This is a genomic window from Brevundimonas sp. A19_0, assembly GCF_017744255.1.
Classification (GTDB): domain Bacteria; phylum Pseudomonadota; class Alphaproteobacteria; order Caulobacterales; family Caulobacteraceae; genus Brevundimonas.
This window is the reverse complement of sequence record NZ_JAGHQP010000001.1, coordinates 55,788-110,656: the sequence shown is the minus strand read 5'-3', so window position 1 is coordinate 110,656 and position 54,869 is coordinate 55,788. Positions and strand designations below refer to the sequence as shown.

Here is a 54,869-nt window from a genome sequence, read left to right as displayed (position 1 = left end):
AGCACGACACCCGCTGGTTCCTGCGGCTGGCCGTGCTGGCCATCCCCCTGCCGTGGATCGCGGCCGAGCTGGGCTGGATCGTGGCCGAGGTGGGCCGTCAGCCCTGGGCAGTGGAAGGCGTCCTGCCGACCTTCCTTGGCGCCTCCAGCCTGACCGTCCCGCAGCTGTGGGGCACCATCATCGGCTTCACCGTCCTGTACGGCGCCCTGGCCGTGGTCGAGGTGGGCCTGATCCTGCGCACCATCAGCAAGGGGCCCTTCTCCAGCCCGGACCTCGCGTCCGAGCCCGGCGCCCCTGCCGGTGAAACCGAACCCGCCACTGCCTGACATCCTGTCTGACCCGGAGATCCATCATGGAACTGCCTCTCGACTTCGCTACCCTCCGCGTCATCTGGTGGGGCCTGCTGGGGGTGCTGCTGATCGCCTTCACCCTCACGGACGGCTTCGACCTCGGCGTGGGTGCCCTCCTGCCGTTCGTCGCAAAGACGGACAAGGAACGCCGCATGGTGATCAACACCGTCGGCGCCACCTGGGAAGGTAACCAGGTCTGGTTCATCCTCGGCGGCGGCGCCATCTTCGCCGCCTGGCCCTTCGTCTATGCCGTCAGCTTCTCGGGCTTCTACCTGGCCATGTTCCTGGTCCTGTCGGCCCTGATACTCAGGCCCGTGGCCTTTAAATACCGCTCCAAGCGGCCCTCGGCCGGCTGGCGGTCGATGTGGGACTGGGCGCTGTTCGTCGGTGGCTTCGTTCCGGCCCTGGTGTTCGGCGTGGCCGTCGGCAACGTCCTGATCGGTGCCCCCTTCCGTCTCAACAGCGAGCTGCGGGCCTTCTATGACGGCACCCTGCTGGGCCTGTTCACCCCCTTCAGCCTGCTGTGCGGCCTGTTGTCGGTGACCATGCTGGTCCTGCACGGCGCCACCTGGCTGGGCCTCAAGGCCGAGCGCGGCCCGGTGCAGAAGCGCGCCTTCGCCATCGGCACGGTCGCGGGCCTGTTGGGTCTGGTGCTCTTCGCGGTGGGTGGCCTGTGGGTGGCCTTCGGCGACCTCGGCTTCCGCATCGTCGGCACGGTCGATCCCAACGGCTTCTCCAACCCGCTGCGCACCACGGTCGAGGCGGCCGGCGGCGCCTGGATGGACAACTATGCCCGCTATCCCTGGATGATGATCGCCCCGGCGCTCGGATTCCTCGGCACGGCGGCGGCCCTGCTGGGCCTGTGGCGCCGGTCCGAGCCGCTGGGCTTCCTCGGCTCCTCGCTGGGCGCGGTCGGGATCATCTCCACGGTCGGCCTGTCGATGTTCCCCTTCATCCTGCCCAGCTCGATCGATCCGTCCTCCAGCCTGACCGTCTGGAACGCCTCCTCCAGCCATCTGACGCTGTTCATCATGCTGCTGGTGACGATCGTCTTCCTGCCGCTGGTGCTGCTCTATACCGCCTGGGTCTACCGGGTGCTGTGGGGCCGCTCGACGACCGCCGCCCTGTCCACCAACCCCGACCTCTACTGACCCGAAAGGCCTGAACCATGTGGTATTTTACCTGGATCCTCGGCCTCGGCCTCGCCGTCGGCTTCGGCGTGCTGAACGGCCTCTGGCACGAGTTCCGCCTGTTCGACGAGGGCGACGCCGGCGAGTCGGTGCCCGGTCCCGAAGACCAGGGCGACCCGACCTGATCTGACGCCCTGAAACGACAAGGCCGGCCCGCTCACCCGGGCCGGCCTTTTGCTGCCTGCAAACCGACCTCGGCCCGCAAGGGGGGGGCGCGAAAGCGGTGATTTGTTCGGGAGGGAGAATGGTGGACGCGACAGGGATTGAACCTGTGACCCCTACGATGTCAACGTAGTGCTCTCCCGCTGAGCTACGCGTCCGCCGTGACGGCCCTGGGGCATCCCCGGGGCGGGAAGGCGCGCGGTATAACCCGGCTCGCCTTGAAACTGCAAGCGTTAAGCGGCGATCATTTTCTCGACCTCGCCGACCAGGTCGCGCAGGTGCACGGGCTTCGACAGCACCTTGGCCTGGGGGGTGCTCTGGGCGGCGGTCAGGGCCACGGCGGCAAAGCCGGTGATGAACATGATGCGCAGGCCCGGCTGGCGGGCGGCGGCCACGCGGGCCACCTCGATCCCGTCGGCGCCCGGCATGACGATGTCGGTCAGCAGCAGGTCCCACGGGCCCTGGTCCAGGGCGTCGATGGCGTCATCGCCGTTCTCGCAGTCGACAACCTCATGGCCCGCGCGTTGCAGCGCCCGCGTCAGGAAGCCCCGGAGCGAGCTGTCGTCTTCCGCCAGAAGAATGCGTGCCATCGAATGTCCCCGACGCCGTCCACCCGGACGACCGTTTCACTAAACCCGGGAAAAGGTTAAGGCGACAAGCGTAAACCGGCCATGAAAATCAATGATCCGTGTCCACAGGGAATCACGGCCGGGCCGGGGGAGGGCGTATGACGGCAGGCGAGGGTGAGCAGGGCACCGAGCCCCCGTTCCGGGTGATCCCGGCGGCGGGCCGGGCGATCAGCCCGCTGGTGTTCGCCTCGCCCCACTCGGGCCGCCACTATCCTGCCTCGGCCGGTTTCGATCCGGCCCTGTCCGGGGCCTCGATCCGCAGTGCCGAGGACGCCCTGGTCGACCGGCTGATCGAGAGCGCCCCCGCCCGCGGCGTGCCCCTGCTGCTGGCCACCCATGGCCGGGCCTGGCTGGACCTCAACCGGGATCCCGCCGACCTCGACCCGGCGCTGATCGCCGACCTTCCGCCGGAGGCCGCCGGCGGGCCCCGTGCCGTCGCGGGCTATGGCGTTGTACCGCGCCTGACCGGGGACGGCCGCCCCCTCTATGACCGCCCCCTCGGCCGCGCCGAGGTCGAGGCGCGCCTCGCGGCCGGCCACGCGCCCTATCATGCCGAGCTCGCGCGCCTGATGCAGGCGGCGCATGCCGCCCATGGGATGGCGATCCTGATCGACTGGCACTCCATGCCCGGGCCCGGCCTCAACCGTCCTGCCCGGCGGCCCTCGCCCGTGGGCCCCCAGATGGTGCTGGGCGACCGGCATGGTTCGGCCTGTGCGACGGCGCTTACGCGGCGGGTGGCGGCGCTGCTGGGCGGCGAGGGCCTGCGCGTGGCCCTCAACCACCCCTATGCAGGCGGCTGGACGACCCAGACCTGGGGCCGCCCGGCCGAGGGCTTCCATGCCCTGCAGATCGAGATTTCGCGCGCCCTCTATCTGGACGAGGCCCGCATCGAGCCCGGCCCGGGCTGGTCGCGCTGTCAGGGATTGGTGGAGCGGCTGATCGACAGCCTGGTGCGCGAGGCACCCGGTCTCGTCTCCTGATCCTTCGGACAGAAAAAATGCCGCGCCCGGGGGCGCGGCATGAAAGTCTATAGGGAGGAAACGCCCAGGAAGGGCAAGACGCCCGAAGGCGTCACAGTCAAGTTAGGTTGCGGTGCACAATCCGTCAAGCGGCGATTTTTCACCACCCGTCACGAAATGTAACGTCTGAACGGTCATTTTCCCCGATGTAACCGGTTAAGCGCAAAAATCTGTCCCATTAACGGCCGCATCTGCTCACTCACTGCGGGGGCGGGGCGGGGTTTCCGGAATCGGATTCCAGTGCGGCGCGGACCCGGCGAATGGCGCGGGCGGCGGGCGAACCCTCCTGACGCCAGATCAGCAGGCTGAAGGACGCCACCACACCAAGGGCCAGCCACATCGGCCCCATCAACCAGGCCGCGGCCGCCAGGGCGAAATAATAGGCCCGCACCCCCTGGCTGAACGAGGCCAGCGCCGGGTTCAGCAGGTCGCCGGCGGCCCGGCCCAGCATGTCGCGTTCGGGAGAGTCGGTTTCCGGCGCCGCCCCGATCACCGCGAGCGTGTAGTTCAGCTGCCGGATCGACCAGATGAAATCCAGCAGGCCGCGCACCAGACAGATCAGGATCAGCGCCAGCTTGCCTTCCAGCAGCGGCAGGGGCACGGCCTCGGCCCCCACGGCGGCAAAGCCCCGCAGGGCTGCCTCTCCCCCGAACAATATGCCGGCCACCGCCGCGATCAGCAGCAGATTGGTCGAGGCAAAGAACGAGGCCGTATTGATCGAATGGCCCATCAGCTGGCTGTCGACCAGCCGGATCTCGCGGCGGACCATGGCCGACATCCAGATATGCCGCACCAGCTGCATGTCCTGGTTCAGGGTGCCGAACCGCCGCGACAGCAGCCTCAGGGCGGGCTCATAGCCCAGCCAGCACACGGCAAACAGGACCAGCGCCGCCCAGTCGAAGGGGGTCATGCCGTCAGCTCCCTGCACCGTCGCCTCCGTGGCTTCGCGCCCGATACCGCGCGGAACGCTTGCTACCGGGCCCGGGTTTGCCTATCACGCCCGCCTCCCCGTTTCGCAAGTGCACAATAGACATCATGAACATCGATGCCATCCCCGTCGGCCCCAACCCTCCGTGGGACCTGAACGTCATCATCGAAATCCCGCAAGGGGGCCTGCCGGTCAAATATGAAATGGACAAGGCCTCGGGCGCCCTGTTCGTCGACCGCTTCCTGCACACGGCGATGTACTATCCGGCCAACTACGGCTTTGTGCCCCACACCCTGTCGGCCGACGGCGACCCCTGTGATGTGCTGGTGCTGAACCCGACCCCGGTGGTGCCGGGCTGCGTCATCCGCTCGCGCCCGATCGGCGTGCTGATCATGGAAGACGAAAAGGGCATGGACGAAAAGATCCTCGCCGTGCCGGTCGATGCGCTCCACCCCTATTACACCGACGTCGCCAGCTACCGTCAGCTGCCGGCCATCATGATCGACCAGATCCAGCACTTCTTCACCCGCTACAAGGACCTGGAGAAGAACAAGGAAACCGCCGTCAAGCGCTGGGGCGACGCCGGCGAGGCCGCCGAACTGATCGCCCAGGGCATCCGCGCCCATCAGGAAGCCCTCAAGGCCAGGAAGGGCTAGCAGTCTCCTCCCCATCTGATGGGGAGGGGGACCCCGCGAAGCCTTGGCGAAGCAGGGTGGAGGGGCTCTTCACCGAACCCCAACCCTCAAGAACCCCTCCGTCCCGTCGGCTTCGCCGCCGCGCCACCTCCCCGACTTCGTCAGGGAGGAGACAGAAAACCCGTCATCCTCGGGCTTGACCCGAGGATCGGTGCCGCCCGCGACGGGAGACGGTCTGGATGGACCGATCCTCCGATCAAGTCGGAGGATGACGATGGTTTGAAGCGCGCAGATATGAAACCAGCGCCAAAAATTCCCGGCCCTTTCAACATCCCCACCCTTTCCCGACCCGACTTCCCCGCCTCACCCCGGGCCTGTGCAAACCTCTCCGGGTCCCGTCGCACGGAGGGCTCGTAAGGCCTGCGACCTTGTGAGCGGCGGGAGCGATGGAGCGGGGTTGGAGGAAACCGTCGCACAGTTTTCGGGCCTCAAGCAGCGAGGCTCCGCGAGCCGAGCGATAGGCCCACCTTCATGCACCCTCGATCTCCGCCTCCGGGTGCGGGATCGGGGCAAGGGTCGAGGGGGATACTCGGCCGTTCCGGGACTGAACGCAGGTTCAGCCCGCCCGTCGGAGGCGCTGCGGTAAGGCGATAACACCGCCACCCGACGCAAGCTTCCGGAAAACCACCGCGCGGAGCGTCGGTCTTCGTCGAAACGGTAAACTCTAATCACTCCGGGCGAAGGCCCGGCGCTCCGCCTGCCCTCCAACCTCTGCCCACCGGGCGAGAGGCGCTTTCCCATGCCCGCACCCCTTTCCCCCGCGCGCGGTCGGGGCTAGGTCAGGATCATGCCGCCGGATACCCCGACAGAGACCTTCAAGCGCGCCCTGGCCCATGCGGCGCGGGCGCTGGCCGAGCAGGACGAGCTCGAGGTCGTCTTCGCCTCGGACGGGCCGCGTCTGTCGAACGGCGTCCTGACCCTGCCGCATCCGCCGCGCGACCCCTCCGGCCCGGAGAGCGCCGCCCTGCGCGGACAGGCCGACCGGCTCGCCCTGCGGCTGGCCAATCACGACGCCGACGTCCACCGCACCGTGGCGCCCGTCGATACCCGCGCCGCCGAGGTGTTCGAGGCCGCCGAACAGGCCCGCGTTGAGGCCCTGGGCGCCCGCGCCATGGCGGGTGTGCGGGCCAATCTGGACGCCGCCCTTGTCACGCGGCTGGAGCGTACCGGCCTCACTCGCGCCACCAGCGCCGATCAGGTGCCGCTGGATCAGGGCGTCGGCCTGCTGCTCGCCGAGCGTCTCGGGGAGCGCCCCCTGCCGCCGGCGGCCGCTTCGGCCCTCGATCTGGTGCGCGAGGATCTGATGACCCGCGCCGGTCCGGCGCTCGACCGTCTGGCGGCCGCCGTCGACGACCAGGCCGCCTTTGGCCGCGAGATGCAGGCGGTGCTCAAGGCGCTGGATCTCGATCCCGGCGATGGCCAGTCCGACGAGGCCGACGACAGCGAGGGCGAGGACGAGGCCGCCGACGAGTCCCCCTCCGAGTCCGAGGACGACAGCGACGATCCCGATACCGGCGACAGCGAGGACAACTCCCCCGAGGGCCGCAGCGAGGATTCCGGCTCGGACGGCGAACGCGAGAGCCGCCCGGACGGCGCCCCCGCCGAGGCCGACGGACAGGAGTCGGATCAGGCTTCCGATACCGAAGAGGGTATGCGCCCCGGCCGCACCGAGGCCGACGGTGGCAATGACCCCTCGGCCTATCGCGTCTTCACCACCGCCTATGACGAGGTGATCGGCGCCGAGGAACTGTGCGACCCGACCGAACTGGATCGCCTGCGCGCCCTGCTGGACCAGCAGCTGACCCAGTTGTCCAGCGTCGTCGCCCGGCTGGCCAACAAGCTGCAACGCCGCCTGCTGGCCCAGCAGAACCGCAGCTGGATGTTCGATCTGGAGGAGGGGGTGCTCGACACCGCCCGCCTGACCCGCGTCATCACCGATCCAACCGCGCCCCTTTCGTTCAAGGCCGAGAGCGAAAGCCCCTTCCGCGACACGGTGGTGACCCTGTTGATCGACAACTCCGGCTCGATGCGCGGCCGGCCGATCATGGTGGCTGCGGTCTGCGCCGACATCCTGGCCCGCACGCTGGAACGTTGTGGCGTCAAGGTCGAGATCCTCGGCTTCACCACCCGCGCCTGGAAGGGCGGCCAGCCGCGCGAGGCCTGGATCAGCGCCGGCCGCCCGGCCAACCCCGGTCGCCTGAACGAGCTGCGCCACATCATCTACAAGACCGCCGACGCGCCCTGGCGCCGGTCCAAGCGCAACCTCGGTCTGATGATGCGCGAGGGCCTGCTCAAGGAAAACATCGACGGCGAGGCCCTGATGTGGGCCCACGACCGCATGCTGGCCCGCACCGAGGCGCGGCGCATCCTGATGGTCATCTCGGACGGCGCCCCCGTCGACGACACCACCCAGACCGCCAATCCTGTCCACTATCTGGAACGGCACCTCCGCCAGGTGATCGGCATGATCGAGGACAAGTCCGATGTCGAGCTGCTGGCCATCGGCATCGGCCACGACGTGACCCGCTTCTACCGCCGCGCCCTGATGATCACCGACGTCGACCAGCTGGCCGGCGCCATGATCGAGAAACTGGCCGAACTGTTTGACGTCAAGCCAAAGACCGAACGCGCCGCCCGCCGTCGCATGAAGCGGGCAGCCTAGATCCGCTCGCTGACCTTGATGGCGGCGCGGCAGCCGGCCTTGATCACCGAGGACAGCAGCCGATAGCCGGGCGCGTCGCGGCTGCCGTGTTCGACGGCGTGGTCGTGGTGGGCCATTTCCTCGGCCCGGAACTGCGCCAGCTCTCGGGCCAGTTCGGGGTCGCGATCGGCCAGTTCGGCGATCTGGTCGGCATAGTGCTGCTCGATCACCGACTCGACGGCTTCGGTGCAGGCATGGGCGGCCTTTTCGCCCAGCAGGGCCGTGCCGGCGCCCAGCGCCCGGGCGGCCAGGTGCCACAGGGGCAGGGCAGCGGTCGGGGCGACCCGGTTCTCGGTCAGCAGGGCCTCGAACCGCGACAGGTGGACGGCCTCATGGCCCTCCATCTCTGTCAGGTCCTCGCTGATCGTCGCCTTGCCCTTGCGGCCTTCAAAGACCGCGCGCTGGGCCTGATAGATCTGCACGGCGGCATATTCGCCGGCGTGATCGACGCGCAGCATTTCGGCCTTCCGCGCCCGGGTCATGCCGGCGCCAGGGCGGGGCAGGGGGACGGTCCGGGTGCCCTTGCGTCCGGTGATGGCCGGATCGTTGAGGGGATCGGTCTCGGGGTCAGCCTCGGGGCGCACGGGCATCCTTCGGACGTTTGGCGGCCAGCAGGCTCATGACGGCCAGCCCTGCCGCGATCAGGGTGTTCCAGGCTGCCATGGACAGGCCCAGGAAGCGCCATGTCACGGCGTCGCAGGCGACAACGGGCGGGGCCTCGGCCGTGCCCAGCGCAAGGGCGGCCATGCGCTCGATGTTGATCTCGCCGCCTCCCCCTCCGGAGCACAGGGCCGGCAGCTCCCACCAGCCGGCCTCGCCGCCCGCATGGAAGCCGGCGGTGACCGCGCCGGTCAGGAAGACGATGAACAGCAGGAAGGCCGCGACGCGCGGAGTGCCCCGGCTGGCCCGGCTGATCAGGGTCCACAGGCTGGCGGTCAGGGCGATAGCCACGGCCAGCCAATACACCTCACGCTGCTTGAGGCAGAGATTGCACGGCGACAGCCCGGCGAACCGCTCAAAGGCATGGGCCGCCGCCAGCAGGCTGAGCGATGCGGCCAGCGCAAACAGGGTCCACCAGCGTGTCACGACGCGATAAAGGCTCATGCCGAAACTCTTAGCGGGCCTTTTGCGCCCCGTCGATGTGCCTCAGAGCAGCTTGACCGCAACGACCACCGCGACCACCGCCAGAATGCCGATGACGGTGAAGGTCGCCAGCCGCTTTTCGATGGCGGCCAGCATGGGCGGGCCCCAGCGCTTGAGCACGAAGGCGACGAGGAAAAAGCGCGCCCCCCGGGTCAGGGTACACAGGGCGATGAACAGCGGCAGCGAGAACTGGAAGATGCCCGAGGCGATGGTGATCAGCTTGAACGGGATCGGGGTCAGCCCCTTCACCAGGATCACCCAGGCGCCGTGCTCCTGAAAAAGGGCGCGCGAGGCCTCGAAGGTGTCGGCCTTGCCCAGCACCGTCAGCACCCACATGCCGACCGGCTCGAGGAAATAGCCGATCGCATAGCCCAGCAGCGCCCCGAGCACCGAGGCGATGGTGCAGACCGTCGCGTAGAAATAGGCCCGGTCCGGTCGCGCCAGCACCATGGGGGCCAGCATCACATCGGGCGGAATGGGGAAGAAGGAGCTTTCGGTGAACGACACCACCGCCATCACCTTGGTGGCATGGCGGCTGCGGGCCTGGACAAAGACCCAGTCATAAAGCTTGCGAAGCATGAAGCGTGCGGTTCCGTTCTGTCTGCGAACCAGCCTCTAGCAGGCGTCGGCAAGGGGCGCACCCCGCGGCCTTTCCGGCGCGACAATCCGCCAGCCGGAGTGGACGATGCGGAACCGGTCGGCCCGCCATGGCTTGGCGAATGAGGGCCGGATGACTAGGTTCCGCGCCAAAGGCGGCCGTGCGTGCCACCGTAAACCTTCAGGATCAGGAGACGCGACCATGGACGACGCGACCCAAACCCCCACGGCCCAGCAGATCAATGCCGAGAACCCGCTGGGTGTCGACGGCTTCGAATTCGTCGAGTTCACGGGGCCCGAGCCCAAGGCGATGATTGCGCGGCTGGAGCTGATGGGCTTCACCCAGACCCATGTGAACCCGGAAAACGACGTGGTCCGGCTGAAGCAGGGCGACATCACCCTGCTCGTCAATCGCAGCCCGAAGGGGCAGGCGGGCGAATTCGCCACCGAGCACGGCCCGTCGGCCAACGGCATGGCCTTCCGCGTCATTGACGCGAAGGCCGCCTACGAAGGCGCCGTGGCGCGCGGCGCGAAGCCGGCCGAAGGCCATGACGGCGGCGCGCTGGGCAAGGGCTACGCCTATGTGCTGCAGGGGATCGGCGGCTCGCTGCTGTATCTGGTCGACCAGTACGGTGAGGCGGGCTCGCTCTATGACGGCTGGGACGAGATCGAGGGCTGGGAAGAGGCCGAGCGCAAGAATTCGGTGGGCCTGTTCTGCCTCGACCACCTGACCCACAATGTGCGTCGCGGCCAGATGCGCACCTGGTCGGGCTTCTACGGCGACGTCTTCGCCTTCGAGGAGCAGAAGTATTTCAACATCAAGGGCAAGGCGACCGGCCTGCTGTCCCAGGCGATGATCGCGCCCGACCGCGCCATCCGCATCCCCCTGAACGAAAGCCAGGACGACAACTCCCAGATCGAGGAGTTCCTGAAGCGCTACAACGGCGAAGGCATCCAGCACATCGCCCTGGCCACAGACAATATCTTCGAGACCGTCGAGGAGATGAAGCGTCGCGGCATCCCCTTCCAGGACACCATCGAGACCTATTTCGACCTGATCGACAAACGCCTGCCGGGTCACGGCGAGGACGTCGCCCGCATGCGCGAGAACCGCATCCTCATCGACGGCTCTGACGAGGACGGCATCCTGTTGCAGATCTTCACCCAGGACACCTTCGGCCCGATCTTCTTCGAGATCATCCAGCGCAAGGGCAACCAGGCGTTCGGCGAAGGCAATTTCCAGGCGCTGTTCGACTCCATCGAGCTGGATCAGATCCGGCGTGGCGTGATCAAGGTGGATGCCTAAGCCTCCGGCCTGGATCCCGTTCACGGGACCGGTCGCGGCGGGGGTGACGGCGGGGCTGGCCGCGCCGCACCTCGGCTTCTGGCCGCTGGTGCTGGTCGCCACCCTGATGGGGCTGGTACCGGTGGTCGGCTATCAGCTGTGGAAGCGCGCTCATCACGAACGATGATGCAGCATCGGGAGGCGTCGGGATGAAGACAGGTGTGATCGCGGGCGTCGCAGCCCTCATGCTGGCCATGGCCTCGCCGGTCCTCGCTCAGGAGCAGCCGGCGTGGTCGCTGGCTATCCATGGCGGCGCCGGCGTGATCGAGCGCGGCAGCCTGAGCCCTGAGCAGGACGCCGCCTATCGCGCGGCGCTGGACGGCGCACTTCAGATCGGAGCGGAGGTGCTCGACAACGGCGGCTCGGCGCTGGACGCGGTCGAGGCCGTCATCCAGGTGCTGGAGGACGACCCTCTGTTCAATGCCGGGCGGGGCGCGGTCTTCACCGCCGACGGACGGATCGAGCATGACGCGGCCATCATGGACGGCACGACGCGGAACGCCGGGGCCGTCGCCGGCCTGACCCGCACCCGCCATCCGATCAGCGCCGCGCGGGCAGTGATGGAAAACTCGCCCCACGTCTTCCTCATCGGCCAGGGCGCCGAGACCTTCGCCCGCGATCAGGGGCTGGAGGAGGTCGACCCGGCCTTCTTCTTCACCGAGCGCCGATGGCGCGGCCTGGTCCGCCAGCTTGAGCGAGAGGGCCTGCCTGTGCCGGCCCGCCCTGCAGGTGCGCCTGCGGAGGTTGCCATGGCCGCAATCGCCCCGCCGCTGGACGAGCGAAAATTCGGCACTGTCGGCGTGGTTGCGCTGGATCGGGAGGGGCGGCTGGCGGCCGGCACCTCGACCGGCGGCATGTCGGGCAAGCGCTGGGGCCGGGTGGGCGATGTGCCGGTGATCGGCGCGGGCACCTATGCCTCGAACGTCGAGGGCTGCGCCGTATCCGCCACCGGCTCGGGCGAGTACTTCATCCGCGCGACCGTGGCCCGGGACATCTGCGCCCGGTATGCGTGGGAAGTCAGCTATCCCGAATCCGAGGAGAACCGGGCCATGGCCGTGGAAGATGCCTGTCCGTCGGACATGGCATGCCCCGGCCCCCGACAGCCTGTCCATGTGGCGGCCAGCGAGGAAATCGGCGAGGTCGGCGACATGGGCGGTGAGGGCGGGGTGATCGTCATGACCGCCCGGGGTCAGGCGTGGTTCGAGATGAATACCTCGGGCATGTACCGGGGCCGTGTGGCCGAGGGCGGTAACCGTCTGGTCGCCATCTATGCCGACGAGGACGACTGACGGATGCAGGCCATCGACCTCGCCGACAAATTCGCCGCCTTCGACGACCACTGGCGGCCGCGCATCGCCGCGCAGCTGAACGGTCAGGATGTGCGGCTGGTGAAGGTCTTGGGCACCTTCCCCTGGCACAGCCATGCCGAGGCGGAGGAAATGTTCCTGGTCTGGAAGGGCCGGTTCCGGGTCGAGTTCCGGGACCGCAGTGTCACCCTTGATCCCGGCCAGTTCATCGTGGTGCCGCGTGGCGTGGAGCACCGGACGGCCGCCGACGAGGAAGCCGAGGTCATGATCTTCGAGCCGTCGGCTGTCATCAACACCGGCGACGCCCCGACCTCTGATTTCACCGCCCCCGTGGGAGCCAGAATCTGATGGCGCAGCGTGATCACCCGAATGTGGCCGTGCCGCCGCCGCTGATCTATTTCGCCTTCCTGGGCCTCGGCTGGGCGCTGGATCGATATGGCGCGCAGATCGGCCTGCCGGCCGGCGAGGATATGACCCTTGGCCTGACGACCGAGGTCCGCCGGGGCGTCGCTATGGTGCTCATCATTGGCGGCCTGTTGCTGGACGGTATGGCGGCGGGCCTGTTCCGGCGTCTGGGCACAGCGGTCGAGCCGTGGAAGCCGTCGACGGCGCTGGCGACCGACGGGCCCTATCGCTTCAGCCGCAATCCGATCTACGTCGGGTTCGCCATCACCTATGCCGGGCTGGCGATAGCGATGGATTCGCCGGTCGCCCTGCTGATGCTGGTGCCCTGTCTGGTGGTTATCGACTGGGCCGTGATCCGCAAGGAAGAGGCCTATCTGGCCCGCACCTTCGGCGCCGACTACGAGGCCTATTGTAAACGCGTGAGGCGCTGGCTGTGACCGATCATCGAACCGACGACCTGTCCGCCCTGGCCATCGAGGAACTGGACGCCGCCTGCGCCCTCAGCTGGGCCGAGATGAAGCGCATCGCGCCTTGGGGTGACACCTATGGCGGTCTGACGGCCGGCGGGCTGGAGGTCGAGGTGGAGCGTCGCTACATCTGGGCGCACCAGCCCGAAGGCGCGATCGCCATCGAGGTCGAGGTCCGTCTGCCCGGCACCCGCCACGGCGCCGAGGCCCGGGCGGTGGTCGAACCGGATCGCTGATCCCCGTCGTTAACCTTTCCCGTTGCCAACCGGGCTGACCCTGCCATCATGGCCCGGACTGAGGAGGCGACCGTGGCTGTCTATGCGAGCGACTTTCAGGGGGGAGGGGTCTTCGAGCCCGTCGATCCGCCCGTGTTCCTGGGGCTGGACCCGCTGTTCCTCGCGCTGCTGGTCGCGCTCGGGGCACTGCTGTTCTTCCTCGGCTGGATGCTCCGCAACGGCCAGACCCGTCGCGACCCCGATGCGGCCGACAGCATCTGGAAAGCCATCGATGATGCGCTCAAAGCGGCGATGAAGGCAGACGGGGGCTCCCTCGTGGGCAAGGCCGAGGAGGTCCAGCGCGTCATTCACAAGCGGCTGGGCGCGACCCTTTCGATCGCAAAAGGCCTCAATCCGGGGCTCGAAAGCCTTGAGTGCGCGCTGAATGGGCGCCGCCATGTGCTGCATGCCCATGCTTGCCCGGAATCGCATGAGGATCATGGCGACCATGACCATGACGGTCACGCAGACGATGACCACGACGTCGAGGAGTCCTCGTCGCCCACTCTCACCCGGATCACGGTCATCAACGGCAATCGGGACGCGCGTCGAAGCGGGACCGGTCACGGCGGGGGCGGCCACACCCCTCATGCTCGGGGAGGCGCGCTGTCGCCCCGCGAGCGGGACCATGCCATCCGCGCCGCCATCGCGGACCTGAACGACTGGTGGCGGGACAAGGACGCCCGGATCGGCGAGATGCGCGCCGCCCACAGCGAGCTGTCGGCAGACTGAGGTTTTCCTCGCGTCGCAAACCGCCTAATCGTGGCTCATGAAACTCGCATCGCTGAAACATGGCCGTGACGGCCGCCTCGTCGTGGTGTCGGAAGACCTGAACTGGTTCACCGACGCCTTCCTGATCGCCCCGACCCTGCAGGCCGCACTGGATGACTGGGAGCGGTGCGAACCGCGCCTGCGTGCCCTGGCCGAAAGTCTGGAGCACGAGGCCGTGCCGCGCGGCCGCTTCCACGAGCGGGAGGCCGCCGCTCCCCTGCCACGTGCCTATCAGTGGGCTGACGGCTCGGCCTATGTGAACCACGTCGCCCTCGTGCGGCAGGCACGCGGCGCCGAAATGCCCGAGAGCTTCTGGACCGATCCCCTGATGTACCAGGGCGGCTCCGACGGCTTCCTCGGCCCCCGCGACCCCATTCCGCTGGCCGACCCGGCCTGGGGCTGCGATCTCGAGGCCGAGGTGGTGGTCGTGACCGGTGACGTGCCCCAGGGCGTGTCCCGCGAGGAGGCCCTCGGCTATGTCCGGCTGGTCGGACTGGTCAATGACGTCTCCCTGCGCAACCTGATCCCGGCCGAACTGGGCAAGGGCTTCGGCTTCGTCCAGTCCAAGCCCGCCAGTGCCTTCACCCCCGTGTTCGTCACCCCCGACTCGCTCGGCGACCGGTGGCAGGACGGCAAGCTGAAGGGCGCCCTGACCGTCACCCTGAACGGCAAACCCTTCGGCCAGGCCGATGCCGGCGATGACATGACCTTCGATTTCGGCACCCTGATCGCGCACCTGGCCAAGACCCGGTCGCTGGTGGCCGGCTCGATCATCGGCTCGGGCACGGTCTCGAACCGTGACGCCGACGGCGGCCCGGGCAAGCCGATCAGCGACGGCGGCCTCGGCTATTCCTGCATCGCCGAGGTGCGGACGGTCGAGACCATTCTGCGCGGCAAGGCCGAGACCCCCTTCCTCCAGCACGGCGACACTGTTCGCATCGAAATGCTGGACGAAAAGCATCATTCGATCTTCGGTACGATCGAACAGACCGTGGAGCCTCTGGGATGAAAGCGATCGTCGGCGCCCTGACAGCTTGGCTGGTGGCGGCCCCCGCCCTGGCCCAGGACGCCGACGACTGGGACTATGCCGAGGACTCTGCCCGTCAGCTGTCCATTGCGGCCGTGACCTTCGACAGTTTCGGCGTTGCCGCCAGATGCATGGACGGGCACTTCAGCCTGATCCTGTCCGGCCTGCCTGAAGGCAGCGGCGAGCGGACCCTGTGGGTACGGCTCAGGGACCGGCCGGAGCTCGAGGAGCCCTGGGTGTCCGAGGAGGGCAGCGGGACGCTTTTTTCTGTATGGCCACGATCCTCGGCCGCCGCCCTCAGCCGCGGCGGCCCCCTGTCGATCCGGGTGCCGGACGGCGACCAATGGCGTCGCTATGTGGTGGACCTTCCCCGGTCCGAAGCGTCCGTTGCGCGTGTACTCGCGGCGTGCGGCACGGGCATCGCCGACCTGCCGGTGATCGAGGTGGTGCCAGAGGATATCGAAACCCAGGGCCTGGCGTGGCTTCGCCGCCCGGACGTGAGCTTTCCGGGCGGGACGCCCGCATTCGGCCTTGCGGCCATTCGCTGCGAAGCGGACGCCGGTGGCCGCCTGATTAATTGCACTGCCGAGAGCGAGTTTCCGGTGGGGAGCGGTTTCGGCCGCTCCGCCGTCCTTGCTGCCCAGCGCACGGGCCGGGTCCGCGCGGCTGACGGCGCAACCCCCGATATCGCCGGTCGTACGCTGAACTTCGTCGTTCGATACAAGGTCAACTGAGCGGGACCTGATTTTCTCCAGCTCCTCGCCATCGAGTTCGAGGTGACCCCCGGAGAGGATATGATTGCCCGACCGGCCTCAATAGGCGTGGCATCGAACGGAATGATCCGCTAAATCCGCCGGACCTCACGCGGGTGTGGTGGAATTGGTAGACGCGCCGGACTCAAAATCCGGTTCCGAAAGGAGTGTCGGTTCGAGCCCGACCACCCGCACCATCTTGTTCAAGGCCGTGGATGTCACGCCTGCGAGCGCGTCGAAGGACACGATGCAGCGCTATCTGATTGGTCTCGCGATCGCATTGGTCCTGGCGCTGGCTCCCCTGCTCATCGGTCATGCCGGCCTTGACTGGCTCATTGGTGCGCTGGCGCCCGCGTGGCCTATCAAGGGCTCGCACTTTGCCCAGGCTTGCCGGGGCGATCCGGCAACGGGGCTGGCGGCGCATCATCTGATCCTCACCCTGCTGTGGTCAGGCGGGCTCATCGTTCTGGCGAATGCCCTCCGGACCAGCCAGAACAGGATTGATCGCGCCCTGGATCCGATGGCCTGGCGCATGCGCTACATCGTTCCGGCAGTCTATGTCTTCTTCGGCCTCTACTGTTTTGGCCCCCTGGTCACGACGTTCGGCGATCCGTTCGGTTGTGGGGCCGGGCGCAGCGGGTTCGTGACAGTCCTTATGACCCTTGGCGTGATGACCACCTTTATCGCATCCCGGTTCGTGATCTTCGCCACCTCTGGCAAGCGCGCCTGACCGCACCGGTTCCGAAAGGAGTGTCGGTTCGAGCCCGACCACCCGCACCATTTGACAATGAATGAGGGCCTCAGCGCGGGCGGTGGTCGGCGGGCTGGATGCCGTGGCGGGCCATCTTGTCGTAGAGCGTCTTGCGCGGAAGGTGCAGTGCCTCGGTGACCTTGCGGATGTCACCCTGGTGGGTGCTCAGCGCCTCGCGGATCACTTCGGCCTCATAACGCGCGACGCGCTGGGCCAGACCCTCGTCGACCTCGTCCGCCCCGGGCCCGTTGGTCAGGCCCACGGCGACCTGATTGGCAAAGTTCGACAGTTCGCGGAGGTTTCCGGGCCAGTCATGCTCGATCAGGCGCCGCCGCACGGCGTGGTCGATCGGGGGCAGGGGACGGCCCATCCGGGCGGCTGCGCGCGACAGAAAGCGCGCGAACAGGGTCTGGACGTCGTCGGCGCGCTCGCGCAGCGGCGGCACGCGCAGCTGGACGACATTCAGGCGATAATAGAGGTCCTCACGCAGGTCTCCGCGTGCGACGGCCTCGCCCGGATCGTTCTGGGTGGCCGCAAGAACCCGCAGGTCCAGCGCCCTCGGCTCGGTGGCGCCCAGCGGCAGGACCTCGCGCTCTTCCAGCACCCGCAGCAGGGTCAGTTGCGCCAGCCGTGGCGCCAGGTCGATCTCGTCGAGGAACAGGCTGCCCTGATGCGATTGCTCGATCTGGCCTTCGCGCCGCCGCGTGATTCCGGCGGCGTAGCCGGCATCCTGCCCCATCAGCTGGGCCTCGACCCCGGCGTCCGTCAGGGCGGCGCAGGTCACGGCGACGAAGGGGCGAGGCCGCCGTCGCCCGGCATTGTGTATCGCCCGCGCCACCGCCTCCTTGCCCGAGCCGGTCTCGCCCTCGATCAGCACGTCCACCTCGGCGTCGGCCAGCTGGCGGATCGCGCCGCGCAGGGCGACGATCGCCGGACTGTCGCCGCTCAGGGGGATCGACTCCTCCGTCTCGGCGGCCAGGGTGGCAAGGCGCCGGTTGTCCAGGATCAGGGCCCGCTTCTCCAGAGCGCGCCGCAGGGTTTCGATCAGCCGTTCGGGCGCGAAAGGCTTGGCGAGGAAGTCATAGGCCCCCCGCTTCATCGCTTCGACGGCGTCGGCGATATCGCCATGGCCGGTGATCAGGACCACCGGCAGATCGGGGTCGAGCGCATTCAGCCGGTCGGCAAATTGGCGACCGTCCATGCCCGGCATGCGCAGGTCGGTGACGACCACACCCTCGAAGCCCGCCCCTACGGACTTCAGCGCCACCTCGGCCGAGGGGTGGGCCGAGACCTCGAAGCCGGCCAGCTCCAGCCGCTCGGCCAGGGCCGCGCGGAAGGCATCGTCGTCCTCGACAAGGGCCACGGCATTCAGGGAGGCGAAGCTCATGAGGCGGCCTTCAGCACGATCTGGAACACGGTGCCGGACGCCCCCGGTTCGTGGGTCAGATCGCCCCCGAAGCCGGCCACGATGTCCCGGCTGATGACCAGCCCCAGCCCGAGGCCCGAAGCCTTGCTGGTGACGAAGGGCGTGAACAGGCGCTCGCGGACCTCGTCGGTGAGCCCCGGCCCATTGTCGGTCAGGCGCACAACGACCTTCCGACCCTGCCGGCGCGACGACAGGGCGATGGCGGGCGAGGGTACCCCGGCGAGCGCCTCGACGGCGTTCTGAAGCAGGTTCAGCACGACCTGTTCCAGCCGGTTGCGTTCGGCCTTCACCTTCAGGCCGGGGGTCAGGCCGGATCGATCCAGCCGGATGCCGCGCTCCTTCAGACGGGCAGACACCAGAAGGAGGGCGCCGTCGATGGCGTCCTCGACATCGACGGCCACGACCTCGGAGCGCGTCTTGCGGGAGAAGGCCCTCAGCTCATCCGTGATGGTGCCGACCCTCTCGGTCAGGCCGGCGATGGCGTCCAGGCACCGCCGCACGGCCGAGGCGTCGCCCCGCTCGGCATAGATGCCGGCCGTATCGGCCTGGGTGCGGATGGCGGCCAGGGGCTGGTTGATCTCGTGCGCCACCCCGGCAGCGATCTGGCCCACGGTCGCCAGCTTGTTGGCCTGCACCAGCTCCTCCTCGAGCATCTGGCGGTTGCGCTCCAGATTCTGGCGCTCCTCCATTTCATGGTTCAGGCGCTGGTTGGCTGCGCTCAGTTCGGCCGTGCGCAGGGCGACCTGACGCTCCAGTTCAGACCGGGCCGCCTCTTCCTCGGCTGCCCGGTTGCGGGCCCGTTGTCGCCGTCGCAGCAGGATCCCGCTGAGCCCGGCCAGCAGGGCGACGGTCAGAAGGGCGAGGATGCGGGCCGCCCCGACCGCGCGGGACATCATCTGATCCGCCGGCCACAGCAGGTGCAGCGTCCAGCCCAGCCCCATGCTGGTGTCGATTTCGTGGGCATAGAGCCGGGTGCCCTCGGGGCGCCGGATACGGATCAGGTCAGGCTCCTGGGCCGCGAACGGCATGTCCTGCAGGGGCTCGCCGATCGTCTGCTGTTCGGCCAGTTGCCGGCGGCGCGTTTCGCTGAGCGGGCGGGTGGTGCGGAACCGCCATTCCGGCGTGGTGGTGATCAGAACGACGCCATCCCTGTCGGTCACATAGGTCGGCTCGCCCGAGCTGCGCCGCGTCTCCTCCAGCGCATCGAACTCGACCTTGGCCACAATCACGCCGGCGGGTGCGCCGTCGGCATCGTCGATGCGGCGCGCCAGATAGAGGCCCGGTCGCCCGCTGACCGTGCCCAGCGCGAAGAAGGCCGCATCGCCGTCGCGCATGGCCTCACCGTAATAGGGGCGAAAGCGATAGTTGGATCCGACGAAGCTGGTCGGCTCGCGCCAGTTGCTCGCGGCCAGCGCCGTGCCGTCGGCGTCGAGCACATAGAGGGCTGCGGCGCGGACCTCCCCGGCCAGCTGTTCGAGCTTGGGATTCAGCCGGTCGCGGCGCTCGGCCGACGGCGCGGTGACCAGTGCCAGCAGCTCGGGGTCCATGGCCAGGACGGCGGGGACGGCCTGCTGCCGCTCCAGTTCGCTCTTCAGCACGGCCCCGTGCAGGATCGCGGCGGTCGCGGCCTGACGTTGCGTCGCCGCCTCCGCATCCAGCCGCGCAATGGAGCCGGCCACGGCCACCGCCACGGCGCCCAGCACGACCCACGCGAGCGCAAAGACTCGCCACTGGTTTGCGACCGACAGACGGGACAGGGGCATGGGCAAAGCATGCGGATTTTCGCACAAATGGCCACAACCCGTGTGCAAGTTTTCGCACAAAATCGCGGCGCGTCGTAGCAGCGCCTATCGAAAACCAAGCCAAATCATGTCGTTATTGCGGCGGCCCGTCACGCTTGCCGGGGCGGTCCATCGCTTTTGATACTGACGGCCTGTGATCCCGACCAACGGGGTCCGGGCGTAGCGGCGGCAATGATCCGCCGAGGGAGGTTGAGGTTTGATCCAGATCGATCAGGATTCGGCGCCGGTCGTGCATCGTCGCCCCTTCTGGCAGCACCTGTATTTCCAGGTGCTGGTCGCCATCACGCTCGGGGCCCTGATCGGCCATTTCTGGCCGGAGACCGGCGAGAGCCTGAAGCCCCTCGGCGACGGCTTCATCAAGCTGGTCAAGATGGTGATCGCCCCGGTGATCTTCCTGACCATCGTGCTGGGCATCGCGGGTATGCGCGACATCGGACGGGTCGGTCGGGTTGCCGCCAAGGCGTTCGGCTATTTCTTCGTCTTCTCGACCCTCGCCCTGATCATCGGCCTGACGGTCGCCAATGTGGTCCGGCCAGGGGACGGGCTGAACATCGATCCGGCCACCCTCGATTCCGGTGCGGTGGCCCAGTACGCCGAGGCCGCCCACGAGAGCACGATTACCGGCTTCCTGATGGGGATCATTCCCGACAGTCTGATGGGGGCCTTCACCTCGGGCAGCATCCTGCAGGTGCTGTTCATCGCCATCCTGTTCGGCATCGCCCTGGCGCTGATCGGGGATCGCGGCCAGCCGGTGATCGACCTGTTCGAGACGGTCAGCCTGGCGGTGTTCAAGCTGGTGGCCATTGTGATGAAGGCCGCGCCCATCGGGGCGTTCGGGGCCTTTGCCTTCACCATCGGGGCCTATGGCATTGCCTCGATCGCCAATCTGGCGGCGCTGATCGGGACCTTCTATCTGACCTCTCTGGTGTTCGTGCTGGGGGTTCTGGGCCTGGTCGGGATCGCCAACGGCTTCTCGATCTTCAAGCTGATCCGCTATCTGAAGGAAGAACTGCTGCTGGTGCTCGGCACCTCCAGTTCCGAAGCGGCCCTGCCCAGTCTGATCGCCAAGATGGAGCGCGCCGGCGCGGCCCGCTCGGTCGTCGGTCTGGTGGTGCCCACCGGCTATTCGTTCAATCTGGACGGCACCAACATCTATATGACGCTGGCCGCCCTGTTCATCGCCCAGGCGCTGAACATCGAGCTGACCCTGTTCCAGCAGATCACCCTGCTGCTGGTCGCCATGCTGAGTTCCAAGGGCGCGGCCGGGATCACGGGCGCGGGCTTCATCACCCTGGCGGCGACCCTGATGGTCGTGCCCGATGTGCCGGTCGCCGGCATGGCGCTGATCCTGGGCATCGACCGCTTCATGAGCGAGTGCCGGGCCCTGACCAACTTCATCGGCAATGCCGTGGCAACGGTCGTCGTCGCCCGCTGGGAAAAGGCGCTGGACGCCGACGCGCTGAGAGAGGCGCTGAACGGCCGGCCACAGCCGCTGGCCGCTGCGCCCGATCCGGCGGCGGGACCGGGCGACGATCTGGTTCTGGCGGACGACTGACCGCCGAAGAAACAAGAAGAAAATCGAGGGAGGACACCATGTTGAAGACGACACGCCAGGTGCTGATGGCAGGCTCGGCCCTGCTGACCGCATCGCTGTTCGCGACGGGGGCGATGGCCCAGTCGGCTCCGGCCGCACAGGATCCGCAGGAACCTGTGACCCAGGTCGACGACATCGTCGTGGTCGGCTCGAACATCCGGGGGGCCTCGACGACGGCGGCCCTGCCGGTTGTCGTCATGGACCGCGAGGCCATCCAGGACGCGGGCGTGGTGTCGGGCGACGACCTGTTCCGCTCCATCCCGCAGATGGGCGATGTGCTGTTCGATGCCGCCAACAATCCCCAGACCAGCAACTCGGCCCGGGGTGACGTCAACTCGGTCAACCTGCGTTCGCTGGGCGTCGGCAACACATTGGTGCTCATCAACGGGCGCCGCATGGTCCAGCATCCGACCAGCCAGGGCACGTCCGACACGGGCACGGTGCCGGTACTGAGCTACAACTCCAACGCCATTCCGGTCGCGGGCCTGGAGCGGGTCGAGGTGCTGCTGGATGGCGCGGCCGCCATCTATGGCGCCGACGCCGTGGCCGGTGTGGTCAACACCGTCATGCGCGACGACTTCGACGGCGTGACCTTCGAGAGCCAGTACGGCGGGGCCGAGGGCACGGGCTTTACCGAGCTGGAGCTGAACCTGTTCGCCGGCAAGGACCTCGATCGCGGCAACATCTCGCTCTACGCCAGCTATACCGACCGGTCAGAGCTGTGGGCCGACGAACAGGAGTTCACCCGGACCGACGACCTGCGCCCCCTGTTCGGCCAGTATGCGGGCTTCGAGACCACGGACGTGCCGGACGGACGCTCGTCCCACACCCCGTGGGGCCGCTTCCAGCTGCCGGGCTTCACCTCCTCGACCCGCCCGCGCTACTTCGGGACGCGGATTGCGTCCACCTCGGGCACCTTCCGCATCCAGCCGGCCAGCTTCGGCTGTGACGGCGCGCCGCTGGACGGCGGCCTGTGTCTGGTCTCGGGCGTCACCGCCTACAACTCCACCAACCGCGAGATGCGGTATGACACCCGGGTCGATACCACCGTCCGGTCGTCGATCGAGCGGGTGAACCTGTTCGCTTCGGGCTACTATGAGCTCACGGACTCGATCGAGTTCTTCGGCGAGGCGGGCTTCTATGCGGCCGAAAGCCATGCGGTGCAGCCGCCCGTCATCAACCTCAACGACCTGTGGATACCGGCGAGCAACTACTGGAATCCGTTCGGGCCGGTGACGTTCGCGGGTGGTGCCCCCAATCCCAATCGCCTGCCGGGACTGACCTTCGTTCCGGACGAGGGGCTGCCCGTCTACATGGGCAACCACCGCTTCGTGGACGCCGGCTTCCAGGACGTCACGGTCGAGAACTATCAGGTGCGCCTGCTGGGCGGTCTGCGCGGGGAATGGGCCGGCTACGACTGGGAGACGGCGCTGCTGTACTCCGGCGCCCGGGCCACCGACAGTTCGCCGAACGTGAACTCGACCGCGCTGCAGCAGTCGCTCGCCCTGTCCACACCCGACGCCTACAATCCGTTCAACGGCGGCTGCGTCGACACCCCCAGCTACGGCGATTGCACCCCGTCATCGCCCGTCGCCATCGACGCCATCCTGTTCCAGATGGAGCGGGTGTCGGAGACCACCCTGACGCTCGCGGACTTCAAGATGAGCCGCGGCGACCTGTGGTCCCTGCCGGGCGGCAATGTGGGCGTGGCCTTCGGCGTCGAGTTCCGCCACGAGACCCAGATGGACGACCGGGACGAGAACCTGGACGGCACCTTCACTTTCACCGACATGGTGTCGGGGGAGGTCAACCAGTCCAATGTCGCCGCTGTCAGCCCCAACCCGGATACCGAGGGCAGCCGCGATGTGTTCGGCGCCTTCATCGAGTTCGCGGTGCCGGTGGTGTCGCCGGAGATGAACATCCCGCTGGTGCGCAGCCTGGACGTGCAGCTGGCCGGCCGGTTCGAGAACTATTCGGACTTCGGCTCGGTGGCCAAGCCGAAGATCGCCCTGGCCTGGGACATCGTCGACGGGGTGCGGGTGCGGGCGTCCTACTCCGAAGGCTTCCGCGCGCCGAACCTGGAGCAGGTCAACGCCACCCAGTACGCGCGCCTCGCCACCAACACCGACTACATCCGCTGTGAAGCCGACCTGCGGCAGAACACGATCACCAGCTTCAACGACTGTGGCCGCACGGCCAGCGCCTCGCTGCTGATTGCCGGCAACCCGGACCTTGAGCCGGAAGAGAGCACCAACCGTTCGGTCGGTCTGGTCTTCCAGCCCACATTTGTGCCGGTCGAGTGGGGCGACTTCACCTTTACGGTCGACCACTGGAGCATCGAACAGGAGAAGATCGTCGGCCTGCTGGGTGCCCAGACCGCACTGGCGCTGGACTATCTGCTTCGGGTGCAGGGAAGCTCCAACCCGAACGTCGTGCGGGCCGCGCCCGATGCGGACGATGACGCCCTGTTCGACGGCACCGGTCTGGCCTCTGCGGGCACAGTGTTGTCGATCAACGACAGCTTCGTCAATCTGTTGCCGCAGACGGTCGAGGGGGTCGACTTCGGCATTCGCTGGTCCAAGCGCCGGACGGCGTGGGGCACCTTCAACTTCAGCCTCAATGCCTCGAAGATGCTCGAGTATTCGCGCCCGGCCGGTCCGATCGTGGACCAGCTGCTGGCGGCCCGCGAAGCCGGGACCATCAACCCGCTGACGCCGCTGCCCCTGACCAGCCAGCTGATCGCCGTGGATGGTCGCCCGGAGTGGCGGGCCATGGCCAACGTCAACTGGAGCAAGGGCCCCTGGCGGGTCGGCGTGACCGCGCACTACACGTCCGAGATCGAGCAGCCGGCCCTGCTGAGTGATGCGGGCGAGCCCTGGGTGGTCGAGGATCAGCTGACCTTCAACCTGTATGGCCAGTACGAGTTCGAGAACTTCGGACCGGCCTCGGGCGCGCGGGTCCGGCTGGGCGTCCGCGACCTGACGAATGAAGGTCCGCCGCTGGCCGAAGGGGGCTATCTGGGGTCGGTCTATCGCCCCTATGGCCGCTACTGGTACGCCAGCGTGTCGAAGACCTTCTGATCATGGTGCCGGTCATGTCCTCCCCTGACGTCTCTCCTGTCGGTCGGCGCTCCCCCTTCGGGTGGGGGCGTCGGCTGGCCGGGGTGGCGCTGGCTGTCGGACTGACCCTGGGGTGTGCGCCGGTCGTGGCCGGTCCGCATCCGGCACAGGATCCGCAGCCCACCCCCATCGACTGTCCGCAGTCGGTCGGAGCAGGCGTCACCTGTCTTTCGGTGCGCGATGAAGCGGGGGCGTGGCTGATCATCGCCCGGCCCGACGATTGGAACGGCCATCTGATCGTGCACGCCCACGGCGGCCCGCGGCTGGGCGAGCCGGAGCAGGGCGACTCGCTTGAGGATCTGGACCGGTTCTCGGCCATGGTTCGCGAAGGCTACGCCTGGATCGGCTCGTCCTATCGCAGGGGCGGATACGGCGTCCGTTCGGCTGCCGAGGATGTGGACCGCAGCCGCGCCCTGTACTGGAGCCTGTACGGGCGGCCGGAACGGACCCTGCTGCACGGCCAATCCTGGGGCGGCAATGTCGCCGCCAAAACCGCCGAACTGTACGGTACCGACGAGACCGGGGCGCTGACCTATGACGGGGTGCTGCTGACCAATGGCGTCCTGAACGGGGGAACACGCGCCTATCAGTTCCGCGCGGACCTCAGGGCCGTCTATCAGTACATATGTGGCAACCACCCGGCGGCGACGGACCCCCGATATCCGGTGTGGCAGGGCCTGCCGGCCGGAGCGCGCATGACCCGCGCCGAGCTGCGCCGCCGTGTCGTCGACTGCACCGGGATCGGCCTGTCGGGACGGGACCGGACCGCCCAGCAGAGCCGCCGGAAGCGCGAGCTTCTGGCCATCACCGGCCTTGAGGAGGACGAGCTGATCGCCCACCTGAACTGGGCCACCTTCACCTTCCAGGATCTGGTCCAGGTCCGGCTCGGGGGGCGGAATCCGTTCGACAACAGCCGGACGGTCTACAGCGGGTCCTCGGACGATGCCGCCCTCAACGCCGGGGTCGAGCGCTTCACCGCCGACCCCGAGGCTGTGGCCATGCTGGCCCACGACGCCGACCTGACCGGCCAGATCGTGGCGCCGACCCTGACGCTGCATGCCCTGCATGACCCGACGGTCTCCTATGCCGCCGAAGCGGTCTATTCCGGGACCGTTGCCGCCGCGGGGCGCTCGGATCTGCTGGTGCAGGTCGCGACCGACGAGGACCAGCACAGCAAGCTGGAGGACGCCAGCTATCTGACCGTCCTGGCCGCGCTGGAGCACTGGATTGGTACTGGCCGGCGCCCGGATCCCGCCGGCTTCCAGCGAGCCTGCCGCGACCGCTTCAGCGCCCGCGCCTGCCGGTTCGTCCCGCCGCGCTGAGCCGGGGGCGTCTGGTAGGCCCGGAGGGACTCGAACCCCCAACCAGACCGTTATGAGCGGTCGGCTCTAACCATTGAGCTACGGGCCCCCAGAGGCGTGTCCGGGCCTAGCAGGCGGACGGGATGTTGCAAAGAGTGTGGCGACGGCTGCGCTGCCCCCTCCACCGCTGCGCGGCCCCCTCCCCCGGCGGGGGAGGAATAAACACCGTCTGAATGGTCTGAATGGTCTGAATCGTCTGAATTCCGGACCATGGAGTCCCGGTGCAAAACAGACTCCACTTTCTCCATGGTGTCCGCGGATATGCGAGTGGCGTTCGAAAATAGCGTCTCCCTGTGGCTCCCGCAGGCTGATGGCCGGTATCCTGACACAGGTCGGAGGCAGGGCGGGCAAGTGGGGTCTTGTCAGCAGAAATCCGGCCGCGCGTCTTTCGCGATGAACGGAACCTGACCGGGGGGCGGGCGCGTTCATTCAGACGATATGGCCCAGGTTGGCCCCGGTGGCGTGCGGAAGTCGTGCGCCCCTCTCTCAAGGAGTTTTTCATGAACCGTTCCCCGCTCCGCCTGCTGATGCCGATGGCCGCCGCCCTGGCCCTGACCAGTGTGTCGGCGCCGGCCCTTGCCCAGTCGATGGGCGACGCGAGCCACCATATGATGGCCCCGCCGAACCTGAGCCTGTCGGCCTATGGCGAGGTGAAGGTCGCGCCGGACAAGGCGATGATCAATTTCGGCGTCATGACCGAGGCGGCGACCGCCGAGGAGGCCATGCAACAGAATGCGGAGCGCATGAACCGCGTCATGGCGGCTCTCCGTCGGGCCGGCATCGCCGAACGGGACATCCAGACCTCGGGTCTGAACCTCTCGCCGCAGTACGACTACCAGCCTGACCAGCCGCCCCGTCTGCGCGGCTATCAGGCGGTGAACCGCGTAACCGTCACGGTGCGCGATCTGGAGCGCGTGGGCTCTACGGCTGATGCCGTGGTCAGCGCGGGCGTCAACCAGATTGACGGGATCAGCTTCGGCCTGACCGACCGGACGGCGGCCGAGGATCAGGCGCGGCGTCTGGCCGTGCGGGACCTGCAGCGCAAGGCCAGCCTGTATGCCGAGGCACTGGGCGTGCAACTGGGTGGTATCCGTGGCCTGAACGAGGGCACCTCGATGAGCGTGTCGCCGCCGATGCCCTATGCGCGAGGCATGGCCGCGATGGAATCGGCGGACGCCGGGACGTCGGTCGCGCCGGGCGAGCTGACCGTGCGGGTGGATATCACGGGAATCTACGACCTGAACCGATAGGGTCGGGTGCAGAGCAGGAGAGGGGTGGCGCGCGGCGTCACCCCTTTTTCTTGCCTGCTCAGGCGGCGCGCTTGATGTGGTTGGCGTCGTCCAGCAGCACGACGGTGGGCGCATAGTTGCGGGCTTCCTCGGCAGGAAGCTGGCCATAGGTGACGATAATCACCTTGTCGTTCTTCTGGACCAGTCGGGCCGCGGCGCCGTTGACGCCGATGACGCGCGAGCCACGGGGAGCCTCGATGGCATAGGTGGTGAAGCGCGCGCCGGTCGTGATGTTCAGAACATCGACCTGCTCGTTCGGATAGATGTCCGCCGCGTCCAGCAGGTCGCGGTCAATGGCAATCGACCCCTCGTAGTCGAGGTCGGCCTGGGTCACCGTCGCACGGTGCAGCTTGGACTTCATCAGGGTGACCAGCATGGGGAGTGCGGTCTCCGGCATGGCGCGGGGAACAGCCCCCGCAGAGGGACGCCTCATATAGGGATCAGGAGGCGCGCTATCAATCACCATGCTGCGACGCAGCATCCGGCCTGCGACAGGTTCGCCTGTTACGGGACGTTCATTTGACGGTGACGGCTTCGCCACTATGGTCGATCGTCCGCCGTTCCGGGCCTCGACGGGAATAACCGACCGACATGAAGCAATTTTTCCTGACTGTGCTGGGGGTCTTCACCGGCCTGCTGCTGTTTGTGATTGTGGTGCCGATGGTGCTGATCACCATGGCGGCGGCCAGTTCGTCCGGGCCGGACGTGCCCCATAATGCAGTGCTGGAACTGGATCTGCGCGACGGGCTGAGCGATCAGCCGCCGTCCTCGCCGCTGGCGATTTTCGGTGGCGGCGGTCTGTCGGTCATGCAGGTGGTCGACACCCTGGCCCAGGCCGAGGACGACAAGAACATCAAGGTGCTGCTGGTCCGTCTGCCCGAGACCGGCATGGCGCCCGCGGCCGCCGACGAGGTGCGCCAGGCGATCCGCCGCTTCCGCGCCTCGGGCAAGCCGGTGATCGCCCACTCGCAGGGCTTCATGCCCGCCGGGGCGGTGATGTCCAGCTATATGGTCGGGGCCTCGGCGTCCGAGCTGTGGATGCAGGACACGGCCAGCTTCCAGGCCACGGGGTTCAGCGCCGAGGAGATCTTCCTGGGCCGGGCGTTCGACAAATACGGCGTCGAGCCCCAGTTCGAGCAGCGCTACGAGTACAAGAATGCGGTGAACGTCTACACCCAGAGCGATTTCACGGCCGCGCACCGCGGGGCCATGCTGGCGTGGATGGGGTCCATCTATGACACCTCGATCGTACAGGCGGCCAAGGATCGCAAGCTGACGCCCGCGGCCCTGAAGGCCAGCATCGAGGAAGGGCCCTGGACTGCCGAGGAGGCGCGCGAGCGCAATCTGGTCGACAAGGTCGGTCAGGTCGAGGAGGCCGAGGCCGAGGCGCTGAATCGTGCCGGCAAGGGCGCCCGCATCATTCCCTTCCACGAGTACAGCTCCGCCGTCGGGCCGAACAACGGCTCGGGCCGCGACGCCATTGCCGTGATCGGCGGCGAAGGGGCCATTGTGACGGGTTCGGGCGGTGGCGGTTCGCCGTTCGGCGGGGGTTCGTCCATCTATTCCGACGTCATGGCGGAAGCCATCTATGACGCCATCGAGGACAAGTCGGTGAAGGCCATTGTGCTGCGCGTGTCGTCGCCCGGCGGCTCGCCCGAGGCCTCGGACCAGATCGGGGCCGCGGTGCGCGCGGCCAAGGCGGCAGGCAAGCCGGTGGTGGTGTCCATGGGGACCTATGCGGCCTCGGGCGGCTACTGGATCAGTGCCGATGCCAGCTACATCGTGGCCCAGCCCTCGACCCTGACCGGGTCGATCGGCGTGTTCGGCGGCAAGATGGTGCTGCGTGATGCGCTGGCCCGGTTCGGCGTGGATGTGCGCGGCCTGTCGGTCGGCGGCGAATATGCCGATGCCTATGCCATTGGCGACGAGTTCACCCCGGCCCAGCGCGAGGCCTTTGCCGGAACCATGGACCGCATCTATGGCGACTTCATCACCCTGGTCGCGCGGGGCCGAAACCTGCCGCGCGAGCGGGTCGGCGAGATCGCCCGGGGCCGTGTCTGGACGGGTGCCCAGGCGCTCGAACTGGGTCTGGTCGACGAGCTGGGCGGCGTGACAGAGGCGATCGCCAAGGCGCGCGAACTGGCCGGTATCGACCCCGACGCCTCGGTCCGCATCAAGCGCTTCCCCGAGCAGCAGTCGCCATTCGAGGCCCTGGCCAATGCCTTTGGTGTGTCCGGCGAGGCCGCCCGTGCCCTGATCCTGATCGGGGGCGCGGTCGAGGATCCGCAGGCCCAGGCGGTGATGCGCCGTATCGAGGCCGACCGCATGCGCCGTGAAGGGGCCGTGGTGCTGGCCGATCGTCCGCTGGGTTGATCCACCCGGCGGTATGACGCACCCCGGGGTTGCTTGACCCGGGCGGCCTATGGACCGACATTGGGCTTCGGGCGTTAGGGGCGATGCGCTTCGTCCCCGAAGCCGACAAGGAGTGCGTATGACCTCGTCTGGACCTCGCTTTGACAGTCTCGGAGCCGCCACGGCGCGCATCGACGGAGGGCGCGGCGGGCTGTTCCGGCCGCTGCTCTGGCTGGGAGGTCTGATCGCAGCCGGCTGTGCCATGGCCGTCGGCGCGCTTCTCGCCGTGTTCACCGCCATCGCCGTGGCCGTCATTGCCGTGGTCGCGGGGGTGGTGATGTTCCTGATGGGTATGTCCAGCCGCGCGCGCCGCTCCATGGGTGGGCAGAAGGGCCGTCGCCGCACGGACGGGGACGACACCGTCATCGAGGCGCACAAGGTGGACGGCACCTGGGTCGCCTATGGCTGGGAACGGTCAGGCCGGTAGGCGGCGGTGACGCTGGAACTGCGGGCCGCGCCCTCTCCCAATTTCGACGCCCGCCGGGCCCCGCCCGACATGCTGGTGCTCCACTATACGGGCATGCAGACGGCCGAGGAGGCCATTGCACGGCTGCGCGACGCCGAGGCGCGGGTGTCCGCCCACTATGTCGTCGACGAGGACGGCACCCTCTATGCCCTGGTGCCCGAGGAGCGTCGCGCCTGGCACGCGGGCAAGGGCAGCTGGCAGGGGGAGGCCGACTGCAATGCCGCCTCGATCGGGATCGAGATCGTCAATCCCGGGCACGAGTGGGGCTATCGCGACTTTCCCGAGGCGCAGGTGGATGCGGTGATCGCCCTGATCGCCGACATCCGCAGCCGCTGGACCATCCCCGACAGCCGCATCATCGGCCATTCCGACCTGGCGCCTGACCGCAAGGAGGATCCGGGCGAGCGCTTTCCGTGGAAACGTCTGGCAGGCGAGGGCCACGGGTTGTGGTTCGAGCCGGCGCCGGAGCGGGTGGCGGCTCTGGGTGCGCCGCTCAGGGTCGGGGACACGGGACTGGGCGTCACCGTGCTGAGCGCGGGCCTGCACCGGCTGGGCTATGGCATCGCGCCGAGGGCCGAATACGACGAGGACCTGCGTCTTTCGGTGGCCGCGTTCCAGCGGCACTGGCGGCAGGACCGCGTGGACGGCGAGGCCGATGGCGAAACGCGTGCGCGCCTGGTCGGCCTGTTGCAACTGGCCAGCGCCGAGAGCCGGACGGGCGTGCTGCCCTCCTAGGCCCCTCCGATTGACGCGGCTCGTGACAGGGCGCATCTGTCGGTCGCCAGACGGTCGGACGGTCGCGGCGGGGTTTCGGCCCCGGCGAGGAAAGTCCGGGCTCCACGGTGAAAAGGCGGCGGGTAACGCCCGCCCGGGGTGACCCGAGGGACAGTGCCACAGAAAGCAAACCTCCGGTCTTTCGAGGCCGGGAAGGGTGAAAGGGTGGGGTAAGAGCCCACCGCGTCGACGGCAACGGAGACGGCACGGTAAACCCCGCCTGGAGCAAGACCGAATAGGGATGTCGCGCGCGGCTTGCCGTGCGGGGGTCACCGCCCCAGACGTCCGGGTTGGTTGCTGGAGCCGGTCGGCAACGATCGGCCTAGAGGAATGATCGTCACCGCCTCCGGGCGGTACAGAACCCGGCTTACAGACCGTCTGGCATTTTTATTGGAGAGCCTATCGCTCGCCGCGCGGCGGCTCGCTGCTTGAGGCAGCGTCTTCCTTGCCTACCGCTCGCGCCGCGGGCGCTCGCTGCTTGAGGCCGAGCGCCCGTTAACCCTTTGAGCGCAAAGGTGGCGCACACTGTGTCCACAGGCTGTTAATACTTGGCATGTTCGCTGTATGTTCTCATTGTTGCAGTCGAGATGACAGTTCTGGACCGTCCTTATGGTTAAGGATCGTCAACTAATCCCATTGAGACCCATTTCATCCCATGCTATCCCAGTCGAATGATTTGGGGTGTCTGACGTCGGCTGGGCGTCGCGTTGTAAGCCAAGGGGCGGGCCTCACGGGTCCGAGTGGACGGGGTGTTTCTCTCGACGGTCGAGAAACAATTGGACGCGAAGCGGCGGCTGCTGATCCCGCAGGACTTCCGCACCTCCGAAAACGGGGCCGAGCACGCCATCTTCGTCTTTCCGTCGATCGAGGCTGACTGTCTCGAGGCCGGCGGGGACCCCCTGTTCGCCACCTATGTCGAAATGATCCGCTCCCTGCCGTTCGGGTCCGAGCAGCGCTCGGCGCTGGAGTGGCAGGTGCTGGGCGAACAGACCCGGCTGACCTTTGACGGCGGCGGGCGCGTAACCTTGCCGGAAAGCCTGATCCAGGATGCCGGTCTGGGCGAGACGGTGGTGATCGTGGGGCTGGGCGACCGCTTCCAGATCTGGAACCGCGAGGCCTGGGTGGCGCGCCGGGCCGAGCGCCGACAGCTGGCGCGCGCGGGCATTGCCGAACTGGGCGCGCTGCGGCTGGCGGCCCAGCTGAAGGTCGAGGGGGCGGGCTCATGACCGACACCGGTCGGCCGCACATTCCCGTCCTGCTGGATGCCGTGATCGAAGCGGTGCGCCCGGCGCCCGGTCAGCGGGTGGTGGATGCCACCTTCGGCGCCGGCGGCTATTCGCGTGCCTTTCTGGAGGCGGGCGCCGAGGTGATCGCGCTGGATCGCGACCCGACGGTCGAGCCCCATGCCGAGGCTCTGAGGCAAGCATTTCCGGACCGGTTCCGCCTGATCCGCTCGGCCTTCTCGGAGCTGGCCGATGTGCTGGACGGTGAGGCGCGGGTCGATGCGGTCGTGTTCGACATAGGCGTGTCGTCGATGCAGCTGGACCAGGCCGAGCGCGGCTTTTCCTTCATGAAGGACGGCCCGCTGGACATGCGCATGTCGCGCGAAGGCCAGAGCGCGGCCGATATCGTCAACAGCTGGGACCACGGTCCGCTGGCGCATATCTTCAAACTGTACGGCGACGAGCGCCAATCTGGCCGGATCGCCACGGCCATCCTGCGCCGCCGGGTCGAGCGCCCGTTCGAGCGGACCCTGGATCTGGCCGAAGTGGTCGAGGCGGCGCTGGGCGGACGGCGCGGGGCGCCCACCCATCCGGCCACACGGGTGTTCCAGGCCCTGCGCATCGCCGTGAATGACGAGCTGGGCGAACTGGCCCGGGGGCTGGAAGGCGCCGAGGCGGTGCTGCCGGAAGGCGGGCGGCTGGCGGTGGTGACCTTCCACTCTCTGGAAGACCGGATGGTCAAGAGCTTCCTGACCGAGCGCACGGGCAACGCGCCCGGCGGGTCGCGCCACGCCCCGCAGAAGGTCGAGCCCCGGGTGCCGAGCTTCACCCTGCAGTTCAAGGGGTCGGTCGACGCCGGAGAGGCAGAGCTGGCCGCCAATCCGCGCGCCCGCTCGGCCCGGCTGCGGGCCGCCGTGCGGACAGCAGCTCCCGCCTGGGGGAGGCTGGCCGCATGACGATGGTCCGCCGTCTGTTCGACTGGAAGGTGCGCGGTGTTCGCTGGGTCGAGATCTTCGGCCTGCTGTGCGTCGCGGCCATGCTGCTGTCGGTCTATCTGACCAAGGCGTCGGCGGCGCGCGAGACCTCGCGCATAGCCCAGCTGGAGCGCGAGATCGACCAGTCCTCGCTCCGGGTTCGCATGCTGCGGGCCGAGGTGGCGCGCCTCGAGAGCCCGGCGCGACTGGAGGCCCTGTCCCGTCAGGCCGGTCTGGCCCCCATCGGCGAGGATGCGCCCGAGGCGCCAGTCGCGGCACCGGCCGGCGAGGATGTCACGCCTGTACCGGCGGAGGCCGACGCGGCACCGGCGGATGTGGCGGAGGGTGCGCAATGAGCGTCCAGCACCATCCCTCGTCGATGCGGCGGCCGTCCGCGCGTCGCCCGCTCAAGGATCTGGAAAGCCGGGCGCGGCGCCTGTCGCCCTCGTGGCGCTGGCTGGCGGAGGCGGTGTGGTGGATCGAGCACGGCTTCGAGCGTGCCCGCGCCGACGCCCGGCCCGAGGAAGACAGCCGGGTCCGCATCTTTCTGGTGATGGCCGTTTTCGGCGTGGTGTTCAGCGGTCTGGCGCTGAGGGCCGGCTATGCGGCCCTGCTGCAACCCGTGGACGCAGGCTATGCCGGCGTGGCCTCGGACCGCAGTCGGGCGGACCTGACCGATCGAAATGGTCGGCTGCTGGCCACCGACGTCATCTTCTACGCCATGTTCATCGACCCCTCGCAGGTCTGGGACCGCGATGTGGCCTTCCGCGAAATCCGGCGCGCCATGCCCGAGCTGGATGCCGACCGGCTGAAGGGCGCGCTGTGGGGCGACCGTCAGGTGATCGTCGCCAGCGGCCTGACCCCGCAGGAGCGGGCGAAGGTGCACGACCTGGGCCTGGGCGGGGTGACCTTCTCGATGGAGGATGGCCGCGTCTATCCGCTGGAGGGCGGTCAGGCCCGGCACCTGATCGGCGCGACCGACACGGGCGGGCAGGGCATCTCCGGCGTCGAGCTGGCCTTTGACAAGGAACTGCGGGCCGATGGCGCGGCGGGTGAACCGTTCGCCCTGTCGATCGACCTGCGCATCCAGGGCGTGGTCGAAAGCGAGCTGGCCACGGCCATGGCCGAGACCCAGGCCAAGGCCGGGGTGGCGATCGTCACCAATGTCCAGACGGGCGAGGTGCTGGCCATGGCCAGCTGGCCCGACAGCGGCTCGCGCAATCTGGCGACCTCGGGCCACTATGAAATGGGCTCGGTGTTCAAGAGCTTCACGGTCGCGGCCGGGCTGGACACCGGCGCGGCGGACATGGCGACCCTGTTCGACGCCTCCGAGCCCTTCATGATCGGCAATCGCCGGATCACGGACTTCCACGCCCAGAACCGGGTGATGACGCTGGAAGAGGTCTATCTGCACTCGTCCAACATCGGCACCTCGCGCCTCGCGGTGCAGATGGGCCCCGATGTGATGAAGGACTATTTCGGGCGGCTGGGCCTGCTGGAGCGGGCGCCGATCGAGCTGGTGGAATCGGCCGCGCCGCGGGTGCCGCGCGACTGGTCGCCCTCGACGCTGGCGTCGTTGTCGTTCGGCTATGGCATCATGGTGACGCCGGTGCAGGTGATCACGGCGGTGGGCGCGCTCAGCAACGGCGGGCGCTATGTGCCGCTCAGCCTGCGCAAGGGCGGCGCAGGGGTTGATCCGAAACAGGTCGTCAGCCCCCAGACCAGTGTGAACATGCTGGACCTGATGCGGCGCAATGTGGTGCGCGGTTCGGGCGGTCGGGCCAATGCGGCGGGCCTGCGCGTCGGCGGCAAGACCGGCTCGGCCAACAAATGGACCGGCAGCCGCTATGACCCGGCGGTCGCGGTCGGCACCTTCATCGGCGTGTTCCCCAGCGATGGGCCGCTGGATGCGCCGCGCTATGCCATTCTGGTGCTGGTCGATGAGCCGGGCAGCTATCCGCGCACCGGCGGCTTCGTCGCCGCGCCGGCCGTCGGACGGATCGCCGAACGGATCGCGCCCTTCGTCGGTGTGAAGCGCGCGGACGATGCCTGGCAGCTGGCCGACGGACGCCCCAATCCGACGCTCAAGGACATGGAGGCCTCGCTGTGATGCAGGGCCAGCGTCTGTCCGATCTTCTCAAGCGGGACGTGCCCGCCGACCCGGTCATCACCGGTGTGACCGCCGACAGCCGCAAGGTGGATGCCGGCAGCCTGTTCGTCGCCCTGCCGGGCACGGCCCAGGACGGCCGCGCCTTCATCCCCCAGGCCCTGGCGCGGGGCGCCGCTGCCGTGCTGGCCCCCTCCGACACGCCCGCCGGTGCAGCACCGGTGCTGGTGACCGCAGGCGACGTGCGCCGCGCCTATGCGCTGGCCGCGCGGGGCTTCTACGGGGCCCAGCCGCGCACCTGCGTCGCCGTGACGGGCACCAATGGCAAGACGTCGGTCGCCACCTTCTGCCGCCAGATCTGGGCGCACATGGGTCTGGTCTCGGCCAGTATGGGCACCCTCGGCGCGACCGTGCAGCGCAAGGGCGAGCTGACCGCCCTGACCGGCCCCGGCCTGACCAGCCCCGATGCGGCCGAGGCGGCGCGCCTGCTGGCCGACATGGCGGCGGGCGGGGTCACCCATCTGGCGCTGGAAGCCTCGTCTCACGGGATCGACCAGCGGCGCCTGGACGGCGTGGCGCTGAAGGCCGCGGCCTTTACCAACCTGACGCAGGACCATCTGGATTATCATGGTGACATGGACGCCTATCGGTCGGCCAAGCTGCGACTGTTCGAGACCCTGTTGCCGCGCGGCCGGACGGCGGTGCTGAACGCCGACTCCGACGCCTATTCGCGCTTTGCCGCAGCCGGGATCATGTCGGGCCTGAACATCATGGGCGTGGGCCAGCGGGGTCGCGACCTGACCCTGACGGGGCGCGAGGCCCTGCCGGAGGGTCAGCGGCTGATGCTCGACTATCGCGGCGAGAGCCATGAGGTGCTGCTGCCGCTGGCGGGCGCCTTCCAGGCCTCGAACGTTTTGGTGGCCGCAGGCCTGTGCATCGCGGGGGGCGCGGCCATCGGCGATGTGCTGGCGGCGCTGGAGAAGATCGAGGGCGCGCGGGGCCGGCTGGAGCGGGTGCAGGGCGGCCGTTCCTGGGGCCGGGCCGAGGTCTATGTCGATTACGCCCATACGCCCGATGGTCTGCAGACCGTGCTGCAGTCGCTTCGCCCCCATACGCGCGGGCGGCTGATCGTCGTGTTCGGGGCCGGCGGGGACCGGGATCGGGCCAAGCGCCCCCTGATGGGCCAGGTGGCCGCCGAGCTGGCGGATGTCGCCATCGTCACGGATGACAATCCGCGCTCCGAAGATCCGGCGACGATCCGGGCCGAGGTCCGCAACGGCTGTCCGGATGCCGAGGAGATCGGGGACCGTCGGATGGCTATCCAGTCGGCCATCGAGCGCGCAGAAGACGGGGATGTGGTGCTGATCGCCGGAAAGGGGCATGAGCAGGGTCAGATCGTCGGGGCGACCGTGCACCCGTTCGACGATGTGACCGTCGCCAGTGAGGCCCTGAGCGTTCATGCCTGAAACCCCTACTGCGCCGCTCTGGACGGCAGACGAGATTGCCCGGGCGACCGGGGGCCGGCTGAGGGGTGAGACCTTCGTCGTCGACGGCGTCGCCTTCGACAGCCGCGAGATCGAACCCGGCAAGCTGTTCGTGGCGCTGAAGGGCGTGCGGGACGGCCATGAGTTCGCGAGAGGGGCCTTTGAGGCCGGCGCGGCCGGAGCCCTGGTCGAGCGGCCGGTGGAGGGCGGGCCGTTCGTCGAGGTGGGCGACACGCTGAGGGCGCTTGAGGCTCTGGGCGAGACGGCACGGGTGAGGGCCCCGGCCCGGCGCGCTGCGGTGACCGGCAGTGTCGGCAAGACCAGCGTGACCCAGGCGATCAAGGCCGGCCTTGATCTGGCCGGCCGGGCCCACGCCTCGGTCAAGAGCTACAACAACCATATCGGCGTGCCGCTGACGCTGGCGCGCATGCCACGCGACACCGAGCGGGCGGTGTTCGAGATCGGCATGAATGCGCCGGGCGAGATCGGCCCCCTGTCGAAGATGGTCCGGCCGCACGTGGCCTGCGTGACCACGGTCGGCCCTGTGCACATCGAGGCCTTCGCCGACGGCGAGGCCGGGGTGGCGCGCGAGAAGGCGGCGATCTTCGAGGGTCTGGAGCCCGGGGGCATCGCCGTCATCAACGGGGACAATCCGTGGACGCGGCTGCTGGCCGATGTCGCACGTGAGCAAGGCGCCGAGGTGCGACTGTTCGGAAGCGCCGCCGACCATGGAGCGCGGTTGCTGGACTTCCAGCCGGACGCCGAGGGGGCGACGGTCTCGGCCGTGGTCGAGGAGCAGGCGCTGGACTTCCGGCTGCGCCAGTCGGGCTATCACTGGGGCCTGAACAGCCTGGCGGTGCTGACGGTGCTGCGGGCCATGGAGGTGTCGCTGGACACCGCGCTCACGGCGCTGGCCGGGTTCGCGCCGCTGGCGGGCCGGGGACAGGTGCGCCAGATCCGCAGGGCCGGGGGCGAGGCCTTCACCCTGATCGACGAGAGCTATAACGCCAATCCGCTGTCGATGACGGCGGGATTCCGCAGCCTGGGGGCCCGGACCCTCCCGCAGGGCGGACGGCGCGTGGTCTTCCTGACCGACATGCTGGAGCTGGGCGACCAGGCCGAAGCCATGCATGCGGGACTGGCCGGGCCGCTGGCGGATGGCGGCATCGATGTGGTCCACACGGCCGGACCGATGATGCGCCACCTGCACGAGGCGCTGCCCGCAGGCCGGCGCGGCGAGTGGCGCGAGACGGCCACCGCCATGGCCGGAGACGTCGACGCCCTGGTGCGTGACGGCGACCTGGTCATGGTCAAGGGATCGAACGGCTCGCGCGCCGGACTGATTGCGGCGGCGCTGGCTGCCCTGAATTCTGACGATGGGGCTTAAGGAGGCCGTCTGAGGTGTTTTACCTGCTCTATCTCTACTATGCGGACGTCGCCCAGGATTATCCGCTGCTGAATCTGGTGCAGTACCAGACCGTGCGCGTGGCGCTGGCGCTGGCGACCGCCATGATCGTGGCCGTGGCCATGGGCAGCCGTTTCATCGCCTGGATGCGCAAGAAGCAGGGCAAGGGCCAGCCGATCCGCGACGATGGCCCGGTCTCGCACCTGTCAAAGGTCGGCACCCCGACCATGGGCGGCCTGATGATCCTGACCGGCATTGCCGTGGCGGTGCTGATGTGGGGGGATCTGACCAATCCCTACATCTGGATCGTGTCGGGCGTGACGCTGGCGTTCGCGGTGCTGGGCTTCGTCGATGACTATTCCAAGGTGACCAAGCAGAGCTCGGCCGGCCTGACCTCGAAACAGAAGCTGGTCGCCCAGACGGTCGTCGCCGTGATCGCGGGCGTGCTGACCGTGCTGTGGATGACGCCCTCGACCTCGGCGGGGCTCGAGACCTCGGTCGCCTTCCCCTTCTTCAAGGATGTGCTGCTGAACATCGGCTGGTTCTATGTGGCGTTCGCGGCCTTCACCATCGTCGGCTTTTCCAATGCGGTGAACCTGACCGACGGGCTGGACGGCCTGGCCATCGTGCCGGTCATGATGGCCTCGGCCGCGTTCGGCATGATTGCCTATCTGGCCGGGAACTTTGCCTTCTCAGAGTATCTGCAGATCCACCATGTGCCGGGCGCCGGTGAGCTGTCGGTGTTCCTCGCGGCCATCATCGGCGGGGGCACGGGGTTCCTGTGGTACAACGCCCCGCCCGCGAAGATCTTCATGGGCGACACCGGCTCGCTGGCGCTGGGCGGGGCGCTGGGCGCCGTCGCCGTGACCACCAAGCACGAGCTGGTGCTGGGCATCGTCGGCGGCCTGTTCGTGCTGGAAGCCCTGTCGGTCATGATCCAGGTGGGATATTTCAAGGCTACCGGAAAGCGCGTCTTCCTGATGGCGCCGATTCACCACCATTTCGAGAAGATGGGCTGGCCCGAGTCGACCGTGGTGATCCGGTTCTGGATCGTGTCGGCCATGCTGGCGCTGGCGGGTCTGGCGACCCTGAAACTGAGATAGACGATGATCCCGGTTCCCGGTTTCGAGGGCAGGCGGGTCGCGGTCTTCGGCCTTGGACGGTCGGGACTGACGGCGGCGCGCGCCCTCAAGGCCGGGGGCGCTGAGCCGGTGCTGTGGGATGACGGCATTTCCAGCCGCATGCAGGCCGGGGCCGAGGGATTTGTCGTCGAGGACCTGACGACCGCCGACTGGTCGGGCTTTGCCGCCCTGGTGCTGTCGCCGGGTGTGCCCCTGACCCATCCGGTTCCGCACTGGTCCGTCGATAAGGCGAAGGAGGCCGGGATTGAGATCGTCGGCGATCTGGAGCTGTTCGCGCGGGCGCTGGCGGCGCTGGCCGAGGGCGAGCGGCCGCAGGTGGTGGCGATCACGGGGACCAATGGCAAGTCGACGACCACGGCCCTGACCGCCTGGGTCCTCAAGCAGGCCGGGATGACGGTGCACATGGGCGGCAACATCGGCATCGGCGTGCTGGCCCTGCCAAAGCCGACGCCGGGGGCGGTCTATGTGATCGAGTGCTCGTCCTACCAGCTGGACCTGACCACCACCTTCGCGCCCGATGTGGCGATCCTGACCAACATCAGCCCGGACCATCTGGACCGGCACGGCGGCATGGAGGGCTATGTCGCGGCCAAGGCGCGGATATTCGCGAACCTTGGCGCAGGGCAGGTCGCGCTGGTCGGCGTTGACGAGCGCTGGGGCCGGACGGTTGCCGCCGGGCTCAAGGACGCGATCATGGTGGGCGCCGAAGGGGCCTATCTGCCGCGCAGCCACGGCGTCGATACGCTGGACGGGCCGGTGGACCTGTCCGGTGCCGCCTCCCTCGCCGGGCGCCACAATGCGCAGAACGCCGCCTTTGCCCATGCCGCCGCGCGCGCGCTGGGCGTGGCGCATGAGGGGGCCGTCGAGGGCCTGCTGTCCTTCCCCGGACTGGCGCACCGGATGGAGCCGGTCGGGCGGATCGGGCGTGTGCGCTTCATCAATGACTCCAAGGCCACCAATGCCGATGCGACGCGGCAGGCGCTGGCAGCGTATGACCGGGTGTTCTGGATCGCCGGGGGGCGGGCCAAGGCCGGCGGGATCGACGACCTGACGGAGCTGTTCCCGCGTGTGGTCGAAGCCTTCCTGATCGGCGAGGCGGCCGGGCCGTTCGCGGCGGCCCTGGCCGAGGTGCCCCACCGGATCAGCGGCGACATGGCCAGCGCCGTCCAGCAGGCGTTCGAGGCCGCGTCCGCGACCGGCCGCGAGGAGGTGGTGCTGCTGAGCCCCGCTGCCGCCAGTTTCGACCAGTTTCCCGACTTCGAGGTACGGGGAGAGGCGTTCCGCGCCGCCGCCCTGTCGCTTGGCGCCCAGCCCGAGGTGGCCGCATGACCCAGACCTATGTTCCGCCCTTTTCCCGGAGCGACCAGAGCCTGCTGGCCAAGTGGTTCTGGACGGTGGATCGCGGGCTGGTGCTGGCGGCACTGGGCCTGATGGCCATCGGCATCGCCCTGTCGTTCGCCTCGAGCCCGGCCGCCATCATGGCGGATGAGCGGCTGTCCAACCCGTTCCACTATTCGATCCGTATGATCGTGTTCGCCTCGGTCGGACTGGTGGCCATGCTGGGCACGTCGCTGCTGTCGCCGCGCGGGGTCAGGCGGGTTGCTGTCTTCACCCTGATTGCGGCCCTGCTGGTCATGGCGGTGCTGCCCATACTGGGCAATGAGGCCAAGGGCGCCACGCGATGGATCCTGATCGGCCCGTTCAGCTTCCAGCCGTCCGAGTTCGCCAAGCCGACCCTGATCGTGCTGGCCGCCTGGATGTTCGCCGAGGGCCAGAAGGGGCAGGGCGTGCCCGGCGTCTCGATCGCATTCAGCTTCTATGTAGTGACCGTCGGCCTGTTGCTGATCCAGCCCGACATCGGCCAGACCCTGTTGATCACCACGACCTTCATGGCCGTCTTCTTCATGGCCGGGGTGCCGCTGAAGTGGATGGCGGTGCTGGGCGGGCTTGTGATGTCCGGCATCTTCTCGCTGTACTTCCTGTTCGATCACGTGCGCGAGCGCGTGGCGAAATTCCTGGCACCGGGGCAGGAGGACACCCACCAGATCGACCGCGCCTCCGAGGCCATCCGTGCCGGGGGCCTGTTCGGACGCGGGGTCGGCGAGGGGGTGATGAAGCGCCACGTGCCGGACCTGCACACGGACTTCATCTATTCCGTCGGCGCGGAGGAGTTTGGCCTGATCCTGTCGCTGTTGATGATCGGCCTCTATGCCTTCATCGTGGTGCGCGGCCTGTCGCGGGCCATGCGCCTGAACGATCCGTTCGAGCAGACGGCCGCCGCCGGCCTGTTCATGCTGATCGGCCTGCAGGCGGCGATCAATGTGGCAGTGAACCTGAACCTGATCCCGACCAAGGGGATGACCCTGCCCTTTATCAGCTATGGCGGCTCGTCGATGATGGCCATGGGCCTGACGATGGGGCTGGCGCTGGCCTTGACCCGCAGGCGAGCGGGCGCCTACGAGCCGGGGACCGGGCGTCGCCCGGCTCCGCAGCTGGGCCGCATACTGTCGTAGGACCGCCATGACCAAAACCTGTGTCGTCGCTGCCGGGGGAACCGGCGGACACCTGTTTCCCGCCCAGGCGCTGGCCGAGGAGATGGCCCGCAGGGGATGGCGGATCGTGCTGGCGACCGACCGGCGCGGTCAGGCCTTTGCCGAACATTTCCCGGCCGACGAACGGCTGGCGCTCGACTCCGCGACCGGAAGCGGGCCGGTGGGCCTGTTGAAGGCAGGGGTCAAGATCGCGGCGGGCGTCCTGCAGGCGCGCAGGGCCTTTCGCCGGCTGGACGCCTCGGTGGTCGTCGGCTTCGGCGGCTATCCGTCGGCGCCGTCGCTGCTGGCCGCCATGAGCATGGGCTTGCCGACCCTGATCCACGAGCAGAATGCGGTGCTGGGACGAACCAACCGCCTGCTGGCCAAGCGGGTCGGGATGGTCGCCTCGGCCTTTCCGACGCTCGGGCGCCTGCCTGAGAGCCTGAAGGACCGGCTGGAGGTGGTCGGCAACCCGGTTCGCCCGCCGATCGCCGCCCTGGAAGACAAGCCCTATGAGGCTCCGGGTGCGCGGGGGGCGATCCACCTGCTCGTGACGGGGGGCAGCCAGGGCGCGCGAATCCTGTCGGACACGGTCCCGCGCGCGATTGCGGCACTGCCGGACAAGCTGCGCAGGCGACTGGTTGTGGTGCAACAGGCCCGGCCGGAGTTCATCGATGCCGCGCGCGACACCTATGCCGCAGCCGGGGTCAAGGCCGAGGTGGCGCCCTTCTTCGGCGACATGGCCGCGCGGCTGGGCAAGGCGCATCTGGCGATCGGCCGGGCCGGCGCCTCGACCTGTACGGAACTGGCCGTCGTGGGCCTGCCGTCCATTCTGGTGCCGCTCAAGATCGCGACCGATGACCACCAGCGCTTCAATGCCCGGGGTCTGGTCGAGGCCGGGGGCGCGGTGCTGATCCTCGAGGACGACCTCACCGTGGATGGTCTGGCTGCTACGCTGGAAGGCATTCTGGGTGAGTCCGGCCGTCTGGCGAAGATGGCAGAGGGCGCTCGCTCTGCGGCCCTGCCCGAAGCGGCGGCGCGTCTGGCCGACCTGGTCGAGGCGCAGGCCGCGCATACCTAGTCCAGGGGTTCGCTGACTTCGGCTGCAGCCACGCAGGCCTGTTCCAACTCGAACCACTGGTTGAGCATGGTAGTGCGCGCTTCCGCTGTCTCCTGCTGGGCCAGGGTCGCGGTCAGCCTGTCTGCCGCATTGGCCGAGCGCGAAATCACGGCCTCACGGTCCAGACCGGCGGGTGCGCCAAGGGCTTCGCCCCGGTCGAGGAAAACGACGACCAGTTGCTCGTAGAGCTCGACCCCGTCCAGTTCAGCGATTTCGGGCTGGCGCGAATGGGCGAAGAACACACCTGCGCAGAAGGTGGCCACATCCAGCGTCAATGGCTCCGGATCCTGAACCGGAGCGAGGGCGAGCGACAGGGTGAGGGCAGTGGCGAAAAGCATGGTCGGGACCTTCGGGTCTGAAACGGGATCAGGCCCCGGCGAAGACCGGGGCCTGACGGCCGGTCGATCGGGGTGGCTTATTCTTCCTCAAGCACCGCCGTGAGGCAGCGGTCCAGGCCGGGTCCCCAGTTGTAGACGACGTTCTGCTTGGCGCTCATCGAGGACTGGGCGTCCATCTGGGCCATAATCTCAACCGCCTGGCCGACGGCGGCCTCGATAACCTGATCTTCCGACAGGCCATTGGCCGCCGGCAGGGCCTGGGCGCGGTTCAGCATGACGCCGGTCGCGGCTTCGAGGGCGCTGACATCGTCCGGATCCGACTGGATTTTTGAGAAGGCGAAGAACATCGCCGAGCAGGTCAGATGCTGGTCATAGTTCAGCGGGGCGCTCTGCGCCGAGGCGGTACCGGCAGCCAGCATGACGAGGGCAGCAACGCCTCCAGCGAGGGTGATCTTGGTGGACATGGAATGCTCCTGTTGCGTGAACCCGTGGTACCGCAAAATATTGTCAGGCCCCCCTGACTGTTCCTGACCATGACGAAACAGGCACGTGTTGAACAGGGGCGGGTGATCACGAGTCCGCCAGCGCGCTAGAGCAGCATCTGACGACGCCCTTCGGCCACCGCGTCTTCCACCGAGGTGAAGACCGGCGTGTCCGGCGCCTCTGTGGCACATGCCAGGCCGAGCACTTCGGCGGCGTCTCCCCCGGGCGACGCAGGGAAGGCCGGCTGGGGGTCCGCGACGACCGGACCCTCAATGCCGCCTTCGAGGATCGAGGCAAAATCCAGTCTATCGGCAGTCCGCTCCGCGCAGTCGAACATCCACCACGACCATCCGCCCCAATAGGGTTGGCCCTCCACCTGAAAGCCCGGTTCGGCGACCTGAAGCGTGCGGATGCGGACCTGCTGGTCCGTCGCTTCGCGGGTGGAGAGGTCGACGAAGACGGCGAACCGCCCCACGCCGCTCATCACCAGGTGCGGCTCGCGTGACTGGGCCAGGGTCGGTTCCGCGACAAGGCCGGCCGCCAGGGCCAGAAGGGCAGATTTCGTTAACCGCATCCGATCACCTCGTTTTCAGAAGGCCGCCCTAAAGTGCCGCCATGTTCGACGATCAGCTCGGGATGTCCGACGTGGTTGCGCTGCCGGACCGGCGGCGGCGGGCTCGTGTACCCCATCGTCTGAGCCGCCGCGAGGGCGAACGCATCCGCCTGCTGGGTCAGGTGATGGACAAGGTGCGGCCCGAGGAGGTCATGCATCAGCTGACGGCCTGGGTCGAGGCCGGCGAGAAGGCGGTCATCGCCAACCACAATCTTCACAGCCTGCATCTGATCCGCAACGAGCCGCGTGTCGCGGATTTCTTTGCCCGGGCCGATCTGGTGCAGATCGACTCGACGCCGTTGATCGCCTTTGGGCGGCTGGTTGGACGAGGCACGCGGCGCAAGCATCGCTCGACCTATCTGGACTGGCGCGAACATTTCTGGGCGCTTGCTGATCGCAAGGGCTGGCGCGTCATGTTCATCGGAGGCGCGGACGGGGTGGCCGATCTGGCCGCCGAGCGCCTGCGCAGCCGGCATCGGAATGTCGCACTGGCGGTGCACTCGGGCTATTTCGACGCGGCGCCGGGCTCACCGGACAATCAGGCGCTGCTAGGCAAGGTGGAGGCGTTTGCGCCCCAGGTGCTGATGGTCGGCATGGGGATGCCCCGTCAGGAAATCTGGATCGCCGACCATCTGGATGCCTTGCCGGATTGCGTGGTGCTGAACGTCGGGGCCGCCTTTGACTATGAGGCGGGGGTGCAGAAGGCCGCACCGCGCTGGATGGGCAAGCTCGGCCTGGAGTGGCTGTACCGGCTTGCGGTCGACCCCCGGCGCCTGTTCCACCGCTACTGCGTGGAGCCCTGGCACCTGATCGGCCCGATCATGGATGATCTGAGGTCGGCGCGGCGGCGGTGAGACCAACGCCGGCTTCCTGCATCAGGTATGGCATCAGGAACAGTCCGGCGAGGAAGCCGCCCAGATGAGCCTCCCACGCGAGGCCGATCCCGCCGCCTGTCGTCCGGGTGAGCACAAACAGAAGCCCGACTATCGCAAGGTTGCTGACGACCGCGCCCCGCACGGCCAGGCCCACCTGCCTCGACCATAGAGGTACCGGCTCCGGCTCCGGCCCCACGCGCGATGCTGCGCCCCACAGGCCGAAAATGGCTCCCGAAGCCCCGAGCATGGGGATGTCACTGGTCGGATGGAAGGCCAGGAACAGGATGGCGCCCGCCAGGCCCGCGCCGAAGTAGAGCAAGGAGTAGCGAGACCAGGCCGGCCAGCCCTTTCCGAATCTCGAATAGACAACCGGGCTGAGAGCGAGAAGGCCCGCCAGATTGAACCAGAGGTGGGAAAGGTTCAGATGAGCGAACATGTGGGACAGGAGCCGGTAAAACTGCCCCTCCGCCAGCAGGGGGCCGGTCAAGGCCCATCGGACCGGGCCGCCTGTGAACAGTGCGTAGACAAAGGCCGCGATGATCAGGCCGGTCATCGTCAGGCCGGGACCGCTGTGATCCAGAGCGAGATCTTTCCAGGTGCGCAGGCTGAAGGGCGAGCTGCCGGTGCCGACCCTGCCGCTGGAGGCGCGCTGAAGGGCCGTCTGTTTCTGCCGGGGCGGGAGCCGCTCAGTCGCTATTCGCGAAATCTGCCCGCCGTACAACCGATTGGCAAGCCGCTAGGCTACCAGTTTCTCGGCCTGTTTCAGGTCGACGCTGACCAGCTGGGACACACCGCGCTCGGGCATGGTGACGCCGTACAGTCGGTCCATGCGGCTCATGGTCACCGGATTGTGGGTGATGACGATGAAGCGGGTGTCGGTGCGGTTCCGCATCTCGTTCAGCATGCGACAGAAGCGATCGACGTTGGCGTCGTCCAGCGGCGCGTCGACCTCATCCAGCACACAGACCGGAGCCGGGTTGGCGAGGAAGACGGCAAAGATCAGGGCGGCGGCCGTCAGGGCCTGCTCGCCACCGGACATCAGGCTCATGACGGCCAGCCGTTTGCCGGGCGGGCAGGCGAAGATTTCGAGGCCAGCCTCCAGCGGATCGTCGCTCTCGACCAGTTTCAGCTCGGCCTGACCGCCATCGAACAGGGCCTCGAACAGGGCCTTGAAGTTGTCGTTGATGATGTCGAAGGCGGCCAGCAGGCGCTCGCGGCCCTCGGCGTTCAATTCGTCGATGCCGTCGCGAAGCCGGGCGATGGCGCCGGTCAGGTCGGCCCGCTCGGTGCGCATGGCGTCCAGCCGCTCGGTGTATTCGCCGGCCTCTTCCTCGGCGCGCAGATTGACGGCGCCGAGGTGCTCCCGCTCGCGCTCCAGCCCGGCCAGCAGGCTTTCGGCCCCGGCCACATCGGCGGGCCGGGCAACCGCGTCCTCGGACAGCTTGGCTTCAAGCGCCTCGGGCGTCATTTGCGCCGCTTCGCGCAGGCGGTTCACGGCGAGATCGAGGGCGTCTTCTGTGGCGCGGGCGCGCTCGACCAGACCGGCCCGGGCCTCGCGCGCCTGGGACGCTGCGGACTCGGCGGCCCGCGAGGCCCGGTCGGCGTCGCCCGCGCGGGTCTCGGCCTCGGCGAGGGCGTCTGAGGCCGCCTTCTTGCGGGTTTCGGCGGCGGTCAGGGCATCGAACAGGGTGTTGCGCTTGTCGACGAACTGGTCCGGGGCCTGGGCGGCGGACTGGAGCTGATCGGCGGTGGTGGCCTGTGCGGCCTCAAGAGCGGACACGCGAGCGCGGGCTTCCTTGCCCCGGGTGGACCAGGCGTTCCGCTCGCGGGTCAGGGTGTCGAGCTGGCGGGCCCGGCCCTCGACGGCACGGGCCTCGGCATCGCGATCCAGACGGGCCTGGGCGGCAGCGGCGCGTGCGGCCTCGGCTGCCTCGCGGGCTATGGTCACGCCCTGCTCCAGCTCGGCGACGGACGCGGGCGCCTCGGTTTCGGCCAGGGCGTCGAGTGCCGTCCGGGCGGCGGCAAGGTCTTCGTCCAGCCGGGCGAGGGTTTCATCGAGCGACTGGGCGCGGGCTTCCTGACGCGCCGCCTCGCGGGCCAGGGCCTCAACCCGGTCCCGAGCGGTGGTGACGGTGCGGTCGAGGGTGATGGGGGCCTGTCGGGCGGATTTGACAGCCTCGTCGGCAGCGCGGAGGCGATCGGTCAGATCCTTGAGTTCGACCTGGGCCGCGTCGAGCGCCGGGCGGCCCTGATCGATCTCGGTCTCGACCTCCGACAGGCGGGTGCGTTGCTCCAGCCGGACGGCGGCGGGACGAGGCGCCTCGGCGCGCACAACCAGACCGTCCCAGCGATAGAGGTCGCCCCTCGCCGTCACCAGACGGGCGCCGACCGGCAGCTTGCGCGGCAGGCGGCCGGCATCCTCGTCCGACACCACGCCGCACCAGGCGAGGCGGGCGGCCAGAAGGTCAGGGGCCGTGACGTGCTCCGACAGGGGAATGACGCCGTCCGGCCACGTCGGCGCCGGGACGTCGGCCCCGGCCCAGTGGGCGGTGGCGGCCGGGTCAAGGGCAGCATCCAGATCCTCGCCCAGCGCCGCCGCCAGCGCCGCTTCGTAGCCGCGGTCCGCCTGAACGGAATCGAGGGCCGGGGCGTGGTCCCGGCGGGCGCGGGCCAGCAACTGGGCCAGACCCCGCGCCTCGGTCTGCAGGCGGCCCAAACGGTCCTCGAGCGTGCGGGCGGTCGTGCGGGCTTCCTGTTCCGCGCGGGCCAGATCGCCCCGTTCGGCCTCGGCCTGCTCCACGGCGTCGCGGGCGGCTTCCAGATCAGCCTGGGCTCTCGTGAGGGCGGCGTCGGCCTCGGCACGGGCGTCTGCATCGACGGAGCGGAGGGCCTCGCGTTCAGCGGCCGTCTGGCGGCGTGAGGCCTCCAGCCGGTCGAGCCGGGACTGCGCGTCCTGCCGCCGGGCGGCCTCGGCGCGGGCGCGGGCCTGAACGGCGGCCAGTTCCGACGTGAGTCGCTCGACCTCGGCCTCGGCCGTCCGGCGGGCGGCGTCGGCGTCCTCGAAGGCCTTGTCGAGCTCGGGTCCGCGCGTGGGGGCGGCCTCAATCTCCGCCGCGAGCGTCGCCACGGCGTCAGACAGGCGCGCCAGCTCGGCGTCCGCATCGCCCGCCATTTCGGTCTCGCGGGCCAGATCAGCGGCGATACGCTCGGCTTCGCGGGTCAGGCGGTCGACCTCGGCGCGGGCGGCCTGCTCGGCCATGTCGAGACGGTCGCGTTCGAGGGTCGCCCGGTGCAGGACGGCGCCGGCGACGGCATCTTCCTCGCGCGCCGGCTTGAGCCCTTCCTGGGCCTTTAGCGACTCGGTGCGGGCCTGAGTGGCTGCCAGTTCGGTGCGGCCGACCTCGGCCTCGGCCTCACGCAGGGCCGTCACCGCCTCGTCCCGGGCCGTGACCGCTTCTTTCCAGCGTGCCAGCAGCACGGCGGACTGCAGGGCCCGGATTTCGGCGGAGATCTTGCGGTACTTTTCGGCCTGACGGGCTTCGCGCTTCAGACGGGTGAGGGCGGTCTCCAGCTCCTTGCCGATATCGTCCAGCCGGTCGAGGTTGGTCTCGGCGGCCTTGAGGCGCAGCTCGGCCTCGTGCCGGCGGGTGTGCAGGCCCGACACGCCCCCGGCCTCTTCCAGAATACGGCGGCGGTTCTGGGGCTTGGCGGCGATCAGTTCGCTGATCTGACCCTGACGGACCAGGGCGGGCGAGTTGGCGCCGGTCGAGGCATCGGCGAACAGCAGCTGGACGTCGCGGGCCCGCACCTCCTTGCCGTTGATGCGATAGGTCGACCCCTGGCCCCGGTCGATGCGGCGAGAGACCTCAAGAACCGCCGAGTCCGTGAAGGGCTGGGGCGCGCGCCGCTGGGTGTTGTCGATGCTGAGCGAAACCTCGGCATGGCTGCGCGGGGGCCGGTCGGCGGCGCCGGCAAAGATGACGTCATCCATGCCCTGGCCGCGCATGGCCTTGGCCGAATTGGCGCCCATCACCCAGCGCAGGGACTCCAGCACATTCGACTTGCCGCAGCCGTTCGGGCCGACGATGCCGGTCAGGCCCGGCGCAATGTGGACTTCCGTCGGATCGACGAAGGATTTGAAGCCGACCAGTCTGAGCCGCTGGAAATGCATGGGTCCGGGATCAGTGCCCCGCCAGCAGCGGGTCGATGACGGCGGCCAGACCTTCCAGTGTGGGATTCTCGACGCGAACCCCGTTGACGAAGAAGGTCGGCGTGCCGGTCACGCCAGCCGCCTCTGCAGCGTCGAGGTCCGCCTTCAGGGCCGCTTCGGTGGCCGGGTCCTCGACGCAGGCAATGACCTCCTGAGGAGAGCGCCCACCCTGGTCGATGGCGTTCAGGAACCAGCCGGCTGGCCAGCGCATCAGGCGGGCCGCGCCCTGCTGTGCGAACAGGGTTTCGATGACCGGAAAAGCCTGCTCCGAAGCGACGCAGCGCGACACCTTGGCCGCAACGAACGACGGCTCGGCCGGCGGCGTGGGCAGATCCCGATAGACCAGCCGCACCTTGCCGGTATCGACATAGGCCGCCTTGAACGCCGGCAGGACGTCAACGGCCCAGTGGGCGCAGTGCGGGCAGGTGAAGGAGGCGTATTCGATTACGGTCACCGGCGCATCAGCCCGACCCAGCACCCGCTCGCCCGCCACGACAGGGGGGACGGATGCCACCTGGGCGACCGCCGGCGTGGCCATCGCAACAAGGGCTGCGCCGATCAGGGCAACGAGGCGCATGGCTATTTGGCCAGTTCGGCGTCGACGGCGGCCGAGAGGCCTTCCATCGAACTGTCGGGCACGCGGTTGCCATTGACGAAGAAGGTCGGGGTGCCGGTCACGCCTTCGGCCCGACCCGCCTGGATGCGCCCTTCGAGCGCGGCGAGGGCGTCCTGGTCGGTAACGCAGGCGCGGTATTCATCCTCGCTCAGGCCGACCGACGTGGCGATGCGACTGAGGGTCGTCGCAGGCGAGACGCCCTGCTGCCACTCGCGCTGGCTGGCCATGATTTCTTCCACGACCTGGAAATAGCGATCCTCGCCCGCGCAGCGCGCCAGCAGGAAGCCGGCCGCGGCCACGTCGGCCGGCGGGGTCGGGAATTCACGGAAGATGAAACGCACCTTGTTGGTGTCGACGTATTTGGCCTTGAACTCGGGCCAGGTGGTTTCCTGCCACAGGGCGCAGTGTCCGCAGGTGACCGAGGCGTATTCCACGACGGTGACCTTGGCGCCTTCGGGAGCGCCCTTGGCCATGTCGCCCTGGGCCGCCTGGCCTCCGCCTTCGTTGCCGCACGCCGCGAGTGCGCCCATGGCAGCAAGGGCCGCACCCGTCAGGGCGGCGCGGCGGCTCATGGCGCCGAAGCGGAAACGGGCGGTGTTGCGGCCGGTGGACATGATCGATCCTCTTGACGGTCAGGGCGCACGGGGCGCGTCAGATACGGTGAGTCCTTGGCTAGGACCCCGCCCAGTCTTTGTCGAGACGCCTTGCGGCAAAGTTTTGTCCTAGGGCCGGCCGTCGCGGCGGGTGAGGACACTGCGTCCCAGACGTTCAAGCGCAGCCGCAAGGGGCGGCGGGGCCTTGGCGACCGAGTTCCGGAGCGCGGCCTCGTCGGCGGCTCCGAGCACCGGAGGGGGCGCGGCCTTCGGTGCAGGCGTGCGGGAGGCGCGCGGTCCGATCGGGCCCTGGGCGATCCGAAGCCGGGCGACCGCGCCCTGGCCCAGGAACAGGTTGACGCGCTCCAGAATGTCTTCCGACTGGTGCTGGACCAGCAGGGCTGCCGGACCGGCGACGCGCAGCTCCAGCGTCGCCCCGGCGGACTGGCCGTCCGGGCCCTTGCGCGGGCGGGTCAGTTTCTGGGGGCGGGTGACGGCGGCGAGCCGGTCGCCGACGATCTCGGTCCAGCGGGCCTCCAGGGCCTCGGCCCCGCGGCCATAGCGGTCGTCGAGCGAGCGGATCAGCTTTTCCAGCGCCCGCCCGACGCGCGGCGCGGAGCGGGGCAGGGGACGCGTCTTTCGCCGGGCCAGAATGGCGCGAGTCTCGTCTTCCGTCGGTAGAGGTCGTCTCATATGACCCTCTATACTCCTCTACGACCGGGGCTCCTATGCTGGAGAGCATGACCCCCGCCGATTCCAGACGACTGGCCTCGATCCGCAACGCGCTGGCAGACTGGTATGCGTCCGATGCGCGGCGCCTGCCGTGGCGGATGCCGCCGGGCTCTGCCACGCGGGCGGATCCCTATCGGGTCTGGCTGTCGGAAGTGATGTTGCAGCAGACCACCGTCCCCCACGCCACCCCCTATTTCGAGGCCTTCACGCGACGCTGGCCGACGGTCGAGGCGCTGGCGGGAGAGGCCGACGAGGCGGTGATGGCAGCCTGGGCGGGGCTGGGATACTACGCCCGCGCCCGCAACCTGCTGGCCTGCGCGCGGGCTGTGGCGGAGCGTCACGGCGGGGTGTTCCCGGACACGGAAGAGGGCCTGCGCGCCCTGCCGGGCCTCGGCGCCTATACGGCGGCGGCGATCGCGGCGATCGCCTTTGGCCGCCGGGCGGTCGTGGTCGACGGCAATGTCGAGCGCGTGATAGCGCGGCTGTTCACCGTAGAGACGCCGCTACCGAAGGCGCGCGCGGAACTGCGGGCGCTGGCCGACGCCCTTACGCCGGAGCCGGCGGAATGCGATCCCGGCGATTGGGCCCAAGCCCTGATGGATCTGGGGTCGCGCATCTGTCGGCCCCGGTCTCCGCTGTGCGGAGACTGCCCACTGGCGGACGAGTGTCAGGCTCGCGCCAGCGGCGACCCCGAAGCCTGGCCGAGGAAACTGGCGAAGGCGAAGAAGCCGCGACGCGAAGGCGTGGTCTGGGCTCTGTTCGACGGCGAGGGTCGGGTCGGTCTGGTCAAGCGGCCGGACAGGGGCCTGCTCGGCGGGATGCTGGGCCTGCCGACCTCTGGCTGGGATGCCGGGGAGGGTAGCGGGCCTCCCATCGCGGCCGACTGGCGGAACGTGGGCACGGTCCGCCACGTCTTCACCCATTTCGAGCTGGAGCTGACGGTGATGCGGGCAATCGGCGCCAGTGACACGCTGATCTGGCACGACGATGAGCAAGCCATACACGCCTTGCCCACGGTCTTTAAAAAATCATTGTTACGCGCTCGATTTGATGATCAGACTTCGCGGATTGGTTGAGTTCAACCCTGAACCGTGGAGGTGACAGATGCTGTGGTGGAAAGTGGCATTGAGTGTGGCTGTGAGCGCGTCGATGGCGGGATGCTCAAGCCTTGTGTTCTCTGATGGCTACAGGGCCGACGGGGTCACCTTCTACGATCCCGTCCCTGCGCTGGTGCTCACCTGTGACAAGGACAAGGCTGTCCAGGTGAACGTTACCTCCATTCCAGGAAGGGTCCGGTCTGTGCGACCGCAAAGTGGCATCGTCGGCGGCAAGCTGTCGGTGAGCTTTTCCAACGGGATGGTGACGACCTTCAATCAGGAACCCCAGAGCCTCGGCAATGATATGCTGACGACGCTCCTAGAGGTTGCGGGCCTGGGGGTCACGAGCAATGCAAGAACACCAGGCGTGTGCCCCCTGGATGCACCAGCGATGGTTTTCTTGCTGCGTTACGACTCCAGGGGTGTCGTGGAGGGCCTGGACAGAATGACTATTCCCCTCGACGCCTGGGCCAGGGGGACTCCCGGCCGCAGGGATCAGTAGGGCAGGCGCAGCAGGTCTACATCCCCGCGCGAATTTCGGCGCGCAGGGTGTCGATCGACTTGAAGCCCTGATCGGTCTTGAAGCGCCAGTAGGTCCAGCCGTTGCAGGCCGGGGCGTTTTCCATCAGGGCACCCAGCTTGTGGATCGAGCCGGTCAGGTCGCCGTGGACCAGTGAGCCGTCGGCGCGCACCCGGGCCTCGCGCGAACCGTCCGGGGCGTAGAGCCGGTCTCCGGGTCGGAGCAGGCCGGCCTCGACCAGGGCGCCGAAGGGCACACGCGGTTCGGACCGCTTGGAGCCCATGACGGCCAGATCCTCGGGGTTGGCGGGCACGACGGCGGCGAGGCGCTGTTCGGCCAGACGGATATAAGCGTCTTCGCGCTCGATGCCGATGTAGTGGCGGCCGAGACGCTTGGCGGCGGCGCCCGTGGTGCCCGTGCCGAAGAAGGGATCCAGCACCACGGCACCGGGTTTGGTCGAAGCCAGAAGCACACGGTGCAGCAGGGCCTCGGGCTTTTGCGTGGGGTGGGCCTTCTTGCCGTCGGCGTCCTTGATCCGCTCCTCGCCCGTACACAGGGCGAAGGTCCAGTCAGAGCGCATCTGGGTGTCTTCGTTGAAGGCCTTCAGGGCGTCGTAGTTGAAAGTGTAGCGCTTCTGGTCCTGGCTGCGGGCGGCCCAGATCAGGGTTTCGTGGGCATTGGTAAACCGCGTGCCCTTGAAGTTCGGCATGGGGTTGGACTTGCGCCAGATGATGTCGTTCAGCACCCAGAAGCCCAAGTCCTGGATGGCGGTGCCGAGGCGGAAGACATTGTGATAGCTGCCGATCACCCAGATCGAGCCCTCGGGCTTCAGCACCCGGCGGCACTCGGCCATCCAGGCACGGGTGAAGGCGTCATAGGCGGCAAAGCTGTCGAACTTGTCCCAGTCGTCGTCGACCGCATCGACGCGCGAATTGTCCGGCCGCAGCAGGTCGCCGCCCAGCTGGAGATTATAGGGCGGATCGGCGAACACCAGATCGACCGAGGCGTCGGGCAGGGACCTGAGCACCTGGATGCAGTCGCCCCTCAGGATGACGTCGGTCTGGATGTCGGACATGAATGCGGCCCCGTTGATACAGGCGGCGATCCTGAGTCCGCAGGGTTAAGAGGCGGTTAGCCATGTCGGCGAAATCGGACAGGGGGCGCGTCTGGTGCAATCCCGACAAAGTCCGCTATGACGCCCCGATGATCGCACGTCTTCGTCCAGTTCCCTTCCCGATCGGGCCCGTCCACTTCGTCGGCATCGGCGGTATCGGCATGAGCGGCATCGCCGAGATCATGCTCAAGATCGGCTATCAGGTGCAGGGCTCGGACGCGAAGGCCGGGGCCAATACCGAGCGGCTGGAGCAACTGGGCGCGAAGATTTTCATCGGTCACGACGCCGACCATGTGGGCGAGGAGGTCGCGGCGGTCGTCTATTCGACGGCGGTCAAGGCCGACAATCCCGAAATGATGGTGGCGCGCAGCCGCCGCATTCCGCTGGTCCGGCGGGCCGAGATGCTGGCCGAGCTGATGCGGCTTCAGTTCTCGGTGGCGGTGGGGGGTACCCACGGGAAGACCACGACGACGTCCATGATCGCGGCCCTGCTGGATGCGGGCGGCACCGATCCGACGATCGTCAACGGCGGGATCATCAATGCCTATGGCACCAATGCCAAGGTCGGCGACGGTGACTGGATCGTCGTCGAGGCCGACGAGAGCGACGGCAGTTTCCTGAGGCTGAAATCCACGGTCGCCGTGGTGACCAATATCGATCCCGAGCATCTGGACCATTACGGCGACTTCGACGGGGTGCGTAAGGCGTTCGTCGATTTCGTCGAGAACATACCCTTCTACGGCTTTGCCGCCGTCTGTCTGGACCACCCCGAGGTGCAGCGGCTGGTGGCCACCATCGATAACCGGCGGCTGGTCACCTATGGCACCAATCCGCAGGCCATGGTTCGGGCCGTGAACTGCGACATGGGACCGGACGGCACGCGCTTCGACGTGGCCTTCCAGAAGCAGGGGCTGGATGCCCTGGACGAACCCGAG

54 protein-coding genes, 3 tRNA genes and 1 other RNA gene (2 of these 58 cut by a window edge) are annotated in these 54,869 nt (G+C 68.3%); 39 read left to right on the top strand and 19 right to left on the bottom strand.

What is annotated here, in order from left to right; translation table 11 throughout:
* The 3 genes in view from J7346_RS00570 to cydX are tightly spaced (at most 26 nt apart) and all read left to right on the top strand, a layout consistent with a single transcriptional unit that may run on beyond the window.
* On the top strand, positions 1 to 326 hold the 3' portion of the coding sequence (locus J7346_RS00570; protein WP_209117309.1) for a cytochrome ubiquinol oxidase subunit I. Its footprint begins 1,246 nt before the window's first position; only the last 326 of its 1,572 coding nucleotides appear in the window; its start codon lies off the left edge, out of view; it ends in the stop codon at positions 324 to 326.
* 26 nt (positions 327 to 352) lie between these two features.
* Entirely contained in the window at positions 353 to 1,501 is a 1,149-nt protein-coding gene (gene cydB, locus J7346_RS00565; protein ID WP_209116708.1) for a cytochrome d ubiquinol oxidase subunit II, read from the top strand.
* Positions 1,502 to 1,518: 17 nt separating this feature from the next.
* Positions 1,519 to 1,665, top strand: coding sequence for a cytochrome bd-I oxidase subunit CydX (gene cydX / locus J7346_RS00560; RefSeq protein ID WP_209116706.1), 147 nt, complete (start codon positions 1,519 to 1,521; stop codon positions 1,663 to 1,665).
* 120 nt (positions 1,666 to 1,785) lie between these two features.
* Here cydX and J7346_RS00555 read toward each other — a convergent pair.
* Both J7346_RS00555 and J7346_RS00550 read right to left on the bottom strand, forming a co-directional pair.
* Positions 1,786 to 1,860 (bottom strand) — tRNA-Val (locus J7346_RS00555).
* A 75-nt stretch (positions 1,861 to 1,935) separates the two neighbouring features.
* Positions 1,936 to 2,292 (bottom strand): response regulator, encoded by a 357-nt coding sequence (locus tag J7346_RS00550; protein WP_209116704.1) that lies wholly within the window; start codon positions 2,290 to 2,292, stop codon positions 1,936 to 1,938.
* 137 nt (positions 2,293 to 2,429) lie between these two features.
* Between J7346_RS00550 and J7346_RS00545 the strand changes: the two genes are divergently transcribed.
* On the top strand, positions 2,430 to 3,311 hold the full coding sequence (locus tag J7346_RS00545; RefSeq protein WP_209116702.1) for an N-formylglutamate amidohydrolase: 882 nt from the start codon (positions 2,430 to 2,432) through the stop codon (positions 3,309 to 3,311).
* A 238-nt stretch (positions 3,312 to 3,549) separates the two neighbouring features.
* Here J7346_RS00545 and J7346_RS00540 read toward each other — a convergent pair whose 3' ends face one another.
* Entirely contained in the window at positions 3,550 to 4,260 is a 711-nt protein-coding gene (locus J7346_RS00540; protein WP_209116700.1) for a DUF599 family protein, read from the bottom strand.
* A 125-nt stretch (positions 4,261 to 4,385) separates the two neighbouring features.
* Between J7346_RS00540 and ppa the strand changes: the two genes are divergently transcribed.
* Positions 4,386 to 4,934, top strand: a complete 549-nt coding sequence (gene ppa, locus J7346_RS00535) for an inorganic diphosphatase (protein ID WP_209116698.1) — start codon at positions 4,386 to 4,388, stop codon at positions 4,932 to 4,934.
* Positions 4,935 to 5,760: 826 nt separating this feature from the next.
* Entirely contained in the window at positions 5,761 to 7,635 is a 1,875-nt protein-coding gene (gene cobT / locus J7346_RS00530) for a cobaltochelatase subunit CobT (RefSeq protein ID WP_209116696.1), read from the top strand.
* Here cobT and J7346_RS00525 read toward each other — a convergent pair.
* The 3 genes from J7346_RS00525 to J7346_RS00515 form a co-directional block, all read right to left on the bottom strand.
* Positions 7,632 to 8,156, bottom strand: a complete 525-nt coding sequence (locus tag J7346_RS00525) for a demethoxyubiquinone hydroxylase family protein (RefSeq protein ID WP_245157561.1) — start codon at positions 8,154 to 8,156, stop codon at positions 7,632 to 7,634. The genes cobT and J7346_RS00525 overlap by 4 nt on opposite strands.
* Positions 8,157 to 8,241: 85 nt before the next feature.
* A complete protein-coding gene (locus tag J7346_RS00520) occupies positions 8,242 to 8,778 on the bottom strand; it encodes a disulfide bond formation protein B (RefSeq protein WP_209116692.1) in 537 nt (178 codons plus the stop codon).
* A gap of 42 nt (positions 8,779 to 8,820) precedes the next feature.
* Positions 8,821 to 9,396, bottom strand: coding sequence for a YqaA family protein (locus tag J7346_RS00515; RefSeq protein ID WP_209116690.1), 576 nt, complete (start codon positions 9,394 to 9,396; stop codon positions 8,821 to 8,823).
* 220 nt (positions 9,397 to 9,616) lie between these two features.
* Here J7346_RS00515 and hppD point away from each other — a divergent pair, with 220 nt between their 5' ends.
* From hppD to J7346_RS00460, 11 genes are all read left to right on the top strand, one after another.
* On the top strand, positions 9,617 to 10,720 hold the full coding sequence (hppD, locus tag J7346_RS00510; protein ID WP_209116688.1) for a 4-hydroxyphenylpyruvate dioxygenase: 1,104 nt from the start codon (positions 9,617 to 9,619) through the stop codon (positions 10,718 to 10,720).
* Positions 10,713 to 10,886, top strand: coding sequence for a hypothetical protein (locus tag J7346_RS00505; protein WP_209116686.1), 174 nt, complete (start codon positions 10,713 to 10,715; stop codon positions 10,884 to 10,886). Before hppD ends, J7346_RS00505 begins: the two co-directional genes overlap by 8 nt.
* 22 nt (positions 10,887 to 10,908) lie before the next feature.
* Positions 10,909 to 12,048: an isoaspartyl peptidase/L-asparaginase gene (locus J7346_RS00500; protein WP_209116684.1), complete on the top strand. Its 1,140-nt coding sequence runs from the start codon at positions 10,909 to 10,911 to the stop codon at positions 12,046 to 12,048.
* Positions 12,049 to 12,051: 3 nt separating this feature from the next.
* Positions 12,052 to 12,414 (top strand): cupin domain-containing protein, encoded by a 363-nt coding sequence (locus tag J7346_RS00495; protein ID WP_209116683.1) that lies wholly within the window; start codon positions 12,052 to 12,054, stop codon positions 12,412 to 12,414.
* Positions 12,414 to 12,908, top strand: a complete 495-nt coding sequence (locus J7346_RS00490; protein WP_209116681.1) for an isoprenylcysteine carboxylmethyltransferase family protein — start codon at positions 12,414 to 12,416, stop codon at positions 12,906 to 12,908. Before J7346_RS00495 ends, J7346_RS00490 begins: the two co-directional genes overlap by 1 nt.
* A complete protein-coding gene (locus J7346_RS00485) occupies positions 12,905 to 13,174 on the top strand; it encodes a hypothetical protein (RefSeq protein ID WP_226634850.1) in 270 nt (89 codons plus the stop codon). The genes J7346_RS00490 and J7346_RS00485 overlap by 4 nt, the downstream gene beginning before the upstream one ends.
* Before the next feature lie 48 nt (positions 13,175 to 13,222).
* Positions 13,223 to 13,945, top strand: a complete 723-nt coding sequence (locus J7346_RS00480; protein WP_209116679.1) for a hypothetical protein — start codon at positions 13,223 to 13,225, stop codon at positions 13,943 to 13,945.
* 37 nt (positions 13,946 to 13,982) lie between these two features.
* Positions 13,983 to 14,993, top strand: a complete 1,011-nt coding sequence (locus tag J7346_RS00475) for a fumarylacetoacetate hydrolase family protein (protein ID WP_209116677.1) — start codon at positions 13,983 to 13,985, stop codon at positions 14,991 to 14,993.
* Positions 14,990 to 15,745, top strand: coding sequence for a hypothetical protein (locus J7346_RS00470; RefSeq protein ID WP_209116675.1), 756 nt, complete (start codon positions 14,990 to 14,992; stop codon positions 15,743 to 15,745). Before J7346_RS00475 ends, J7346_RS00470 begins: the two co-directional genes overlap by 4 nt.
* 130 nt (positions 15,746 to 15,875) lie before the next feature.
* Positions 15,876 to 15,960, top strand: a tRNA-Leu gene (locus J7346_RS00465).
* Positions 15,961 to 16,010: 50 nt separating this feature from the next.
* Positions 16,011 to 16,493: a hypothetical protein gene (locus J7346_RS00460; RefSeq protein ID WP_209116673.1), complete on the top strand. Its 483-nt coding sequence runs from the start codon at positions 16,011 to 16,013 to the stop codon at positions 16,491 to 16,493.
* A gap of 70 nt (positions 16,494 to 16,563) precedes the next feature.
* Here J7346_RS00460 and J7346_RS00455 read toward each other — a convergent pair whose 3' ends face one another.
* Both J7346_RS00455 and J7346_RS00450 read right to left on the bottom strand, forming a co-directional pair.
* Complete coding sequence (locus J7346_RS00455; protein ID WP_209116671.1) at positions 16,564 to 17,901, bottom strand: sigma-54 dependent transcriptional regulator; 1,338 nt, start codon at positions 17,899 to 17,901, stop codon at positions 16,564 to 16,566.
* Positions 17,898 to 19,703, bottom strand: a complete 1,806-nt coding sequence (locus J7346_RS00450) for an ATP-binding protein (protein WP_209116669.1) — start codon at positions 19,701 to 19,703, stop codon at positions 17,898 to 17,900. The genes J7346_RS00455 and J7346_RS00450 overlap by 4 nt, the downstream gene beginning before the upstream one ends.
* Positions 19,704 to 19,941: 238 nt before the next feature.
* On the opposite strand from J7346_RS00450, the gene J7346_RS00445 reads away from it, so the two are divergent.
* From J7346_RS00445 to J7346_RS00435, 3 genes are read left to right on the top strand one after another with little or no spacing between them, the layout of a single operon-like run.
* Complete coding sequence (locus J7346_RS00445; RefSeq protein WP_348521434.1) at positions 19,942 to 21,297, top strand: dicarboxylate/amino acid:cation symporter; 1,356 nt, start codon at positions 19,942 to 19,944, stop codon at positions 21,295 to 21,297.
* Positions 21,298 to 21,335: 38 nt separating this feature from the next.
* On the top strand, positions 21,336 to 24,416 hold the full coding sequence (locus tag J7346_RS00440) for a TonB-dependent receptor (protein ID WP_245157528.1): 3,081 nt from the start codon (positions 21,336 to 21,338) through the stop codon (positions 24,414 to 24,416).
* A gap of 14 nt (positions 24,417 to 24,430) precedes the next feature.
* Positions 24,431 to 25,777, top strand: a complete 1,347-nt coding sequence (locus J7346_RS00435; protein WP_209116667.1) for a hypothetical protein — start codon at positions 24,431 to 24,433, stop codon at positions 25,775 to 25,777.
* A 12-nt stretch (positions 25,778 to 25,789) separates the two neighbouring features.
* On the opposite strand, the gene J7346_RS00430 is transcribed toward J7346_RS00435, so the two are convergent.
* Positions 25,790 to 25,865, bottom strand: a tRNA-Ile gene (locus J7346_RS00430).
* 451 nt (positions 25,866 to 26,316) lie between these two features.
* On the opposite strand from J7346_RS00430, the gene J7346_RS00425 reads away from it, so the two are divergent.
* Positions 26,317 to 27,066, top strand: coding sequence for an SIMPL domain-containing protein (locus J7346_RS00425; RefSeq protein WP_245157527.1), 750 nt, complete (start codon positions 26,317 to 26,319; stop codon positions 27,064 to 27,066).
* Positions 27,067 to 27,124: 58 nt separating this feature from the next.
* Here J7346_RS00425 and panD read toward each other — a convergent pair whose 3' ends face one another.
* Positions 27,125 to 27,481, bottom strand: a complete 357-nt coding sequence (gene panD, locus J7346_RS00420; RefSeq protein ID WP_209116665.1) for an aspartate 1-decarboxylase — start codon at positions 27,479 to 27,481, stop codon at positions 27,125 to 27,127.
* A gap of 215 nt (positions 27,482 to 27,696) precedes the next feature.
* Between panD and sppA the strand changes: the two genes are divergently transcribed.
* The 14 genes from sppA (at position 27,697) to murG (ending at position 42,704) form a co-directional block, all read left to right on the top strand.
* Positions 27,697 to 29,478, top strand: coding sequence for a signal peptide peptidase SppA (gene sppA / locus J7346_RS00415; protein ID WP_209116664.1), 1,782 nt, complete (start codon positions 27,697 to 27,699; stop codon positions 29,476 to 29,478).
* A gap of 118 nt (positions 29,479 to 29,596) precedes the next feature.
* Positions 29,597 to 29,944 (top strand): hypothetical protein, encoded by a 348-nt coding sequence (locus J7346_RS00410; protein ID WP_209116662.1) that lies wholly within the window; start codon positions 29,597 to 29,599, stop codon positions 29,942 to 29,944.
* Between the two features lie 6 nt (positions 29,945 to 29,950).
* Positions 29,951 to 30,718 carry an N-acetylmuramoyl-L-alanine amidase gene (locus J7346_RS00405; protein WP_348521427.1) on the top strand — a complete coding sequence of 256 codons (768 nt, stop codon included), beginning with the start codon at positions 29,951 to 29,953 and terminating at the stop codon, positions 30,716 to 30,718.
* A gap of 46 nt (positions 30,719 to 30,764) precedes the next feature.
* Positions 30,765 to 31,143: RNase P RNA component class A (rnpB, locus tag J7346_RS00400), an RNA gene on the top strand.
* A gap of 363 nt (positions 31,144 to 31,506) precedes the next feature.
* The gene (locus J7346_RS00395) at positions 31,507 to 31,983 is read left to right on the top strand and encodes a division/cell wall cluster transcriptional repressor MraZ (protein ID WP_209116660.1); all 477 of its coding nucleotides are present in this window, start codon (positions 31,507 to 31,509) and stop codon (positions 31,981 to 31,983) included.
* Positions 31,980 to 32,936: a 16S rRNA (cytosine(1402)-N(4))-methyltransferase RsmH gene (gene rsmH, locus J7346_RS00390; protein WP_209116658.1), complete on the top strand. Its 957-nt coding sequence runs from the start codon at positions 31,980 to 31,982 to the stop codon at positions 32,934 to 32,936. The genes J7346_RS00395 and rsmH overlap by 4 nt, the downstream gene beginning before the upstream one ends.
* Positions 32,933 to 33,310 (top strand): cell division protein, encoded by a 378-nt coding sequence (locus J7346_RS00385; protein WP_209116656.1) that lies wholly within the window; start codon positions 32,933 to 32,935, stop codon positions 33,308 to 33,310. The genes rsmH and J7346_RS00385 overlap by 4 nt, the downstream gene beginning before the upstream one ends.
* Positions 33,307 to 35,064 carry a penicillin-binding protein 2 gene (locus tag J7346_RS00380; protein ID WP_209116654.1) on the top strand — a complete coding sequence of 586 codons (1,758 nt, stop codon included), beginning with the start codon at positions 33,307 to 33,309 and terminating at the stop codon, positions 35,062 to 35,064. Before J7346_RS00385 ends, J7346_RS00380 begins: the two co-directional genes overlap by 4 nt.
* Entirely contained in the window at positions 35,064 to 36,527 is a 1,464-nt protein-coding gene (locus tag J7346_RS00375; protein ID WP_209116652.1) for a UDP-N-acetylmuramoyl-L-alanyl-D-glutamate--2,6-diaminopimelate ligase, read from the top strand. Before J7346_RS00380 ends, J7346_RS00375 begins: the two co-directional genes overlap by 1 nt.
* The gene (gene murF, locus J7346_RS00370) at positions 36,520 to 37,932 is read left to right on the top strand and encodes a UDP-N-acetylmuramoyl-tripeptide--D-alanyl-D-alanine ligase (protein ID WP_209116650.1); all 1,413 of its coding nucleotides are present in this window, start codon (positions 36,520 to 36,522) and stop codon (positions 37,930 to 37,932) included. Before J7346_RS00375 ends, murF begins: the two co-directional genes overlap by 8 nt.
* 14 nt (positions 37,933 to 37,946) lie before the next feature.
* Positions 37,947 to 39,053: a phospho-N-acetylmuramoyl-pentapeptide-transferase gene (mraY, locus tag J7346_RS00365; RefSeq protein ID WP_209116648.1), complete on the top strand. Its 1,107-nt coding sequence runs from the start codon at positions 37,947 to 37,949 to the stop codon at positions 39,051 to 39,053.
* Positions 39,054 to 39,056: 3 nt separating this feature from the next.
* Positions 39,057 to 40,421 (top strand): UDP-N-acetylmuramoyl-L-alanine--D-glutamate ligase, encoded by a 1,365-nt coding sequence (gene murD, locus J7346_RS00360; RefSeq protein WP_209116646.1) that lies wholly within the window; start codon positions 39,057 to 39,059, stop codon positions 40,419 to 40,421.
* Positions 40,418 to 41,605, top strand: coding sequence for a putative lipid II flippase FtsW (ftsW, locus tag J7346_RS00355; protein ID WP_209116644.1), 1,188 nt, complete (start codon positions 40,418 to 40,420; stop codon positions 41,603 to 41,605). Before murD ends, ftsW begins: the two co-directional genes overlap by 4 nt.
* 7 nt (positions 41,606 to 41,612) lie before the next feature.
* The gene (gene murG, locus J7346_RS00350) at positions 41,613 to 42,704 is read left to right on the top strand and encodes an undecaprenyldiphospho-muramoylpentapeptide beta-N-acetylglucosaminyltransferase (protein ID WP_209116642.1); all 1,092 of its coding nucleotides are present in this window, start codon (positions 41,613 to 41,615) and stop codon (positions 42,702 to 42,704) included.
* Here murG and J7346_RS00345 read toward each other — a convergent pair.
* The 3 genes from J7346_RS00345 to J7346_RS00335 form a co-directional block, all read right to left on the bottom strand.
* The gene (locus tag J7346_RS00345; protein ID WP_209116641.1) at positions 42,701 to 43,081 is read right to left on the bottom strand and encodes a hypothetical protein; all 381 of its coding nucleotides are present in this window, start codon (positions 43,079 to 43,081) and stop codon (positions 42,701 to 42,703) included. The two genes, murG and J7346_RS00345, sit on opposite strands and share 4 nt — an antisense overlap.
* Before the next feature lie 77 nt (positions 43,082 to 43,158).
* Positions 43,159 to 43,545 (bottom strand): hypothetical protein, encoded by a 387-nt coding sequence (locus J7346_RS00340; protein WP_209116639.1) that lies wholly within the window; start codon positions 43,543 to 43,545, stop codon positions 43,159 to 43,161.
* A 125-nt stretch (positions 43,546 to 43,670) separates the two neighbouring features.
* Positions 43,671 to 44,138 carry a hypothetical protein gene (locus J7346_RS00335; RefSeq protein ID WP_245157526.1) on the bottom strand — a complete coding sequence of 156 codons (468 nt, stop codon included), beginning with the start codon at positions 44,136 to 44,138 and terminating at the stop codon, positions 43,671 to 43,673.
* Positions 44,139 to 44,179: 41 nt separating this feature from the next.
* Between J7346_RS00335 and J7346_RS00330 the strand changes: the two genes are divergently transcribed.
* Positions 44,180 to 45,031, top strand: coding sequence for a WecB/TagA/CpsF family glycosyltransferase (locus J7346_RS00330; protein WP_209116637.1), 852 nt, complete (start codon positions 44,180 to 44,182; stop codon positions 45,029 to 45,031).
* Here the strand turns inward: J7346_RS00330 and J7346_RS00325 are convergent.
* The 5 genes from J7346_RS00325 to J7346_RS00305 form a co-directional block, all read right to left on the bottom strand.
* Positions 44,997 to 45,605 (bottom strand): rhomboid family intramembrane serine protease, encoded by a 609-nt coding sequence (locus J7346_RS00325; RefSeq protein ID WP_209116635.1) that lies wholly within the window; start codon positions 45,603 to 45,605, stop codon positions 44,997 to 44,999. The two genes, J7346_RS00330 and J7346_RS00325, sit on opposite strands and share 35 nt — an antisense overlap.
* A 183-nt stretch (positions 45,606 to 45,788) precedes the next feature.
* Positions 45,789 to 49,223: a chromosome segregation protein SMC gene (smc, locus tag J7346_RS00320; RefSeq protein WP_209116633.1), complete on the bottom strand. Its 3,435-nt coding sequence runs from the start codon at positions 49,221 to 49,223 to the stop codon at positions 45,789 to 45,791.
* A 10-nt stretch (positions 49,224 to 49,233) separates the two neighbouring features.
* Positions 49,234 to 49,839 carry a DsbA family protein gene (locus J7346_RS00315; protein WP_209116631.1) on the bottom strand — a complete coding sequence of 202 codons (606 nt, stop codon included), beginning with the start codon at positions 49,837 to 49,839 and terminating at the stop codon, positions 49,234 to 49,236.
* Positions 49,840 to 49,841: 2 nt separating this feature from the next.
* Positions 49,842 to 50,492 (bottom strand): thioredoxin domain-containing protein, encoded by a 651-nt coding sequence (locus J7346_RS00310; RefSeq protein ID WP_245157525.1) that lies wholly within the window; start codon positions 50,490 to 50,492, stop codon positions 49,842 to 49,844.
* A 108-nt stretch (positions 50,493 to 50,600) separates the two neighbouring features.
* On the bottom strand, positions 50,601 to 51,164 hold the full coding sequence (locus J7346_RS00305; protein WP_209116629.1) for a DciA family protein: 564 nt from the start codon (positions 51,162 to 51,164) through the stop codon (positions 50,601 to 50,603).
* A 47-nt stretch (positions 51,165 to 51,211) separates the two neighbouring features.
* Between J7346_RS00305 and J7346_RS00300 the strand changes: the two genes are divergently transcribed.
* On the top strand, positions 51,212 to 52,279 hold the full coding sequence (locus tag J7346_RS00300) for an A/G-specific adenine glycosylase (RefSeq protein WP_209116627.1): 1,068 nt from the start codon (positions 51,212 to 51,214) through the stop codon (positions 52,277 to 52,279).
* Positions 52,280 to 52,307: 28 nt separating this feature from the next.
* The gene (locus J7346_RS00295; protein ID WP_209116625.1) at positions 52,308 to 52,802 is read left to right on the top strand and encodes a hypothetical protein; all 495 of its coding nucleotides are present in this window, start codon (positions 52,308 to 52,310) and stop codon (positions 52,800 to 52,802) included.
* 16 nt (positions 52,803 to 52,818) lie between these two features.
* Here the strand turns inward: J7346_RS00295 and J7346_RS00290 are convergent, their stop codons facing one another.
* Complete coding sequence (locus J7346_RS00290) at positions 52,819 to 53,895, bottom strand: site-specific DNA-methyltransferase (RefSeq protein ID WP_209116623.1); 1,077 nt, start codon at positions 53,893 to 53,895, stop codon at positions 52,819 to 52,821.
* A 128-nt stretch (positions 53,896 to 54,023) separates the two neighbouring features.
* On the opposite strand from J7346_RS00290, the gene murC reads away from it, so the two are divergent.
* Positions 54,024 to 54,869, top strand: the 5' portion of a protein-coding gene (gene murC, locus J7346_RS00285) for a UDP-N-acetylmuramate--L-alanine ligase (RefSeq protein WP_209117294.1). It continues 600 nt past the right edge of the window; 846 of the gene's 1,446 nt are visible here — the first part of the coding sequence; it begins with the start codon at positions 54,024 to 54,026; its stop codon lies off the right edge, out of view.

Excerpts from the sequence above, each read along its gene's own strand:
- cydB (WP_209116708.1), top strand. The coding sequence starts at position 353 with ATGGAACTGCCTCTCGACTTCGCTACCCTCCGCGTCATCTGGTGGGGC.
- cydX (WP_209116706.1), top strand. The coding sequence starts at position 1,519 with ATGTGGTATTTTACCTGGATCCTCGGCCTCGGCCTCGCCGTCGGCTTC.
- J7346_RS00550 (WP_209116704.1), bottom strand. The coding sequence starts at position 2,292 with ATGGCACGCATTCTTCTGGCGGAAGACGACAGCTCGCTCCGGGGCTTC.
- J7346_RS00545 (WP_209116702.1), top strand. The coding sequence starts at position 2,430 with ATGACGGCAGGCGAGGGTGAGCAGGGCACCGAGCCCCCGTTCCGGGTG.
- J7346_RS00540 (WP_209116700.1), bottom strand. The coding sequence starts at position 4,260 with ATGACCCCCTTCGACTGGGCGGCGCTGGTCCTGTTTGCCGTGTGCTGG.
- ppa (WP_209116698.1), top strand. The coding sequence starts at position 4,386 with ATGAACATCGATGCCATCCCCGTCGGCCCCAACCCTCCGTGGGACCTG.
- cobT (WP_209116696.1), top strand. The coding sequence starts at position 5,761 with ATGCCGCCGGATACCCCGACAGAGACCTTCAAGCGCGCCCTGGCCCAT.
- J7346_RS00525 (WP_245157561.1), bottom strand. The coding sequence starts at position 8,156 with ATGACCCGGGCGCGGAAGGCCGAAATGCTGCGCGTCGATCACGCCGGC.
- J7346_RS00520 (WP_209116692.1), bottom strand. The coding sequence starts at position 8,778 with ATGAGCCTTTATCGCGTCGTGACACGCTGGTGGACCCTGTTTGCGCTG.
- J7346_RS00515 (WP_209116690.1), bottom strand. The coding sequence starts at position 9,396 with ATGCTTCGCAAGCTTTATGACTGGGTCTTTGTCCAGGCCCGCAGCCGC.
- hppD (WP_209116688.1), top strand. The coding sequence starts at position 9,617 with ATGGACGACGCGACCCAAACCCCCACGGCCCAGCAGATCAATGCCGAG.
- J7346_RS00505 (WP_209116686.1), top strand. The coding sequence starts at position 10,713 with ATGCCTAAGCCTCCGGCCTGGATCCCGTTCACGGGACCGGTCGCGGCG.
- J7346_RS00500 (WP_209116684.1), top strand. The coding sequence starts at position 10,909 with ATGAAGACAGGTGTGATCGCGGGCGTCGCAGCCCTCATGCTGGCCATG.
- J7346_RS00495 (WP_209116683.1), top strand. The coding sequence starts at position 12,052 with ATGCAGGCCATCGACCTCGCCGACAAATTCGCCGCCTTCGACGACCAC.
- J7346_RS00490 (WP_209116681.1), top strand. The coding sequence starts at position 12,414 with ATGGCGCAGCGTGATCACCCGAATGTGGCCGTGCCGCCGCCGCTGATC.
- J7346_RS00480 (WP_209116679.1), top strand. The coding sequence starts at position 13,223 with ATGGCCCGGACTGAGGAGGCGACCGTGGCTGTCTATGCGAGCGACTTT.
- J7346_RS00475 (WP_209116677.1), top strand. The coding sequence starts at position 13,983 with ATGAAACTCGCATCGCTGAAACATGGCCGTGACGGCCGCCTCGTCGTG.
- J7346_RS00470 (WP_209116675.1), top strand. The coding sequence starts at position 14,990 with ATGAAAGCGATCGTCGGCGCCCTGACAGCTTGGCTGGTGGCGGCCCCC.
- J7346_RS00460 (WP_209116673.1), top strand. The coding sequence starts at position 16,011 with ATGCAGCGCTATCTGATTGGTCTCGCGATCGCATTGGTCCTGGCGCTG.
- J7346_RS00455 (WP_209116671.1), bottom strand. The coding sequence starts at position 17,901 with ATGAGCTTCGCCTCCCTGAATGCCGTGGCCCTTGTCGAGGACGACGAT.
- J7346_RS00450 (WP_209116669.1), bottom strand. The coding sequence starts at position 19,703 with ATGCCCCTGTCCCGTCTGTCGGTCGCAAACCAGTGGCGAGTCTTTGCG.
- J7346_RS00440 (WP_245157528.1), top strand. The coding sequence starts at position 21,336 with ATGTTGAAGACGACACGCCAGGTGCTGATGGCAGGCTCGGCCCTGCTG.
- J7346_RS00435 (WP_209116667.1), top strand. The coding sequence starts at position 24,431 with ATGTCCTCCCCTGACGTCTCTCCTGTCGGTCGGCGCTCCCCCTTCGGG.
- J7346_RS00425 (WP_245157527.1), top strand. The coding sequence starts at position 26,317 with ATGAACCGTTCCCCGCTCCGCCTGCTGATGCCGATGGCCGCCGCCCTG.
- panD (WP_209116665.1), bottom strand. The coding sequence starts at position 27,481 with ATGCTGGTCACCCTGATGAAGTCCAAGCTGCACCGTGCGACGGTGACC.
- sppA (WP_209116664.1), top strand. The coding sequence starts at position 27,697 with ATGAAGCAATTTTTCCTGACTGTGCTGGGGGTCTTCACCGGCCTGCTG.
- J7346_RS00410 (WP_209116662.1), top strand. The coding sequence starts at position 29,597 with ATGACCTCGTCTGGACCTCGCTTTGACAGTCTCGGAGCCGCCACGGCG.
- rsmH (WP_209116658.1), top strand. The coding sequence starts at position 31,980 with ATGACCGACACCGGTCGGCCGCACATTCCCGTCCTGCTGGATGCCGTG.
- J7346_RS00385 (WP_209116656.1), top strand. The coding sequence starts at position 32,933 with ATGACGATGGTCCGCCGTCTGTTCGACTGGAAGGTGCGCGGTGTTCGC.
- J7346_RS00380 (WP_209116654.1), top strand. The coding sequence starts at position 33,307 with ATGAGCGTCCAGCACCATCCCTCGTCGATGCGGCGGCCGTCCGCGCGT.
- J7346_RS00375 (WP_209116652.1), top strand. The coding sequence starts at position 35,064 with ATGCAGGGCCAGCGTCTGTCCGATCTTCTCAAGCGGGACGTGCCCGCC.
- murF (WP_209116650.1), top strand. The coding sequence starts at position 36,520 with ATGCCTGAAACCCCTACTGCGCCGCTCTGGACGGCAGACGAGATTGCC.
- murD (WP_209116646.1), top strand. The coding sequence starts at position 39,057 with ATGATCCCGGTTCCCGGTTTCGAGGGCAGGCGGGTCGCGGTCTTCGGC.
- ftsW (WP_209116644.1), top strand. The coding sequence starts at position 40,418 with ATGACCCAGACCTATGTTCCGCCCTTTTCCCGGAGCGACCAGAGCCTG.
- murG (WP_209116642.1), top strand. The coding sequence starts at position 41,613 with ATGACCAAAACCTGTGTCGTCGCTGCCGGGGGAACCGGCGGACACCTG.
- J7346_RS00345 (WP_209116641.1), bottom strand. The coding sequence starts at position 43,081 with ATGCTTTTCGCCACTGCCCTCACCCTGTCGCTCGCCCTCGCTCCGGTT.
- J7346_RS00340 (WP_209116639.1), bottom strand. The coding sequence starts at position 43,545 with ATGTCCACCAAGATCACCCTCGCTGGAGGCGTTGCTGCCCTCGTCATG.
- J7346_RS00335 (WP_245157526.1), bottom strand. The coding sequence starts at position 44,138 with ATGCGGTTAACGAAATCTGCCCTTCTGGCCCTGGCGGCCGGCCTTGTC.
- J7346_RS00330 (WP_209116637.1), top strand. The coding sequence starts at position 44,180 with ATGTTCGACGATCAGCTCGGGATGTCCGACGTGGTTGCGCTGCCGGAC.
- J7346_RS00325 (WP_209116635.1), bottom strand. The coding sequence starts at position 45,605 with ATGACCGGCCTGATCATCGCGGCCTTTGTCTACGCACTGTTCACAGGC.
- smc (WP_209116633.1), bottom strand. The coding sequence starts at position 49,223 with ATGCATTTCCAGCGGCTCAGACTGGTCGGCTTCAAATCCTTCGTCGAT.
- J7346_RS00315 (WP_209116631.1), bottom strand. The coding sequence starts at position 49,839 with ATGCGCCTCGTTGCCCTGATCGGCGCAGCCCTTGTTGCGATGGCCACG.
- J7346_RS00310 (WP_245157525.1), bottom strand. The coding sequence starts at position 50,492 with ATGTCCACCGGCCGCAACACCGCCCGTTTCCGCTTCGGCGCCATGAGC.
- J7346_RS00305 (WP_209116629.1), bottom strand. The coding sequence starts at position 51,164 with ATGAGACGACCTCTACCGACGGAAGACGAGACTCGCGCCATTCTGGCC.
- J7346_RS00300 (WP_209116627.1), top strand. The coding sequence starts at position 51,212 with ATGACCCCCGCCGATTCCAGACGACTGGCCTCGATCCGCAACGCGCTG.
- J7346_RS00295 (WP_209116625.1), top strand. The coding sequence starts at position 52,308 with ATGCTGTGGTGGAAAGTGGCATTGAGTGTGGCTGTGAGCGCGTCGATG.
- J7346_RS00290 (WP_209116623.1), bottom strand. The coding sequence starts at position 53,895 with ATGTCCGACATCCAGACCGACGTCATCCTGAGGGGCGACTGCATCCAG.